Source organism: Levilinea saccharolytica, assembly GCF_001306035.1.
GTDB classification, from domain to species: domain Bacteria; phylum Chloroflexota; class Anaerolineae; order Anaerolineales; family Anaerolineaceae; genus Levilinea; species Levilinea saccharolytica.
Window position 1 is genome coordinate 56,010 of record NZ_LGCM01000029.1, and the last position, 54,738, is coordinate 110,747.

Annotated in this window: 65 protein-coding genes (2 of these 65 running past the window's edge); 9 read left to right on the forward strand and 56 right to left on the reverse strand. The window is 59.2% G+C overall.

The window, feature by feature from the left end; genetic code table 11:
• Window positions 1-850 carry the 5' portion of an SHOCT-like domain-containing protein gene (locus ADN01_RS07805; protein ID WP_062418979.1) on the reverse strand. The gene continues 236 nt to the left of window position 1, outside the view, so the window shows 850 of its 1,086 coding nt (coding positions 1-850); its start codon is at window positions 848-850; the stop codon falls past the left edge of the window.
• Window positions 851-1,123: 273 nt separating this feature from the next.
• On the opposite strand from ADN01_RS07805, the gene ADN01_RS07810 reads away from it, so the two are divergent.
• The 3 genes from ADN01_RS07810 to ADN01_RS07820 are packed head-to-tail and all read left to right on the forward strand — an operon-like array spanning window position 1,124 to window position 3,837.
• On the forward strand, window positions 1,124-2,503 hold the full coding sequence (locus ADN01_RS07810; protein ID WP_062418980.1) for a tryptophanase: 1,380 nt from the start codon (window positions 1,124-1,126) through the stop codon (window positions 2,501-2,503).
• Window positions 2,500-2,940, forward strand: coding sequence for a DUF3887 domain-containing protein (locus ADN01_RS07815; RefSeq protein WP_147239089.1), 441 nt, complete (start codon window positions 2,500-2,502; stop codon window positions 2,938-2,940). The genes ADN01_RS07810 and ADN01_RS07815 overlap by 4 nt, the downstream gene beginning before the upstream one ends.
• Before the next feature lie 21 nt (window positions 2,941-2,961).
• Window positions 2,962-3,837, forward strand: coding sequence for an SPL family radical SAM protein (locus ADN01_RS07820; protein WP_201778655.1), 876 nt, complete (start codon window positions 2,962-2,964; stop codon window positions 3,835-3,837).
• Window positions 3,838-3,856: 19 nt separating this feature from the next.
• Here ADN01_RS07820 and yabN read toward each other — a convergent pair whose 3' ends face one another.
• From yabN to ADN01_RS08050, 47 genes are all read right to left on the reverse strand, one after another.
• Complete coding sequence (gene yabN / locus ADN01_RS07825) at window positions 3,857-5,329, reverse strand: bifunctional methyltransferase/pyrophosphohydrolase YabN (protein WP_062418982.1); 1,473 nt, start codon at window positions 5,327-5,329, stop codon at window positions 3,857-3,859.
• Window positions 5,330-5,454: 125 nt separating this feature from the next.
• Complete coding sequence (rpsI, locus tag ADN01_RS07830; protein ID WP_062418983.1) at window positions 5,455-5,850, reverse strand: 30S ribosomal protein S9; 396 nt, start codon at window positions 5,848-5,850, stop codon at window positions 5,455-5,457.
• Window positions 5,851-5,863: 13 nt separating this feature from the next.
• Window positions 5,864-6,295, reverse strand: coding sequence for a 50S ribosomal protein L13 (gene rplM, locus ADN01_RS07835; protein ID WP_062418984.1), 432 nt, complete (start codon window positions 6,293-6,295; stop codon window positions 5,864-5,866).
• 23 nt (window positions 6,296-6,318) lie between these two features.
• Window positions 6,319-7,077, reverse strand: a complete 759-nt coding sequence (gene truA / locus ADN01_RS07840; RefSeq protein WP_062418985.1) for a tRNA pseudouridine(38-40) synthase TruA — start codon at window positions 7,075-7,077, stop codon at window positions 6,319-6,321.
• Window positions 7,078-7,105: 28 nt separating this feature from the next.
• A complete protein-coding gene (gene rplQ / locus ADN01_RS07845; RefSeq protein ID WP_062418986.1) occupies window positions 7,106-7,483 on the reverse strand; it encodes a 50S ribosomal protein L17 in 378 nt (125 codons plus the stop codon).
• A gap of 6 nt (window positions 7,484-7,489) precedes the next feature.
• Window positions 7,490-8,440 (reverse strand): DNA-directed RNA polymerase subunit alpha, encoded by a 951-nt coding sequence (locus ADN01_RS07850; protein ID WP_062418987.1) that lies wholly within the window; start codon window positions 8,438-8,440, stop codon window positions 7,490-7,492.
• A gap of 72 nt (window positions 8,441-8,512) precedes the next feature.
• Window positions 8,513-9,151 carry a 30S ribosomal protein S4 gene (gene rpsD, locus ADN01_RS07855; RefSeq protein ID WP_062418988.1) on the reverse strand — a complete coding sequence of 213 codons (639 nt, stop codon included), beginning with the start codon at window positions 9,149-9,151 and terminating at the stop codon, window positions 8,513-8,515.
• An 18-nt stretch (window positions 9,152-9,169) separates the two neighbouring features.
• Window positions 9,170-9,574 carry a 30S ribosomal protein S11 gene (rpsK, locus tag ADN01_RS07860; protein ID WP_062418989.1) on the reverse strand — a complete coding sequence of 135 codons (405 nt, stop codon included), beginning with the start codon at window positions 9,572-9,574 and terminating at the stop codon, window positions 9,170-9,172.
• A gap of 127 nt (window positions 9,575-9,701) precedes the next feature.
• Window positions 9,702-10,088 carry a 30S ribosomal protein S13 gene (gene rpsM / locus ADN01_RS07865; RefSeq protein WP_062418990.1) on the reverse strand — a complete coding sequence of 129 codons (387 nt, stop codon included), beginning with the start codon at window positions 10,086-10,088 and terminating at the stop codon, window positions 9,702-9,704.
• Window positions 10,089-10,097: 9 nt separating this feature from the next.
• Window positions 10,098-10,211 (reverse strand): 50S ribosomal protein L36, encoded by a 114-nt coding sequence (gene rpmJ / locus ADN01_RS07870; protein ID WP_075071052.1) that lies wholly within the window; start codon window positions 10,209-10,211, stop codon window positions 10,098-10,100.
• 48 nt (window positions 10,212-10,259) lie between these two features.
• Complete coding sequence (map, locus tag ADN01_RS07875; protein ID WP_062418991.1) at window positions 10,260-11,087, reverse strand: type I methionyl aminopeptidase; 828 nt, start codon at window positions 11,085-11,087, stop codon at window positions 10,260-10,262.
• A gap of 9 nt (window positions 11,088-11,096) precedes the next feature.
• Window positions 11,097-11,753 (reverse strand): adenylate kinase, encoded by a 657-nt coding sequence (locus ADN01_RS07880; protein ID WP_062418992.1) that lies wholly within the window; start codon window positions 11,751-11,753, stop codon window positions 11,097-11,099.
• 4 nt (window positions 11,754-11,757) lie between these two features.
• Window positions 11,758-13,098 carry a preprotein translocase subunit SecY gene (secY, locus tag ADN01_RS07885; protein WP_062418993.1) on the reverse strand — a complete coding sequence of 447 codons (1,341 nt, stop codon included), beginning with the start codon at window positions 13,096-13,098 and terminating at the stop codon, window positions 11,758-11,760.
• A gap of 29 nt (window positions 13,099-13,127) precedes the next feature.
• A complete protein-coding gene (gene rplO / locus ADN01_RS07890; RefSeq protein WP_062418994.1) occupies window positions 13,128-13,580 on the reverse strand; it encodes a 50S ribosomal protein L15 in 453 nt (150 codons plus the stop codon).
• Complete coding sequence (rpmD, locus tag ADN01_RS07895) at window positions 13,577-13,783, reverse strand: 50S ribosomal protein L30 (RefSeq protein ID WP_062418995.1); 207 nt, start codon at window positions 13,781-13,783, stop codon at window positions 13,577-13,579. Before rpmD ends, rplO begins: the two co-directional genes overlap by 4 nt.
• Window positions 13,776-14,300 (reverse strand): 30S ribosomal protein S5, encoded by a 525-nt coding sequence (gene rpsE, locus ADN01_RS07900; RefSeq protein ID WP_062419016.1) that lies wholly within the window; start codon window positions 14,298-14,300, stop codon window positions 13,776-13,778. Before rpsE ends, rpmD begins: the two co-directional genes overlap by 8 nt.
• A gap of 38 nt (window positions 14,301-14,338) precedes the next feature.
• On the reverse strand, window positions 14,339-14,704 hold the full coding sequence (rplR, locus tag ADN01_RS07905; RefSeq protein ID WP_062418996.1) for a 50S ribosomal protein L18: 366 nt from the start codon (window positions 14,702-14,704) through the stop codon (window positions 14,339-14,341).
• A 13-nt stretch (window positions 14,705-14,717) separates the two neighbouring features.
• Window positions 14,718-15,269 (reverse strand): 50S ribosomal protein L6, encoded by a 552-nt coding sequence (rplF, locus tag ADN01_RS07910; protein ID WP_062418997.1) that lies wholly within the window; start codon window positions 15,267-15,269, stop codon window positions 14,718-14,720.
• A gap of 25 nt (window positions 15,270-15,294) precedes the next feature.
• Window positions 15,295-15,711 (reverse strand): 30S ribosomal protein S8, encoded by a 417-nt coding sequence (gene rpsH / locus ADN01_RS07915; protein ID WP_062418998.1) that lies wholly within the window; start codon window positions 15,709-15,711, stop codon window positions 15,295-15,297.
• 19 nt (window positions 15,712-15,730) lie between these two features.
• Window positions 15,731-15,913 (reverse strand): type Z 30S ribosomal protein S14, encoded by a 183-nt coding sequence (locus ADN01_RS07920; RefSeq protein ID WP_075071053.1) that lies wholly within the window; start codon window positions 15,911-15,913, stop codon window positions 15,731-15,733.
• A gap of 1 nt (window position 15,914) precedes the next feature.
• A complete protein-coding gene (gene rplE, locus ADN01_RS07925; RefSeq protein ID WP_062418999.1) occupies window positions 15,915-16,457 on the reverse strand; it encodes a 50S ribosomal protein L5 in 543 nt (180 codons plus the stop codon).
• A gap of 21 nt (window positions 16,458-16,478) precedes the next feature.
• Window positions 16,479-16,811: a 50S ribosomal protein L24 gene (gene rplX / locus ADN01_RS07930; protein ID WP_062419000.1), complete on the reverse strand. Its 333-nt coding sequence runs from the start codon at window positions 16,809-16,811 to the stop codon at window positions 16,479-16,481.
• 25 nt (window positions 16,812-16,836) lie between these two features.
• Window positions 16,837-17,208, reverse strand: a complete 372-nt coding sequence (gene rplN, locus ADN01_RS07935) for a 50S ribosomal protein L14 (RefSeq protein WP_062419001.1) — start codon at window positions 17,206-17,208, stop codon at window positions 16,837-16,839.
• 3 nt (window positions 17,209-17,211) lie between these two features.
• Entirely contained in the window at window positions 17,212-17,481 is a 270-nt protein-coding gene (rpsQ, locus tag ADN01_RS07940) for a 30S ribosomal protein S17 (RefSeq protein ID WP_062419002.1), read from the reverse strand.
• Entirely contained in the window at window positions 17,478-17,690 is a 213-nt protein-coding gene (rpmC, locus tag ADN01_RS07945; RefSeq protein ID WP_062419003.1) for a 50S ribosomal protein L29, read from the reverse strand. Before rpmC ends, rpsQ begins: the two co-directional genes overlap by 4 nt.
• Window positions 17,677-18,114: a 50S ribosomal protein L16 gene (gene rplP / locus ADN01_RS07950; protein WP_062419004.1), complete on the reverse strand. Its 438-nt coding sequence runs from the start codon at window positions 18,112-18,114 to the stop codon at window positions 17,677-17,679. The genes rpmC and rplP overlap by 14 nt, the downstream gene beginning before the upstream one ends.
• Window positions 18,115-18,159: 45 nt before the next feature.
• Window positions 18,160-18,837 carry a 30S ribosomal protein S3 gene (rpsC, locus tag ADN01_RS07955; RefSeq protein ID WP_062419005.1) on the reverse strand — a complete coding sequence of 226 codons (678 nt, stop codon included), beginning with the start codon at window positions 18,835-18,837 and terminating at the stop codon, window positions 18,160-18,162.
• A gap of 62 nt (window positions 18,838-18,899) precedes the next feature.
• Window positions 18,900-19,241, reverse strand: a complete 342-nt coding sequence (gene rplV, locus ADN01_RS07960; protein ID WP_062419006.1) for a 50S ribosomal protein L22 — start codon at window positions 19,239-19,241, stop codon at window positions 18,900-18,902.
• Between the two features lie 3 nt (window positions 19,242-19,244).
• Window positions 19,245-19,520: a 30S ribosomal protein S19 gene (gene rpsS, locus ADN01_RS07965; protein ID WP_062419007.1), complete on the reverse strand. Its 276-nt coding sequence runs from the start codon at window positions 19,518-19,520 to the stop codon at window positions 19,245-19,247.
• Window positions 19,521-19,559: 39 nt separating this feature from the next.
• Entirely contained in the window at window positions 19,560-20,399 is an 840-nt protein-coding gene (gene rplB / locus ADN01_RS07970; RefSeq protein ID WP_062419008.1) for a 50S ribosomal protein L2, read from the reverse strand.
• Entirely contained in the window at window positions 20,399-20,701 is a 303-nt protein-coding gene (rplW, locus tag ADN01_RS07975) for a 50S ribosomal protein L23 (protein ID WP_062419009.1), read from the reverse strand. Before rplW ends, rplB begins: the two co-directional genes overlap by 1 nt.
• 13 nt (window positions 20,702-20,714) lie before the next feature.
• Window positions 20,715-21,320: a 50S ribosomal protein L4 gene (gene rplD / locus ADN01_RS07980; RefSeq protein ID WP_236690993.1), complete on the reverse strand. Its 606-nt coding sequence runs from the start codon at window positions 21,318-21,320 to the stop codon at window positions 20,715-20,717.
• Window positions 21,321-21,388: 68 nt separating this feature from the next.
• Window positions 21,389-22,018 carry a 50S ribosomal protein L3 gene (gene rplC / locus ADN01_RS07985; RefSeq protein ID WP_062419011.1) on the reverse strand — a complete coding sequence of 210 codons (630 nt, stop codon included), beginning with the start codon at window positions 22,016-22,018 and terminating at the stop codon, window positions 21,389-21,391.
• Window positions 22,019-22,286: 268 nt separating this feature from the next.
• Window positions 22,287-22,595: a 30S ribosomal protein S10 gene (gene rpsJ / locus ADN01_RS07990; protein WP_062419012.1), complete on the reverse strand. Its 309-nt coding sequence runs from the start codon at window positions 22,593-22,595 to the stop codon at window positions 22,287-22,289.
• 10 nt (window positions 22,596-22,605) lie between these two features.
• The gene (gene tuf, locus ADN01_RS07995) at window positions 22,606-23,808 is read right to left on the reverse strand and encodes an elongation factor Tu (protein ID WP_075071054.1); all 1,203 of its coding nucleotides are present in this window, start codon (window positions 23,806-23,808) and stop codon (window positions 22,606-22,608) included.
• Window positions 23,809-23,857: 49 nt separating this feature from the next.
• Window positions 23,858-25,930 carry an elongation factor G gene (gene fusA, locus ADN01_RS08000; RefSeq protein ID WP_062419017.1) on the reverse strand — a complete coding sequence of 691 codons (2,073 nt, stop codon included), beginning with the start codon at window positions 25,928-25,930 and terminating at the stop codon, window positions 23,858-23,860.
• Window positions 25,931-25,952: 22 nt separating this feature from the next.
• Window positions 25,953-26,420 (reverse strand): 30S ribosomal protein S7, encoded by a 468-nt coding sequence (gene rpsG / locus ADN01_RS08005; protein WP_062419018.1) that lies wholly within the window; start codon window positions 26,418-26,420, stop codon window positions 25,953-25,955.
• 48 nt (window positions 26,421-26,468) lie between these two features.
• A complete protein-coding gene (rpsL, locus tag ADN01_RS08010; protein ID WP_062419019.1) occupies window positions 26,469-26,888 on the reverse strand; it encodes a 30S ribosomal protein S12 in 420 nt (139 codons plus the stop codon).
• A gap of 191 nt (window positions 26,889-27,079) precedes the next feature.
• Complete coding sequence (locus tag ADN01_RS08015) at window positions 27,080-31,003, reverse strand: DNA-directed RNA polymerase subunit beta (RefSeq protein WP_062419020.1); 3,924 nt, start codon at window positions 31,001-31,003, stop codon at window positions 27,080-27,082.
• Window positions 31,004-31,164: 161 nt separating this feature from the next.
• On the reverse strand, window positions 31,165-31,788 hold the full coding sequence (locus ADN01_RS08020) for a metallophosphoesterase family protein (RefSeq protein WP_062419021.1): 624 nt from the start codon (window positions 31,786-31,788) through the stop codon (window positions 31,165-31,167).
• Window positions 31,781-32,410, reverse strand: coding sequence for an HAD family hydrolase (locus ADN01_RS08025; RefSeq protein ID WP_062419022.1), 630 nt, complete (start codon window positions 32,408-32,410; stop codon window positions 31,781-31,783). Before ADN01_RS08025 ends, ADN01_RS08020 begins: the two co-directional genes overlap by 8 nt.
• Before the next feature lie 113 nt (window positions 32,411-32,523).
• Complete coding sequence (locus ADN01_RS08030; RefSeq protein ID WP_062419023.1) at window positions 32,524-33,558, reverse strand: GNAT family N-acetyltransferase; 1,035 nt, start codon at window positions 33,556-33,558, stop codon at window positions 32,524-32,526.
• A 15-nt stretch (window positions 33,559-33,573) separates the two neighbouring features.
• On the reverse strand, window positions 33,574-34,137 hold the full coding sequence (locus ADN01_RS08035; RefSeq protein ID WP_062419024.1) for a GNAT family N-acetyltransferase: 564 nt from the start codon (window positions 34,135-34,137) through the stop codon (window positions 33,574-33,576).
• Window positions 34,134-34,712: a GNAT family N-acetyltransferase gene (locus tag ADN01_RS08040; RefSeq protein ID WP_062419025.1), complete on the reverse strand. Its 579-nt coding sequence runs from the start codon at window positions 34,710-34,712 to the stop codon at window positions 34,134-34,136. The genes ADN01_RS08035 and ADN01_RS08040 overlap by 4 nt, the downstream gene beginning before the upstream one ends.
• A gap of 87 nt (window positions 34,713-34,799) precedes the next feature.
• Complete coding sequence (locus ADN01_RS20205; RefSeq protein WP_269082016.1) at window positions 34,800-34,922, reverse strand: hypothetical protein; 123 nt, start codon at window positions 34,920-34,922, stop codon at window positions 34,800-34,802.
• Window positions 34,912-35,406, reverse strand: a complete 495-nt coding sequence (locus tag ADN01_RS08045) for a hypothetical protein (protein ID WP_062419026.1) — start codon at window positions 35,404-35,406, stop codon at window positions 34,912-34,914. Before ADN01_RS08045 ends, ADN01_RS20205 begins: the two co-directional genes overlap by 11 nt.
• 490 nt (window positions 35,407-35,896) lie before the next feature.
• The gene (locus ADN01_RS08050; RefSeq protein WP_062419027.1) at window positions 35,897-36,211 is read right to left on the reverse strand and encodes an HIT domain-containing protein; all 315 of its coding nucleotides are present in this window, start codon (window positions 36,209-36,211) and stop codon (window positions 35,897-35,899) included.
• Between the two features lie 213 nt (window positions 36,212-36,424).
• Between ADN01_RS08050 and ADN01_RS08055 the strand changes: the two genes are divergently transcribed.
• On the forward strand, window positions 36,425-37,972 hold the full coding sequence (locus ADN01_RS08055) for a hypothetical protein (protein ID WP_062419028.1): 1,548 nt from the start codon (window positions 36,425-36,427) through the stop codon (window positions 37,970-37,972).
• 18 nt (window positions 37,973-37,990) lie between these two features.
• Window positions 37,991-38,704, forward strand: coding sequence for a 16S rRNA (guanine(527)-N(7))-methyltransferase RsmG (rsmG, locus tag ADN01_RS08060; protein ID WP_062419029.1), 714 nt, complete (start codon window positions 37,991-37,993; stop codon window positions 38,702-38,704).
• Between the two features lies 1 nt (window position 38,705).
• On the opposite strand, the gene recF is transcribed toward rsmG, so the two are convergent.
• The 5 genes from recF to ADN01_RS08085 all read right to left on the reverse strand — a co-directional run bounded on the left by recF (window position 38,706) and on the right by ADN01_RS08085 (window position 45,215).
• Window positions 38,706-39,908 carry a DNA replication/repair protein RecF gene (gene recF / locus ADN01_RS08065; protein ID WP_062419030.1) on the reverse strand — a complete coding sequence of 401 codons (1,203 nt, stop codon included), beginning with the start codon at window positions 39,906-39,908 and terminating at the stop codon, window positions 38,706-38,708.
• A gap of 1 nt (window position 39,909) precedes the next feature.
• The gene (gene def / locus ADN01_RS08070; protein WP_062419031.1) at window positions 39,910-40,422 is read right to left on the reverse strand and encodes a peptide deformylase; all 513 of its coding nucleotides are present in this window, start codon (window positions 40,420-40,422) and stop codon (window positions 39,910-39,912) included.
• Between the two features lie 52 nt (window positions 40,423-40,474).
• Window positions 40,475-42,127 carry a cyclic nucleotide-binding domain-containing protein gene (locus ADN01_RS08075; protein WP_062419032.1) on the reverse strand — a complete coding sequence of 551 codons (1,653 nt, stop codon included), beginning with the start codon at window positions 42,125-42,127 and terminating at the stop codon, window positions 40,475-40,477.
• An 18-nt stretch (window positions 42,128-42,145) separates the two neighbouring features.
• Complete coding sequence (locus ADN01_RS08080) at window positions 42,146-42,640, reverse strand: hypothetical protein (RefSeq protein WP_062419033.1); 495 nt, start codon at window positions 42,638-42,640, stop codon at window positions 42,146-42,148.
• Window positions 42,641-42,758: 118 nt separating this feature from the next.
• A complete protein-coding gene (locus tag ADN01_RS08085; RefSeq protein WP_062419039.1) occupies window positions 42,759-45,215 on the reverse strand; it encodes an ATP-dependent Clp protease ATP-binding subunit in 2,457 nt (818 codons plus the stop codon).
• 252 nt (window positions 45,216-45,467) lie between these two features.
• Between ADN01_RS08085 and ADN01_RS08090 the strand changes: the two genes are divergently transcribed.
• Both ADN01_RS08090 and ADN01_RS08095 read left to right on the forward strand, forming a co-directional pair.
• Complete coding sequence (locus ADN01_RS08090; protein ID WP_062419034.1) at window positions 45,468-46,478, forward strand: GNAT family N-acetyltransferase; 1,011 nt, start codon at window positions 45,468-45,470, stop codon at window positions 46,476-46,478.
• A gap of 25 nt (window positions 46,479-46,503) precedes the next feature.
• Complete coding sequence (locus tag ADN01_RS08095; protein ID WP_062419035.1) at window positions 46,504-46,896, forward strand: phage holin family protein; 393 nt, start codon at window positions 46,504-46,506, stop codon at window positions 46,894-46,896.
• 96 nt (window positions 46,897-46,992) lie between these two features.
• On the opposite strand, the gene ADN01_RS08100 is transcribed toward ADN01_RS08095, so the two are convergent.
• Together ADN01_RS08100 and ADN01_RS08105 are read right to left on the reverse strand one after the other, a co-directional pair.
• Complete coding sequence (locus tag ADN01_RS08100; RefSeq protein WP_062419036.1) at window positions 46,993-50,490, reverse strand: flippase activity-associated protein Agl23; 3,498 nt, start codon at window positions 50,488-50,490, stop codon at window positions 46,993-46,995.
• A gap of 172 nt (window positions 50,491-50,662) precedes the next feature.
• Complete coding sequence (locus ADN01_RS08105) at window positions 50,663-51,349, reverse strand: NBR1-Ig-like domain-containing protein (RefSeq protein WP_062419037.1); 687 nt, start codon at window positions 51,347-51,349, stop codon at window positions 50,663-50,665.
• Window positions 51,350-51,517: 168 nt separating this feature from the next.
• On the opposite strand from ADN01_RS08105, the gene ADN01_RS08110 reads away from it, so the two are divergent.
• Complete coding sequence (locus ADN01_RS08110; protein ID WP_062419038.1) at window positions 51,518-52,582, forward strand: HAD-IA family hydrolase; 1,065 nt, start codon at window positions 51,518-51,520, stop codon at window positions 52,580-52,582.
• A 70-nt stretch (window positions 52,583-52,652) separates the two neighbouring features.
• On the opposite strand, the gene ADN01_RS08115 is transcribed toward ADN01_RS08110, so the two are convergent.
• Window positions 52,653-54,131: a serine hydrolase gene (locus ADN01_RS08115; protein WP_152974010.1), complete on the reverse strand. Its 1,479-nt coding sequence runs from the start codon at window positions 54,129-54,131 to the stop codon at window positions 52,653-52,655.
• A gap of 242 nt (window positions 54,132-54,373) precedes the next feature.
• On the opposite strand from ADN01_RS08115, the gene gmd reads away from it, so the two are divergent.
• Window positions 54,374-54,738 carry the beginning of a GDP-mannose 4,6-dehydratase gene (gene gmd / locus ADN01_RS08120; protein ID WP_062419041.1) on the forward strand. The gene runs 706 nt beyond the window's last position, so only the first 365 of its 1,071 coding nucleotides appear in the window; it begins with the start codon at window positions 54,374-54,376; the stop codon falls past the right edge of the window.

Genomic DNA, 54,738 nt, shown 5'->3' on the forward strand with positions numbered 1-54,738 from the left:
GCTCCATCTTACTGCGCATCTTGCGGTCAAGCCCCTCAATCTTCACCCCCATGCGCCAGGGCTGGCCTGCAGCCGCCTGTTCCAAATGCACATGAATGGAATCATCCTCCCATTCCTGATCGGTCAGCATCAGCTCGCCTCCCGCCAAAACGGTCAGTCGCGCGCCGCCCGTGCCAAGGGTCAAGACGTGCTGTTTCGTGTTCAGTTCCGAATGTTGATTGCCAAAGCTCAAGTAAATTACATGGTCGTCGCTGTCCAACAGAACCTCAGCGTTGAACTCCGGCAGCAGATGCACTCTCACATCCCCGCCCGCACGCAGGGTCACGGCGGAAGCGGCGCACTGCGTGGGTGAAATCACCAGATCACCGCCGCAGCGCAAATCGCCCCCCAAACCCACCCGGCGCAAATGCGCTTCCCCACCTACTTTTGGAGCGGTCAAGGCACCGATTTCGTCGCAGATCAAATCACCGCCCACCTTGCCCAACATCAGGCTTCCGCGCACCTTACGCGCCTTCACCTCTCCGCTGACCTGTTCTACCCACAGATTGTCCGCCCCGTCCACAGTCAAATCACCGGATAGGCGCTCCATCTTCAGGTCGCAGCCCGCCCCGTGCACGTTCACGTCACCCGAGGCGCGCTCCACTGTCACCTGCCCTTTGGCCGAAAGCTCAGCCCGCAGGTCGCCGCTGCACACCACCACCACCTGCCCTTCCATCTGCTCCACACGGAAATCACCGCGCCCGCCGTGCAACGTCAGGCCATCCGAACTGCCCCCCTCCAAAATCAAATCACCCGACACACGCAAATACACTTTTTGCGATTCATTGACAGGAACGGATTGGACCACCATAGGGGTATCTCCTTTAGGAATTCTTACAGCTGCGTCTACAAAGTTAAAGCGCCGCTTTTGATTTACAAACAAATCATAGCACGAATTTTATAAATGTCAATATATTATTTTCATTATTTTATTATTCAATTGATGAATTTTAGATTTCTTGACCATTTCACCCTTTTTACAAGGCGGAACATTCTCTATCCAATCGGTGATATTCCGCAGTTGGCTGATCCCCCAAAATCTGCTAGACTGTAACTGCTTTCATCCCCCCTGGAGGATCCCCCTATGCCCTATTACCCCCCTGAACCGTTCCGTATCAAAATGGTGGAACCCATTCGTCTGATTTCCCCCGAAGCGCGTCAGGCCGCCATGCAGGCGGCTGGGCACAACCTGTTTGCCCTGCGGGCTGAGGATGTGTTCATTGACCTGCTCACCGATTCCGGCACGGGCGCCATGAGCCAGGCGCAGTGGGCCGCCATCATGCAGGGCGATGAATCCTACGCCGGCGCTCGTTCCTATTACCGCTTAGCTGAGGTCATGCAGGATATTTTTGGTTTTGAATTCTTCGTCCCCACCCATCAGGGCCGCGCCGCCGAAAACATTCTCACCGCCCTGCTGGTCAAGCCCGGCCTGCACATCCCTTCGAACATGCACTTCGACACCACCGAGGGCAACATCCGCGCCCGCGGAGGCCGCCCTGTCAATCTGGTGATTGATGAAGCCTTCGACCCCACCTCCACCCACCCCTTCAAAGGCAATATGGATCTGGCCAAGCTGCGCGCTTTCATCGAAAGCGTCGGCCCCAGCCAAATCCCCTTTGGCACCATGACCATCACCAACAACGCCGGCGGCGGGCAGCCGGTTTCTCTCGAAAATCTGCGCGCGGTCGCGGCCATCTACCGCGAATATCACATCCCCTTCTTCATTGACTGCTGCCGCTATGCTGAAAATGCTTATTTCATCAAGCTGCGCGAGCCGGGGTATGCCCAAAAATCCACCCTGGAAATCGCCCGCGAGACCTTTGCCCTGGCCGACGGCGCTTTCATGAGCGCCAAAAAAGACGGTCTGGTCAACATCGGCGGCTTCCTGGCTGTGCGCGACCCCAAGCTCCACCAGGAAATCTGCAACCAGCTCATCCTGCGCGAAGGCTTCCCCACCTACGGCGGCCTGGCCGGGCGCGATCTGGACGCCCTGGCCGTGGGGCTGCGTGAGGGTCTGGAAGAATCCTACCTGGCCTACCGCCTGACCCAAACCGCTTATCTGGCGGCCTGCCTGCGCGACCGGGGCATCCCCTTTGTGGAACCCCCCGGCGGCCACGCCATCTATCTGGACGCCGGAAGGCTGCTGCCCCACATCCCCCACGCCGAATTCCCCGGGCAGGCCCTGGGCGCGGCCCTCTATCTGGAAGGCGGCATCCGCGGCGTGGAAATCGGTTCGGTCATGTTCGCCTACCCCCACCCCGACAGCGGCGAATGGGTCTACCCCAAGCTGGAGCTGGTGCGTCTGGCTCTGCCGCGGCGAGTCTACACCCAATCACACCTCGATTACGTGGCCAATGTGTGCTGCAAGCTGGCCGAAAAAAGCAGTCAGCTGCGCGGCTACCGCCTCACCTACCAGGCCCCCCTCATGCGCCATTTCACCGCCCGCTTCGAGCCGCTGGCATGAAAGCTCGTTTGCTCACCAGCACCGTCATCCTTTTGGTGGTGGCGGTGCTGGTCATTGTGCTCCAGTCCCTGGGTCAGGGGCAAAACCGCGTATTTGAAGGCGAGGATCGCGCGGCGATCCTCGCCTATGCCCAGCCCGCCAGCCAGGCGTTAATTGAAGCTTTAGATCAGGGAGATTTTGAGGCGTTTTCCGCCAATTTTGGCCGCAAGATGGAACGCCAGTTCACCCAGGCCGATTTCGACGCGCTGCGGGCTTCTCTGGCCCCTCTGGGGGGCTATCAGGATTTCGCCGTGCAGCAGGTGGAGTTCTACAACGGCTACATCATCACCACCTGTCATGTTAACTATGCGCAAGGCGCTGCGGATTTTAAGATCATCCTCTCCCCCAAGAAAACGCACACCCTCGAAGGCGTTTCGGTGCGCCTGCCCACGCCCTGAGGCCGTGCGAGGACTGTCCCCGTGAAAATTGTCGAAGTTCAGGCGCGCACCGTCCTTAACCCCATCCGTCAACCCGATCCCCTTTTCGGCCTGCGCTATACCCTGAATCTGTACCGCGGCTGCCAGCATCACTGCATCTACTGCGATTCGCGCAGCGCCTGCTACAACATCGCCGATTTTGACGGCGAAATTCAGGTTAAAACCAACGCCCCGCAGCTTCTCGACCAGGAACTGGCCCGCAAGCGCACCCGCGGAACCATCGGCACCGGCTCCATGAACGACCCCTACATGCCCCTGGAAACGCATTACCGCCTCACCCGCGCCGCCCTGCAGGTCATCGCCCGGCGCGGCTTCCCCGTCCACGTGCTCACCAAAAGCGACCTGGTGCTGCAAGACCTGCCCCTCTTGCAGGAGATTCACAAGGTGTATGCCGCCGTCACCTTCACCATCACCACCCCCGCCGATGATCTGGCCGCGCGCATCGAGCCTGCTGCGCCGCCCCCCACGCGCCGCTTTCAGGCTGTGGAAACCCTGGCCAGCGCCGGCCTGTATACCGGCATCGCCCTCATGCCGGCCCTGCCGTGGATTACCGACCGCTGGGAAGACCTCCGCGAGCTGATTCGCCGGGCGGCCGGGTGCGGCGCCCAATACATCCTGCCGCTCATGGCCCTCACCCTGCGCGACCGCCAGCGCGAGCATTACTACGCCCAGCTCGACCAGCATTTCCCAGGCCTGCGCAGCCGCTACGAACGCCAGTACGGCCAGCGCTACACCGCCTGGGCGCCGCACAGCCGCGAATTGTTTCACAAAATTGGGGATTTTTGCAGCCAGTTGGGCCTCGCGTGTCAAATCACCCCCTACCAACCCGCCGCGCCGGCCCAACCAGCTTTGTTCTAATCCGTCTGCCCGCCCGCCGTCATTCCAGGCGCTTGGCCTCATCCCACCAGGCGTCCATCTCCGCCAGGGTCATCTCAGCCAGAGAGCGCCCAGCTTCGCGTGCCCGCTTTTCAATGTGCGCAAAACGCTGCCGGAAACGGCGGTTGGTTTGCCGCAGGGCATTTTCGGGGTCCACCTTGTACCAGCGCGCCAGATTCACCACCGCAAAGAGCAGATCCCCCAACTCCCCTTCGCGCTCCTCTTCCGGCGCGTTCAGCACCTCTTCCAGCTCCTCGCGCACCTTGGCCACCACGGGGTCAATCGTTTCCCAATCAAAGCCCACCCGCGCCGCGCGATCTTGAATCTCGTGCGCCAAATTTAAGCCTGGCAAGGCCTGGGGCAGTCCGTCCAGCAGGCCCTTGGTTTCGGCGGTGCCGTTGGCGGCCCGCTCGGCCTCTTTGATCTTCTCCCAATTGCTCAGCACCTCGCCCACCCCCTCCACAGCGGTTTCACCGAACACATGCGGATGGCGGCGAATGATCTTTTCGGAAATGCTGCGAATCACCTCAGCCATGCTGAATTCGCCGTACTCGCTGCCAATTTGCGCATGCAGCACAATCTGCAGCAGCAGATCGCCGAATTCCTCACACATCTCTTGAGGGTCATCGTTGTCAATGGCTTCCAAAGTCTCATAGGTCTCTTGCAGCAGGTGCGACCGCAGAGTCTGGTGGGTCTGCTTTTGATCCCAGGGGCAGCCGTCTGGCGCGCGCAGGCGGGCGATGATATCCTGAAAGCCCTCAAAACTGGTATTCGCTTCCAGCGGCGGCACATACAGCGAGGTCAGCAGGCCCACATAGGCGCTGCGGTCAATCTCGTACAGGGGCAAATCTTCCACCTTTTGGCGCGGGCTGCCCGCCGCGTGCACCAGCCGCACCGGGTGCGTATCGGGGTACACCGCGCTCAGGGTCAGCTTCACCTCCGCCGCCACCTGGCGCGAATAAATCTGCGCCACCAGGGCCGGGGTGTCGGGCGGGAAACCGGGCATGTGCGCCGGGCCCAATTCCAAAGCGTCCACCAGGGCCAGCCGCGGGTAAGGATCCAGCTCCAAGGCCGTGAAGGTCGGTTCCAAAAAGCTCACCCCTTCCACCACGCGCACTTCCAGGCCCTGCTCACGGGCGCGCCGCGCGATCTCTGGGCTGGTGGCCTCGGCCACGTAAGGGTGCCCCGGCACAGCGTAAGTCACGCCGCCCGGCTGTTGGCCCAAGCGCAGCACCGCTTCCACAATGCCCGCGTACACCTGTTCAAAGGCCTCACCCTGGTCGTAGAGATCGTCAAAGGAAACCACCTCCAGCCCTTCCGGGAAGCCCGCCACGGTGGGATGGTGGCGCGTGCGCACATACACCCGCGGGATCTGGCACAGCCAATCCCACGCTTCGCGCGTCAGCAGGTTGGCCTCGCCTGGGCCTAACCCCACAATGACAATCCCGCCGTTTTGCATCCAGCTTTGATCCATGTCTCCTCCGCGCACATCCTGCCCCATCGGATCTTTTTGAGATGAGGGCTATAAACAAAACCATGCGTTTCGGCAGACGAGAATCTGCCGAAACGCACGTGAAATTCCGGAAACAAACCGGAGATCTAACGCTTGGTGTAGGTCGGGGCCTTGCGGGCGCGCTTGAGACCTGGCTTCTTGCGTTCCTTGATGCGCGGGTCGCGCGTCAGGAAACCGCCCTTGCGCATGGCAGAGGAAAGCTCAGGGTTCATCTTCAGCAGCGCACGGGCCAAACCCAGCTTCACCGAATCGGTCTGGCCAGTCACCCCACCGCCCATCACCTTCACGGTGATGTCGCAGGTGGCGCGGTCCATCCCAGCAGCAACCATGGGGCCTAAGATCGATTCAATGTCGCCCATGCGGGTGAAATATTCTTCCACGGTCTTATCGTTGACCGTGAACACACCCGACCCGCTCATCACACGCACACGCGCCGAGCTTTCTTTGCGGCGGCCAATGCCCTCAAAATACTGAACGGTCATCTCTACAACTCCTTTACGCAACCGGCTTAGGGTTCTGGGCCTGGTGAGGATGCTCACTTCCGCCGTACACTTTTAACCGCTTGATAATGTGGCGGCCAAACTTATTGTGCGGCAGCATCCCCCACACGGCGCGGCGAATCACCCGGTCGGGATACTTCGCCAGCATATCCCGCAGCGAAGTGGTGGTTAACCCGCCGGGATAGCCAGAGTGCCTGTGATAATTCTTGGTCGTCAAACGTTTCGGGGTCAGCCCCAGCGCGCTGGCGTTCACAACCACCACAAAGTCGCCCATATCCACGCCAGGCGTGAAGGTCGGCTTGTGTTTTCCCATCAGATACATCGCAATCGTCGTCGCTAAACGGCCCAGTCCCTGTCCGCTGGCATCCACCAGCAGCCATTCCTGTTCCGCCGCGCCCTTAATGACGTAGGTCTTTTCCACAGTCATCCTCTCCAAACATACAAGGATCTTCACGCAATCCAGTCATCTTGCTTCGTGTCATACTCTACCCGGGTCAGCACCAGCCCTTGCGCTGGGGCCAATCCAGGGGTCTGCGGCTGAGCTTGAGTGACGGCCTGGCCCAGGTTCTCCAGCGAGAGTCGTCCCCCGCCGGCCTGCACCAGCAAAAACACCGTCCGGCGCACCATGTGATACAAAAAGGCGTTGGCCCTAATCTCAAACAGCAGACCCCCAGGCTGGCGCACCCAATCTGCCTGAAAGACCCTTCGCACGGTGCTGCCTCCGGTCCGGGGCGGGGTTCCGAACGCAGCGAAATCATGGGTCCCTATCAGCAGATCAGCAGCGGCCTGCAGCCGGTTCAGATCCACTTCCGGCCAAACTCTCCAGGCGTATCGTTCCCGCAAGGGATCGCGCAGCGCCTCACAAAAAATGTGATATTGGTAGGTGCGGGAGCGGGCATCATAACGCGGGTGAAAATCGTCCCGCGCCGTGCTCGCCGCCCTTGCCGCCACATCCTTCGGAAGCTTTGCGTTCAGCGCCCGGCATAATGCCTGAGGGTCGTGGCCCCAGTCCAGGTCAAAAGCGATCACCTGTCCCGAAGCGTGTACCCCGGTGTCCGTCCGTCCGGCTGCCAGCAGGGTATCCTGCTGCCATCCCAGCTCGCGAAGTGCTTTTTCCACTTCAAGCTGAACCGTACGGACTTCTCCCTGGCGCTGAAAGCCTAAAAAGCCTGTGCCGTCGTAAGCAAGAGTAACTTGGTAACGTGCCATTCCAACCCAATCTTACGATTTGGCCGGATTATTCCTCAACCAATTCAATCAGGACCATCTCAGCCGCATCACCCAGGCGAGGGACCAGACGATAAATGCGGGTGTACCCGCCGGGACGCTTCGCAAAGCGCGGTCCGATATCGTCAAACAATTTCTTAACCACTTCGGGATTCGCCAGGCGCGCAGCTGCCAGACGGCGGGCGTTCACCTTGCCCATCTCATCGGCTTTTTCTGCGTTCCGCGCCAGCGTGATCATCTTTTCCGCTTCCCCGCGAATGGCCATAGCCTTGGCCCGCGTGGTGCGAATGCGCTCGTGCGTGAACAACTGGCAAATCAGGTTCCGCCGCAAGCTGTTGCGCTGATCTTTATCTCGGCTTAATTTATAACCAGCAACGTGATGTCGCATGTCTGCTTACTCCGTCTTTTCTTCCGTGGGCAAAAAGCCCTTTTCTTGCATCTTCTGGCGCAGCTCGTCCAGGCTCTTCTCGCCAAAGTTGCGGATGGACATGACTGCCTCATCGCCCTTTTCGAGAAGTTCAAGCACATCGCCCACCGTGGTGATGCCCGTCCGCTTCAGCGAATTGAACACGCGCACGGAAAGGTCCAGGTTTTCAATGGGCGTCTCTGCCGCCTCGCTCGTCAACCGGCTGCCCGTGGTTTCCTTCTCCGGGCTAATCACCAGCGTTTCCTCGCTAATGCCAGAGATGAAGCGCAAATGATCAATCAATATTTTCGAGGCTTTGCCCAGGGCTTTTTCCGGAGCAATCGTGCCATCTGTCCAGATCTCCAGGGTCAAACGGTCGTAGTTCGTGCTCTGCCCCACGCGCGCATTGCTCATCACATTCCAGGAAACACGTTTCACCGGGCTGTAGATGGCATCCACCGGCAGTTCGCCAATCGGAAGGCGGTTGCTGCGCTCATTGGCGGGGGAATATCCCCGGCCGCGCTCCACCACAAAGTCAATTTCCAGGTTCGTGCTGGCGCTGTCCACAGTGAACAGGTACAGGTCTGGATTGACAATTTCCACTTCCGGCGGCGTCTGAATATCGGCAGCCGTCACCACGCCCTCGCCGCGCACTTCCAGGTGAAGGTGCGCCGAGTCCACATCGTGGAGCATCATGCGCAGCTGCTTGATTTGCAGCATCACCTGAATCACGTCCTCGCGCACACCCGGGATGTCGCTGAACTCATGCAGCACATCCGTGATGCGCACAGAGGTCACCGCCGCCCCCTCCAGAGAGGAGAGCAGCACTCGCCGCAGCGCGTTCCCAAGGGTTACGCCATACCCACGCTCAAGCGGGGTAATGACAAATTTGCCGTAATTCCTGGCCTCAGCCTCACGCTCCACTTTGGGAGTTACCATATTACTCAAAGCAATCACTTTACACCTCTTTCCGGATGCACCCTGTGTTACCGCGCCCCGGACTAATGGCGTTTAGCGCGAGTAGTACTCAACAATCAACTGCTCGTTGAGATTCCCGTCAATTTCGGAACGTTCAGGAATACGTAAAACCCGCCCGCTCAGCGACTTCAGGTCGCGATCCAGCCACAAGGCGCAATTGCGCTTGGCAGCCAGATCCGGCAGCTCTTTGAAATACACCAGGCCGCGGGAGCTTTCGCGCACCGTGATGATATCGCCCGCTTTCATCAGCATCGAGGGGATATCCGCGCGGATATTGTTCACCATGAAATGCCCGTGGTTGACCAGTTGGCGCGCCTGCGAGCGGCTTTCAGCGAAGCCCATGCGGTACACCACATTGTCCAACCGGGTTTCCAGGGTGTGCAGCAGGTTCAAACCCGTCAAACCCTTGGTACGAATAGCCACGCTGAAGTAGCGGCGGAACTGGCGTTCCAACACGCCGTACACCCGGCGGGCTTTCTGTTTCGCGCGCAGCTGGCGCGAATAGTCACTCACACGGTCGCCGCGCGCCATGCGCGCCTTGCCGTGTTCTCCAGGGGCATAGGCCCGCTTATCAAACCCACATTTGGGAGAAAAGCAGCGCTCGCCCTTGAGGAAAAGTTTTTCACCTTCTCGCCGGCATAGTTTGCACACCGGCCCAGTATACCTAGCCATAACAGCTCCTTCTAATGATTACACGCGGCGTTTCTTCGGCGGCCGGCAGCCGTTGTGCGGCACCGGTGTGATGTCGGAAATGGAGCGCACTTTCACGCCCATCGACTGCACAGCACGAATAGCAGATTCACGACCCGGGCCAGGCCCCTTGACAATCAAATCCACTTCCTGGATCCCCATCGACTGGGCGACCTTAATCGCCTGTTCCGCAGCCAAACGCGCCGCAAACGGCGTGCTCTTGCGCGAGCCTTTGAAACCGGCCGAGCCAGAGCTGCCCCAGCAAACCGTGTTCCCTTGCGGGTCGGTGATGGTGATGATCGTGTTATTGAACGAAGCGAAAACATGCACCTGCCCGTAAGACAGGGTTCGCTTCACCTTGCGCGCAGCTGTCGTGCGGCGCGTTGAACGTACATTTTGAGCCATAGTTCCTCGCTATTAACCTCTCAACTTCGAAGTTCAGCCCAATCCGACTGCTGGGTGGTTCACAGGCCGGGCAGCCGCGGGTTAGAAGGAAACCCTCCCGGCCAGGTCCACACCCGCAGGTTTTGGTCTACTTCTTCGCAGCTCCACGGCGGCGGCCGCGACCGGCCACGGTCTTCTTGGGACCCTTGCACGTGCGAGCATTGGTGCGGGAGCGCTGCCCACGGGTGGGCAGATTGCGGCGGTGACGCAGGCCGCGGTAGCAGCCAATTTCAATCAACCGCTTAATGTTCATCTGAACTTCGCGGCGAAGGTCACCTTCCACTTTATAATTTTTCGATACGAATTCGCGCAAAAGCGACGCATCGGTTTCCGAAATATCCTTCACACGGATGTCCGGGTTCACCTGCGTGGCAGCCAAAATGGACTTCGCGCGCGTCGGTCCAATGCCAAAAATATAGGTCAGCGCCGTTTCAATGCGCTTATTGCGGGGTAAATCAACGCCTTCAATTCTCATAGCTTAAACCTACCCTTGTCGCTGCTTATGCTTGGGGTTATCACAAATGATGTACAAAATGCCGCGTCGTTTGACGATCTTGCACTTGGCACAACGTTTGCGAATAGAAGGTGATACTCTCATTCGAAACTCCTTCAAAATAATTGCCAGGACTAATCCGCAAAGCCTAGATTATACCGAAGAATGCGGGATGTGTCCAGTTATTTGGCCCGGTGCACGCCCATCCGGAAGCAAAGTCAAGATCACCGGTCCCTGCTCCGTCACCGCCACACTGTGTTCAAAATGCGCTGTCAGCGAGCCGTCCGCCGAAACCACAGTCCATTCATCCGCCAGCGTCTTGGTCAGCGCGGTGCCCACCAGGAGCATCGGCTCCAATGCGATGGTCATCCCCGCGCGCAGCGGCATGCCGCGGCCAGGCGTGCCGTAATTCGGCACCTGCGGCCCCTCATGCATACGCCGCCCCACACCGTGCCCGGTGTATTCACGCGTCACAAAAAAACCGCGCGACTCAGCGTATTCCTGCACCGCCGCCGATACATCCCCAACCCGGTTCCCGATCACCATCTTGGCGATTCCAACATACAGCGCCATTTCGGTGACCTCCAGCAGCCGCTGGGTTTCAGGAGAGACTTCTCCCACCCCCGCAGTGAAGGCCGAATCGCCCACGTACCCTTCAAACACCGTTCCGCAGTCCACTGAGACAATATCGCCTTCTTTCAGCTTGCGTTTCTTGCTCGGTATCCCGTGCACCAGTTCTTCGTTCACGCTCACGGTGGTGCTGGCCGGGTAGGGGTAAGGCCCCGGGTAATTCTTGAACGGGGAATACACACCGTACTTCTTCATTACTTCTTCTGCTGCCGCGTTCAGATCCGCCGTCGTCACCCCAGGCCGCAGGATTGCATGCGCGGCAGCCAACGCTTCGGCGTTGATCCGACCGGCGGTGCGCATCTTTTCCAGCTCTTCCGGGGTTTTCAGGTTAATCTGACGATCCCAAACCATTTCGTTCGCCTACAGTTCCTTCCCGAAAGCCGCTAACAGCGTCTTCGAAACCTCGTCAATCGGCCGAGTCCCGTCCACATCCATCAGCAGCCCTTTCTCTCGGTAAAAGGCAATCAAGGGAGCGGTTTGCTCCATATACACGCGGATGCGCCGTTCCACCGTTTCGGATTTGTCGTCGTCACGCTGATACAGCTCCGAGCCGTCCACATCGCACACCCCCGCCTTTTGGGGCGGGTTGAACACCTGGTGATACACATGGCCTTCAGCCCGGCACGTCCAGCGCCCGCTCAAGCGTTGAATCAGCTCTTCGGCAGGCACGGCGATATACGGAACCGCATCCACTTTCCCACCCGTCTTGGCCAGCATGTCTGCCAGGGCCTGCGCCTGGGCAGGGGTGCGCGGAAAACCGTCTAACAAGGCTCCCTGCGCGCAGTCTGGGCGGCTCAAGCGTTCCTCGATCATGGCAATTGTCACATCATCCGGAACCAGCTCACCGCGGCTCATAAACGTCTGCGCCAGCTTGCCTAGCTCAGTTTGCGCCTTCAGATTCTCGCGGAAGATATCGCCCGAAGAAATGTGCGCCAATTCCAAAGCCTTCGACAGCACCGCAGCCTGCGTACCCTTACCGGCCCCAGGAGGCCCCAGCAGAACAATATACTTCGCCATTGTACTAGCCCTTAATCAAGCCTTCGTCATAACCGTGCAGTTTCAGCTCGGTTTCGATAATCGTGAAGGTATCGCGAACCACGCCCACCACGATCAGCAACCCCGCCGAAGAGAGCAGGAACAAGCCAGCCTGCGCCCCAACGGGCATCACATAGCTCAACAAATAGGGCATCACCGCCACCAAACCCAGGAACAAAGCGCCCGGCAGCGTAATGCGGCGCTGCACTTTGGTCAAATACTTCTGGGTCGGGCCGCCCCGCACCACACCAGGGATCTGAGCGCCCTGACGTTTCAGATTTTCACCGTAGTTCTGCTGCGCGAACAAAACATCCGTGTAGAAGAAGGTGAAAGCCACCACCATCACGAAATACAGCAGAGAATACCACGGGCTTTGCGCCCCAAAGGTGCGGTAAACACCCAGGGCAAAGTTGCGCACCCATTCCGTCTCGGCGCCGGTAAAGTAGCTGGCCACAATCGCCGGGAAGGTCATAATCGACTGCGCAAAGATCAGCGGGATCATACCCGCCATGTTCACCATCAAGGGCAGGCTGCTGCGCACCGGCATCGACATCCGCGCGCCCATGCGCCGCCCAGGGAAGAGCACCGGCACATTCCGGCGGCCCTGCTGCACAAACACAATCGCCAGGATGGTCAGCACCAGAATGGCCAGGATAATCAACAGCATCCACCAACCGCGCTGAGCATCGCTCAAAATACCGGCCAGGTTCGAAGGAATCTGCGAGACGATACCCGCAAAGATGATCAGCGACAGACCCTGGTTGGGAATACCGTATTCCGAAATCAATTGGCCCAACCAGATGGCGAACATGGTCCCGGCGATCATCACCAACAACACGGTCACGGTCGGGAGCAGGTTCGCCCCGGTGAAACCAAAGTTGGTGATCACAGCCTGCCCGCTGCTGAGCGAGTTGAAGATGTTGATCTGGCCCACCGCCGAGAGCAGCGCCATCGGCACTGTGGCGATCATGGTCCATTTCTCCATCCACTTCTGCCCTTCGCGGGGGTTTTCTTTCATCCGGCGCTCAAGGGCTGGGATGATCGGGATGAGCAGCTGCAGAATAATCTGAGCCGTGATGTAAGGATACACACCCATCGCCAGCACCGAGAAGCGAGCCACCGTACCGCCCGAAAGCAGGTTCAGCAGCGCAATCAGGTTGCCAGCGGCGTCGGTGCGCTGAGACAGGGCCGCGAGCACGGCCGTATCAATTCCGGGGACCGGAATGTGCGTGGCCACACGGTACAGGGCCAGCAGTCCCAACGTCACCAACAACTTCTTTCGGATGTCTTCCGATTTCCACAAGTAGCGCCAAGCGGAACGCTTCATATGTGGGTCTCCTTTAGTGGGTTGACCGCTTAGGCAACGATTTCCACACTGCCGCCGGCAGACTCAATTTTCTCGCGGGCGCCTTTGGTCACGCGCTGCACGCGCACCTTCAACGCCACATTCAATTCACCGTTTCCCAAAATGACCACCGGGTTCTTGGCCTTGCGCAGCATGTTCTCCGCCGCCAAAACTTCCCGCGTCACTTCCGTGCCTGCCTCAAAGCGAGCCAACTGCTCCAGGCTGACTTCGTTATATTCCACCTGATTCGGCGGGGTAAAGCCTTCACCGCGGATGAACGGCAGGCGGCGGTAGAAGGGCAAATTACCGCCCTGGCGGTACAGGTGGCCGCCCTCGCCCGAGCGAGAACCCTGACCCTTGGTACCGCGGCCAGCGGTCTTGCCCTGCCCAGCGCCCAAACCCCGACCCACACGCTTACGGTCTTTTTTCGCGCCTTCGTTTGGCTGCAAATCGTTCAGTTTCATCGTTCTACCTGCTCTTCAATTTCAATCAAATGGCTGATCTTCGCCAGCATCCCGCGCATCGTCGGCGTATCGTCATGCTCCACCGTCTGATGCAGCCGGCGCAGACCCAAAGCCTTCAACGTGGCCTTGTGGCGCACGGAATAACCGATCCCGCTTTTCACCAGCGTGATCCGAATCTTCTTGGGTTGGCTGTTCTCAGGCATTCTTCCTCCGCTCCCAGAACGGCAGCAGCTCATGCACGGGTTTCCCGCGGCGCGCCGCCTCTTCTTCGGGGGATTTCAACTGTTCCAGCGCCAGGAAGGTGGCCTTGACCACATTCAACACATTGGCACTGCCCAGCGATTTGGTCAGGATGTCGCGCACGCCCGCAGCTTCCAACACGGCGCGCACGCCGCCCGCCGCGATCACGCCCGTACCAGGCGAAGCCGGTTTCAACAGAACCCGTGCCCCTGCCAGACGGCCGACCACTTCGTGCGGGATGGTGGTACCCATCACAAACACCTTGCGCATGTCTTTGCGCGCGCGTTCCGTCGCCTTACGCATGGCGTCCGGCACAGCGTTCGCTTTCCCAACACCCATGCCCACCTTGCCATTATTGTCGCCAATAATGACGGTCACACGGAACTGGAAGCGACGCCCACCCTTCACCACTTTGGCCACGCGGGCAATTTCTACCACGCGCTCATCGTACTGCTCTTCTAAGGGTTGATATTCCGTCATATCCATAGTTTTAGGCCCTCATCTTCCTTTCGCTCGCCCTAGAATTCCAGGCCAGCTTCCCGGGCACCGTCAGCCAGGGCTTTGACACGGCCAATGTAGCGGAAACCACCCCGGTCAAACACCACCTTGGTGATCCCCTTGTCCTTGGCGCGCTGCGCCACCAACTGGCCAACCATCCGAGCCTGTTCCGATTTCTTCAGGCCAACGATTTTGTCGCGCAGGCCGGTGTCAATGCTGGAGGCAGCTGCCAATGTCAGCCCCGCCTGATCATCAATCACCTGAGCATAAATCTCAGCCGTACTGCGGAACACATTCAAACGAGGGCAGTCCGGCGTCCCGGAAATTTGCTTCCGAACGCGCTCATGCCGTCGGATACGAGATTCTTTGCGAGTCAGTTTCGCCATAAGCCATCACCTACTATTTCTTGCCTTTACCGGCTTTACCGGCCTTGCGACGAATCCGCTCGCCCTGATAGCGGATGCCTTTGCCCTTATAGGGTTCCGGCGGGCGAATCTTGCGGATGTTCGCAGCAACCTGGCCGACCTGTTCGCGGTCATAACCATTGACCTTGACCTGCCGCGTCTTGGCATCTGCTTCAAAAGAGATCCCAGCCGGCGGTTCGACCACAACGGGGTGTGAATAACCCACATATAAAACCAGGTTAGTCCCATCCATCTCGGTGCGGTAACCCACACCATCCACTTCCAGAACCTTGGTGAAACCGGTGCTCACACCCGTCACCATATTCTGGAGCAAAGCACGCGTCGTCCCGTGCAGCGCGCGAATGCGGGCTTCTTCGGAGCTACGCTGAACCACCACCTGGGTGCCTTCCAACGTAATGCCGATTTCGGGGGAGAAAGCGCGCGCCAGGCTGCCTTTCGGCCCCTTCACGCTCACTTCGCCACCTTCCGCAATGGTAATCTGCACGCCGGCGGGTACGTCGATGGGTAATCGACCAATTCGTGACACAGTTATCCTCCTTGCTCCGCCAGGCCTACCAGACCTTGCACAGAATTTCGCCGCCAACTCCCAGCTGACGCGCCCGCTGTCCGGTCATCACGCCCTTCGGAGTGGACAGGATAGCAATCCCCAAACCCGATAACACCCAGGGGATATCCTGTTTGTGCGTATAAACCCGCCGTCCAGGGCGGCTCACCCGCTCCAACCCGGTGATCACCGGGCGGCGCTGGCGGCGCTCTCCCACGTACTTCAACTTGACGCGCAGGGTGATATGAGACGGGCGGGTTTCATCCACTTTCGTCTCATAGCTCTCGATGAAGCCTTCTTCCTTCAAAATCCGGGCGATTTCCGCCTTAAGGCTCGAAGAAGGCATCGCAACTTCGCTTCTACCGATTAACAACGCGTTGCGCACACGTGTTAACATATCTCCAATCGGATCGTTCACGCTCATTCTCATTCCTCCGGGCTGACTACCAGGATGACTTCACTACGCCGGGTATTTGCCCCTTCAGAGCCAGCTCGCGAAAGCAAATGCGGCACAATCCAAAGCGACGCATGTAACCGCGCGGGCGACCGCACACACGGCAGCGGTTGCGCACCTGGACAGGGTATTCTCGCCGCATTTCACGGAACTTCATGCATTTCTTAGCCATATCAACCCTTCCTGAAAGGCATCCCAAGCAGTTGCAGCAACATCGCTGCCTGATCATCCGACGGCGCGTTGGTCACAATGGTAATTTCCATCCCGCGCAGCTTGTCAATCTTATCGTATTCAATTTCCGGGAAGATCAACTGCTCGCGCAGACCCAACGTGTAATTCCCACGACCGTCGAAAGCGTCCGCAGACACACCGCGGAAATCGCGCACGCGCGGCAGAGCAATATTCATCAAGCGGTCCAAGAAAGACCACATGCGCTCGCCTCGCAGCGTCACCTTCGCGCCAATCGCGCGACCTTCGCGCAGCTTGAAGTTCGCGATGCTCTTGCGCGCCTTTGTCACCACCGGCTTCTGACCGGTGATCGCGCTCAAGTCCGCCACAGCTGCATCCAACGCCTTCGGGTTATCCATCGCTTCACCCAGGCCAATATTCACCACCACTTTTTTGATCGCCGGAACCTGCATCACGTTCTCCAGGTTCAAAGCCTTCATCAAAGCAGGGGCTACTTCCGTTTTGTACTGTTCTTTCAGTCTGTTCATACCTTACGCTCCGAGGCAGGTCTACTCGTCGATCAGGCCGTTGCAGCGCTTGCAAATGCGCTGAACCTTCTCACCATCACGCGAAAGCCCAACCCGCGTGGCCTTATTGCACTTCGGGCAAACCAGCATCACATTCGAAATGTGGATCGGCGACTCAAAGCGCACCAGGCCGGGGTTCATGGTGCGGCCCTTGGCCTGCACCTGACGCTGGTGTTTCGTGCGCAGGTTCACACCCTGCACCACCACGCGCCCCGCATCCGGGTTCACTTTAATCACTTCCCCGCGCTTACCCTTATCCTCAGAGCGACCGCTGATCACTTCGATCTGATCACCCTTGCGAATCTTGACACTCATGGCATCGCTCCTGTTTTTCGCTCGCCTACAGCACTTCCGGCGCCAGCGAAACAATCTTCATAAAGCCTTTTTCACGCAGTTCGCGCGCCACCGGACCAAAAATACGGGTGCCTTTCGGATTCGCTCCGTCATTGTCCAGGATCACCGCCGCGTTATCATCGAACCGGATGGTAGAGCCATCCTCACGGCGCCATTCCTTCGCGCAGCGCACAATCACGGCCTTGACAATGTCACTCTTCTTCACAGAGCCTTGCGGGGCCGCCGATTTCACCGTCGCCACCACCACATCGCCAACGCGCCCATACCGCCGCACCGAGCCGCCCATAATATGGATTACCAGCAATTCGCGCGCTCCGGTGTTGTCGGCCACTGTCAGACGAGATTCTTGCTGAATCATGGCTTACGCTCCTTCACCGACGGTCTCGCCTTCACCGTGGCGCATGATGGATTCCACCACCCAGGTTTTCTCTTTCGAAAGCGGGCGGCTTTCCACAATTTGAACCTGATCTCCAACCTGGCAGTTGAGTTCATCGTGCGCCTTCACCCGCTTGGTCTCGTGCACCACCTTGCGGTACAGCGGATGGCGGAACGTGCGTTTGATCTCAACCACAACCGTCTTCATCATTTTGTTGCTTGTCACAACTCCAATCAAACGGCGGCGTTCGTTCATTTTTCACCTTCCTGCTTCTGCCCTTGCTCACGCTCGTGCAGAATGGTTTCATAGCGCGCAATCAAGCGCCGCGTCTGCTTCAGACGGCTGGTGTCGGTCAGCTGCCCGGTGACCACCTGAAACCGCAGGTTCATCAATTCCCGGCGCGTATCGTCCAGCTTCGTCTGCAACTCATTCGTCGATAAAAGCCGCATTTCACTCGTTTTCATTTTGTTCTCCTACCATGTCGCCCCGGGCAACCACTTTCGTCCGGATGGAGAACTTGTAGGCTGCCTGATGCAGAGCTTCCACGGCGATCGCCTGCGGCAGACCACCCAGCTCCAGCATAATCCGGCCCGGTTTCACAACCGCCACCCAATACTCCACGCCGCCCTTCCCTTTACCCATACGGGTTTCCGGGGGTTTCTGCGTATACGGATGGTCAGGGAAAATGCGGATCCACGCCTTACCGCGGCGACGCATCACCCGCACCAGCGCCCGGCGCGCAGCTTCGATCTGGCGGGCCGAAACCCAACCCGGCTCCAAAGCTTGCAAACCGAATTCGCCGAAGGTGACCTCCGCCCCGCGCAGCGCCTTACCGCGCATGCGGCCGCGCTGCTGTTTGCGGTATTTAACACGCTTTGGCATCAACATAATCGCTACCTCTTTCGTCTGTCTGGGTCAGAGCGCTGCCCAGGTTTATTCGCTGACGTACACACCCTCGGTGGCTTCCGCTTTCTCTTCCACCGTCGGCAGTACTTCACCCTTATAGATCCAGACCTTGATCCCGATCTGGCCGTACGTCGTCAATGCCTCCGCGCGCGAGAAATCCAAATCCGCACGCAGCGTCTGCAGCGGCACGCGCCCTTCGCGCAGCCAAACCGTCCGCGCCATTTCCGCACCGCTCAGGCGGCCCGAAACTGAAATCCGGATGCCCTCGGCGCCCTGGCGCATGGCCTGTTGAATGGCGCGCTTCATCGCCCGCCGGTAGCTCACACGCCGCTGAATCTGCCCGGCAATGTTCACCGCCACAAGGTAAGCGTCGGTATCGGGGTTCTTGATCTCTTTGATTTCCAGATCAATCTTCTTCCCGGTCAGCGCTTCCAAATCCTGGCGGATTTTCTTCACCGTGTCGCCCTTGCGGCCGATCAAAATGCCCGGTTTCGCGGTGTGAACGATCACCTTCACCTTGCCAGGGAAGCGTTCCACTTCCACCAGCGAAACGCCAGCCCGGTCGGTTTGGGAATGGATCAGCTTGCGGATCTGAATATCCTGGTGCAGTTGATCGGTGTATTCGTCGCCTTCGGCGTACCACCGCCCTTCCCAGGGCCGGTTAATGTTCAGACGAAAACCGATTGGATGTACTTTTCGACCCATAGTAACTCCTGGTGTGTCTCTTTCCGTCCCGGCCCTTTCCCCTGCCCAGACGGACCATTGTTCTACTCGCGTTCCCGCAAAATCACGGTGATGTGCGAATTCCGCCGTAAAATCGGCTTGAAGCGTCCGCGAGCGCCAAAGCGGCGCCATTTCCGCGTCGGGGCCTCATCCGCGGTGATTTTGTACACGTACAAATCATCCCGGTTCAGGCCAAAATTCTCCTCCGCGTTCGCCACTGCCGAAGCCAACAACTTGCCCACGTGGCGCGCAGCCACTTTGGGGGTGAACTTCAGCAGGTTCAACGCGTCCACAGCCGCTTTCCCGCGCACCATATCAATCACCAGGCGGGCTTTTTGGGCCGAAACGCCGCAATTGCTCAATTTCGCAATAACATCTGAGGCCATGGCTTATTTCCTCGAGGATTTCTCTGCTACGTGACCACGGAAATGGCGCGTAGGAGCAAATTCACCCAGGCGGTGTCCCACCATATTCTCAGTGACATAGATCGGCACATGCCGCCGACCATCGTGCACCGCAATGGTGTGCCCGACCATCTGTGGGAAGATCACACTCGCACGGCTCCAGGTGCGCAGCACCTTCTTCTCGCCCCGAGTGTTCATCGCTTCAATCTTCTTCAGAAGCTTTGGTTCAATAAACGGTACTTTCTTTAACGAACGTGACATCTTTTTCGTCCTCTCTTACCAGATCAGCGCCCTGGTATCCTACCGGCCACTGTTCGCATTGCGGCGGCGAACGATGTATTGGTTCGTCCGCTTGTTGCGGCGGGTCTTGTAACCCAGGGTGGGTTTACCCCACGGAGTCTTGGGACCAGGCATACCCACAGGTTGGCGGCCTTCACCACCCCCATGCGGATGATCGCGCGGGGACATCGCCGTACCGCGCACCGTGGGGCGAATGCCCATATGGCGCTTGCGGCCCGCTTTCCCCAGCTTGATATTGCTGTGGTCCAGGTTACCCACCTGGCCGATGGTGGCGTAGCAGGTCTGACGCACCAGGCGAACCTCACCCGAGGGCAAGCGCACCTGCGCGTAATCACCTTCCTTCGCCAGCAGCTGGGCTGCCGCGCCCGCCGCACGCACCATCTGCGCACCGCGGCCTTCGGCCAACTCAATGCTGTGGATCAGGGTACCCACCGGAATGCTGGAGATCGGCATGCTGTTGCCGGGGCGGATATCCGCCGTGCGGCTGGTGACCACCGTATCGCCAACTTTCAAACCCACCGGCGCCAGAATGTAGCGTTTTTCGCCGTCGGCATACACCAACAGCGCCAGGCGCGCCGTGCGGTTCGGATCGTATTCAATCGCCGAAACTTTCGCGGGGATCTCGCGCTTGTTGCGCTTGAAATCCACCAGGCGGATGAATTGGCGGCTGCCGCCGCCCTGATGCCGCACCGTCACACGGCCGTGCGCATTGCGGCCTGCATGCTTCTTGCGCACCACAATCAACGAACGCTCGGGGCGGGTTTTGGTAATCTCTTCGAACGAATAGCCCGTCATGTTGCGCAGGCTAGGCGTAATTGGTTTATAAATCTTGACGGCCATTACTCTACCCCTTCAAAGAACGGAATGCGATCCTCTGCTGCCAGAGTCACGATCGCCTTCTTGTAACCGGAGTGACGTACAGCCACACGCCGACTGCGCGCCCGCCGCGAGCGTTTCGCCGGGGCGTTAATGATGTTCACGCGCAGCACTTTCACATCAAACAGCTCTTCAACCGCCTCTTTCACCATCGTGCGGGTGGCATCACCCATCACTTCAAATGCATACTGGTGAAGTTTGCTCATCTGGTGGTTCGACTTCTCGGTCACCAGCGGACGGCGGAGAATATCGTAAATAGTAGCCATTTCTTACTCCTACCTATCCCAGGTTGTTCGAAATCGTATCCAGGCTGGCCAACGGCAGAATCAACTTTTCGTATTTCAGCAGATCCCGGATATTGAGGTAATTCGCCAGCAAAATCTTCGCATCCGGCAGGTTGTTCGTCGAGCGAACCACACCCTCAAAGCTTTCCTTCTGCGGAATGACGATCAAAGCCTTGGCATCCCCCACCAGCACGTTCAGGGCTTTCGCCATCAAGCGCGTCTTCGGTTCAGCCAGTTCCAGCTTATCTACCACCACAATATTCGCCTCAGCAGCCTTCACCGACAAGGCCGACCGCAGCGCCGCCCGCCGCATTTTCAACGGCATGGCCTGCGCGTAGCTGCGCGGGTGCGGGGTGTGAATCCGGCCGCCGCCTTTCCAGTGGGCCGCTCGGATTGAACCCTGGCGCGCGCGCCCGGTCCCTTTTTGACGCCACGGCTTCCGTCCACCGCCCGATACTTCACCGCGAACTTTGGTCTGGTGCGTTCCAAGTCGGGCGTTGGCCATTTGGCGGACAAATGCCTGATGCATCAAGTCTACAAAAATCTCGGCGTTAAAGATCGCCTCCGGCAGTTCTGCCGTGCCGACCTTCTTGCCTTCCATGTTGAAGACGTCTACTACCATAGTCTCTAGCTCCCTTTTCGGCTAGGAACAGTTGGCGCTTGCGCAGCCTACTGTTTCCGCGCCTCCTTTATCATCACCAGACCACCGCGCGGGCCAGGAATAGCCCCACGCACACCCAGCAGGTTGCGTTCTTCGTCCACGAAGACGACCTTCAGATTCTGGACTGTGACGCGGTCATCGCCCATATGACCGGGTCCACGCGAACCTTTATACACACGACCTGGGGTTGTACCCGAGCCGCGAGAGCCCGGTGCACGGTGCCGGTCCGACTGACCATGAGTCTTGGGACCACCAGCGAAATGATAGCGCTTTACACCACCCTGGAAGCCTCGGCCTTTGCTTGTGCCGATCACGTCCACCATATCGCCCATGGCGAATAGGCTGACTTTTACTTCATCACCTTCATTAACTTGGGGGTCTTTAGATCGGAATTCCCGCAGGAAGCGCAGCGGAGCCAGGTTATTCTTTTTCAGATGACCTTTCTCCCCACCCGTCAGTCGTTTGGGTTTGACTTCGTCAAAACCCAACTGCACGGCGGAGTACCCGTCTTTCTCGGGCGTGCGCACCTGGGTAACGTAACATGGCCCAGCTTCAACGAGAGTGACAGGAATAGCCAAGCCAGTCTCATCGAAAATCTGGGTCATGCCGATTTTCTTACCTAAAATGCCCTTGAACATCTCGGTTTTTCTCCTTTTAGATTGATTTGCACAGAGACTGTCAACCTGGGCATGGTTGCATCATCTCTCAACAATGTAGTCAGCGGTCCGCTGCGTCACTCCGCGTTTTGTCTCGTGCGCCCACAAGACCGCTCTTGCATTGCTGCTGTTCGGCGATCACGCCAAACCAGCCAATTATAGTACAACCCCGGCTTTTTGACCAGGGTAAGGGCAGCAAATGTTTGGCTTCATTTGCTGCCCATTTTCCCTATCCATGTACTGCCTAAAACTAAATCTTGATCTCGATGTCTACACCCGCGGGCAGATTGAGCCGCATCAGCATGTCAATCGTCTTCGAATCGGGATCCAGCACATCGATCAGACGGTTGTGCGTGCGAATTTCAAAATGCTCGTGCGAGTCCTTGTCGATAAACGTTGAGCGTCGAACGGTGAACCGCTCAATTTTGGTCGGCAGCGGGACAGGCCCGACTACATGAGCACCACTGCGCTCGGCCGTGTCGACAATCCGTTTAGCGGACTGATCTAATACACGGTGGTCGTATGCCTTAAGGCGAATGCGAATACGTTGTTTGGCCATACCCTCTTACCTAGTCCAGAATTTTGGTGATCACGCCAGCGCCGACGGTCAGGCCGCCTTCGCGAATGGCGAACTTGGAGCCTTGCTCCAGCGCCACCGGCACAATCAGTTCAACTTCCATGTTGACATTGTCGCCCGGCATGACCATCTCTACGCCCGCGGGCAGCCGAATGTCTCCCGTCACATCCATCGTCCGAATGTAGAACTGCGGCCGGTACCCAGGGAAGAACGGCTTGTGCCGCCCACCCTCTTCCCGCTTCAACACGTACACTTCCGCGTTGAACTTGCGGTGCGGGTGAATGCTCCCCGGCTTCGCCACTACCATTCCGCGCTCCACGTCCGTGCGCTCAATGCCCCGCAGCAGCAGGCCCAGGTTGTCACCCGCCATGCCCTGATCCAGCATCTTGTGGAACATTTCTACGCCCGTGCACACCGAGCTCATGCTCTTGTCGCGCAGACCCACGATCTCCACCGGATCGCCCACTTTGATGATGCCGCGGTCCACACGACCCGTCACCACCGTGCCGCGTCCCTTGATCGAGAACACGTCTTCCACCGGCATCGAGAACGGTTTGTCAATCGCCCGCTCCGGCTCTTTGATGTAGCTGTCCACTACATCCAACAGCTCTTTGATGCAGGCGTATTCCGGCGCGTTCACGTCCGTCGAGGTGCTTTCCAGCGCCTTCAGCGCGCTCCCGCGCACAATCGGAATCTCGTCCCCAGGGAATTCGTTCGCGGTCAGCATTTCCCGCAGTTCCAATTCCACCAGTTCCAACAATTCCGGATCGTCCATCTGATCCACTTTGTTCAGGAACACCACGATGCTCGGCACTTCCACCTGCCGCGCCAAGAGCACGTGCTCCCGCGTCTGCGGCATGGGGCCGTCCGGCGCCGCTACCACCAGGATCGCGCCGTCCACCTGCGCCGCACCCGTGATCATGTTCTTGATGTAGTCGCGGTGGCCCGGCATGTCCACGTGCGCATAGTGCCGGTTCGCCGTCGAGTATTCCACGTGCGCGATGTTGATGGTGATCCCGCGCGCTTTTTCTTCCGGCGCGTTGTCAATCTGGTCATACGCCCGATATTCTGCGTTGCCCAGCATCTGGCAGTACTTCGTGATCGCCGCCGTCAAGGTCGTCTTCCCGTGGTCGATGTGTCCCATCGTGCCGACATTCAGATGCGGCTTGCTTCGATCAAATTTTTGCTTGGCCATAAGATCTAACTCTCCTTAAGAATTAAGCCGAATAGTTTCCAGGGTTGAACTAGCCGTTCAAAATTTTCTGTGCAACCGAGTCGGAAACCGGCGCATAATGGTCGAACTCCATCGAGAACACTCCCCGGCCCTGGGTTGCAGAGCGCAGCTCTGTGGCATACCCAAACATCTCGGCCAGGGGAACCCGCGCGCGGACCGCCTGTGTGTTGCCGTGGCGCATATCCATCCCCAAAATTTCCCCGCGCCGCGCGCTGATCTGTCCCAGCACATCGCCCAGGTAGTCTTCCGGGATAATGACCTCAACACTCATAATCGGCTCAAGAAATACCGGTAAGCCTTTCTCAACACCTTCTTTGAAGGCAAAGATCGCGGCCATCTTGAAAGCCATTTCACTCGAGTCAACTTCGTGGAAAGAGCCGTCCACCAGGCTCACCCGAATGTCCGTCATCGGATATCCGGCCAGCGTTCCGCTGTCAGCAGCTTCAATCACGCCTTTTTCCACTGCGGGGATGTATTCCTTGGGAATTGCACCGCCCACAATATTGTTTTCAAAAACTACACCGTTTCCACGATCTAACGGCTCCAGGTCAAAGACCACATGGCCGTATTGGCCGTGCCCACCGGTCTGCTTCACATAGCGGTATGAAAGTTTGCGCACCGGCCGCGTGATCGTCTCGCGATACGCCACCCGCGGGCGGCCCACATTGGCCTGCACGCGGAATTCGCGCATCATGCGGTCCACCAACACATCCAGGTGCAGCTCGCCCATCCCTTCAATGATCGTCTGGCCGGTGGTCTCGTCCACATGCACACGGAAAGTCGGATCTTCTTCCGACAGCTTGTGCAAGGCCTCGCCCATCTTTTCCTGGTCCATGGTGGTCTTCGGCTCAATCGCCACCTGAATCACCGGCTCAGGGAAAGAGATGCTTTCCAACACGATCTGTTTTTGTGCATCGGTCAGGGTGTCGCCGGTGAACGTATCTTTCAGGCCCAAAATGGCCGCGATGTCGCCTGCGTACACTTCGGTGATGTCCTCACGCCGGTCGGCGTACATGCGGATCAGCCGCCCCACGCGTTCCTTGCGTCCCTTCACCGGGTTGTAAACCATCTCACCCTGGCGCAGCACGCCCGAATACACGCGCAAATACGCCAGCCGCCCCACATAGGGATCGGTGACGATCTTAAACACCAGCGCGCTCATCGGTTCTTCATCGCTGGGGGTGCGTTCTTCTTCGGCATCTGTGTTGGGGTTCACACCCTTCACCGCGGGCACATCCAGCGGCGAGGGCAGGTAATCTACCACCGCATCCAGCAGCGGCTGCACGCCCTTGTTGCGCAAGGAAGAGCCGCAGAACACCAGCGTGGCCTGATTGCGGATCACCGCACCGCGCAAGGCGGCTTTCAGTTCATCCACGCTGATCTCTTCGCCTTCCAGGAACTTGACCGTCAGGTCGTCGTCCATTTCGGCAGCGCGTTCCACCATCTGGTCGCGCATTTCTTGGGCCAGATCTTTCAAATCTTCCGGAATCGCGGCGATGCGCATCTCCCGGCCCAGATCATCATCCCAATAAATGGCCTGCATGCTCATCAAGTCCACCACACCGCGGAAGCTGGCTTCGCTGCCGATCGGCAGCTGCATGGCGATGGGGTTGGCGCCCAAAAGGGTGCGGATGGAGTCAATGGCGTCTTCATACGAAGCCCCAATGCGGTCCATCTTGTTGATAAAGCAAATACGCGGAACACTGTAACGGTCCGCCTGCCGCCAAACGGTTTCACTTTGCGGTTCCACACCCTGGGTGGCGTCAAACACCACCAACCCACCGTCTAAGACACGCAAAGAGCGCTGCACTTCAGCCGTGAAGTCAATGTGCCCTGGGGTGTCGATGACGTTGATCTGGTGACCCTTCCATTCCGCAGAGACTGCCGCAGAAACGATGGTGATACCCCGTTCGCGTTCCTGGGCCATCCAATCCGTCACGGTTGTCCCTTCGTCCACGGAACCGATCCGGTAGGTCTTGCCGGTATAGAATAAGATCCGCTCGGTCGTGGTCGTTTTTCCGGCGTCAATATGGGCGATGATGCCTATATTGCGGTAAGTTTCAATCGGATATTGCCGTGACATGATTGCGTCTCTGGTCCTTCAATTACATACGGTAGTGCGAGAAAGCACGGTTGGCTTCAGCCATCTTGTGGGTTTCTTCGCGTTTGCGGACAGCCGCGCCGGTGTTGTTGGACGCGTCAATCAATTCCGCCGAGAATTTCTCCGCGAAAGACTTGCCAGTGCGGTTGCGGGATGAATCAATCAACCAGCGCATGGCCAGGGTCAACCGGCGCGAAGCCGGAACTTCCATAGGAACCTGGTAGGTCGCCCCACCCACACGCCGCGGGCGGACTTCCATCATCGGCCCCACGTTGCGCAGCGCCTGTTCCAACACTTCCATCGGCTCACGCCCGGTGCGCTCTTTAATCAGGTCCATCGCGCCGTAAATCGACGCGGTCGCCGTGCTTTTCTTTCCAGAGTGCATCACGCGATTGATGATCTCTTGCACGATGGTGCTGTTAAAGCGCACATCGGGGGTTACTTCTCGCTTTTCGGGTTTCGTACGTCGCATTAAGATCTCTCCGTCTTCAATTGCCTGGCGTCAGGGTCTGATCAGCGATCAGGCCTTCGGGCGCTTAGAACCATACTTCGAGCGGGACTGGCCGCGTTTGGCCACGCCCGTCGTGTCCAGCGTACCGCGCACGATGTGATAGCGCACACCGGGCAGGTCCTTCACACGACCGCCGCGCACCAGCACCACCGAGTGTTCCTGCAGGGAGTGACCTTCACCCGGAATATAGGCGGTCACTTCGATGCCGTTGGTCAGACGCACGCGGGCAATCTTGCGCAGCGCCGAATTCGGCTTCTTGGGGGTCATGGTACGCACAACCGTGCACACACCGCGTTTCTGCGGTGCGCCTTCCATCTGGCGCACGCGGCGCTGCTTCATCGAATTCAGCGTGTACTGCAGCGCGGGTGCTTTGCTTTTGGCCTTCTTAATTTGGCGGCCTTTGCGGATCAATTGGTTAATTGTTGGCACGTTTTGCCTCCGAAACATTGCCTGCGGCGAAATCCTCGCCTTATAAAATGATTGTTTTGTTTTCCAATAAGGGAGGCCATCGTTTGCAATGATGGCCTCGCCGTTGTGCAACGGATATGGGCGGGTTATGCCCACCCCTTCGCTAAGGGCAACAGGCGCTGATTATATCACAGCCCATTTTGAGCGTCAAGCTAGATCAAATTCTCCAGATCTTCACCCAGGCCCAACAATCCAGTTTCAATCTTCGGCGGGCGCGTCCGCTCTTCGTCTTTGCCAAAGCGGATCACATCGCCCGAATCCATCACGGCTTCCACCGAGAGCCCCAGGCTTTGCAGTTCCTTCACCAACACGCGGAAGGATGCCGGCAGACCCGGTTCTTCAATGGCTTCGCCCTTGACGATGGCTTCATAGGTGTTCACGCGTCCCTGCACATCATCCGACTTGACCGTCAACATTTCCTGCAAGGTGTAGGCCGCGCCGTAGGCTTCCAGCGCCCACACTTCCATTTCACCAAAGCGCTGGCCGCCGAACTGCGCCTTACCACCCAGCGGCTGCTGGGTCACCAGGCTGTAGGGGCCAGTGGAACGCGCGTGTACCTTGTCTTCCACCAGGTGGTGCAGCTTCAGCATGGTCATCACACCCACCGTCACCGGCTGGTCATAGGGGATACCGCTTTTGCCGTCGCGCAGCACTTCCTTGCCCAAAATCGGCATGGGTGTACCCGTCTCGGCGGTGTAGGCCTCAGCGCGAGCGCGAATTTCTTCATCCTTCACCGCGCTCACATCCACGCCCAGGCGCTCCAGCCATAAACGCAGGCTGACGTTAATCGCGCGCAGGTCGCTGTCGCGGGTGAAGGGCGCGTTGGCGGGCACCGAGTCGTAATCCAAAATCTCATCGGCGTTGAAGCCCTTTTCGCGCAGCCAGGCCGCGCTGACGCTGCGGCGCGTGTAATCGCCATCGGTGGGCATGCGGGCCACGTCGTAGCCCTGCGCACCCAGCCAATCTTCCAGGTACATCAGGCGCACTTCGTCGTCGTCGCGGATCAAATCCGGGTCATATTCACCCTGAGCGTGCAGCCAATCCCACGCGCGCAGGCCAATCTCCTGCCAGGCCACGTCGGTCAGCCAGGCCCGCGCCAGTTCCGCTTCGATTTCGGTTTCGTTGGCGCCGTCAAACACCGGGGTCACCGAGCGGTAGCCCAGTTTCTTGGCCGCCCAACCCAGATGCACTTCCAACACCTGACCGATGTTCATACGGCCAGGCACGCCCAGCGGGTTCAGGATGATGTCCACCGGAGTACCATCTTCCAGGAAGGGCATATCTTCCACCGCCACTACGCGCGAGACCACGCCTTTGTTGCCGTGACGGCCGGCCATCTTGTCGCCAGCGGTGATCTTGCGGCGCTGCGCCACCGAAACGCGCACCATCATGTCCACGCCCGCCGAAAGGTCCACATTATCTTCGCGGGTGAACACCTTCACATCCACCACCTTGCCGCGCTCGCCGTGGGGCATGCGCAGGGAGGTGTCTTTCACATCGCGCGACTTTTCGCCAAAGATGGCCCGCAGCAGGCGCTCTTCGGGGGTCAGTTCCTTCTCACCCTTGGGGGTAATCTTACCCACCAGGATGTCGTTGGGGCCCACTTCCGCGCCGATGCGGATGATGCCGTGGTCGTCCAGGTCTTTAATCGCGTCTTCACCCACGTTGGGGATGTCGCGCGTGATCTCTTCGGGGCCCAGGCGGGTATCGCGGGCTTCCACTTCGTACTTCTCGATGTGCACCGAGGTGAAGCGGTCGTCCTGCACCAGCCGTTCGCTGATCAGGATGGCGTCTTCAAAGTTGCCGCCTTCCCACGAAACGAAGGCCACTACCACGTTTTGCCCCAGGGCCAGATGGCCCGAGGACGTGGAGGAAGAATCCGCCAAAACATCGCCCTTATGCACCCGCTGGCCCTTGGCCACAGCCGGGCGCTGGTCAATGCAGGTGCTCTGATTCGAGCGCTGATATTTGCGCAGCGAATAGGTCTTCAGCGTGCCGTCCAGGCTGCGAACGATCACCTGCCGCCCGGTGACCGACACCACATCACCGTCTTCTTCGGCCACCACCACCTGGCCCGAGTCAATCGCCGCGAAGGCTTCCATGCCCGTCGAAATCAGGGGGATGTCCGGCTTCACCAACGGCACGGCCTGCGCCTGCATGTTCGAGCCCATCAACGCGCGGTTGGCGTCGTCATGCTCCAGGAAGGGGATCAGCGCAGCGCTGACGCCCACCACCTGGTGCGGGGCAATATCCATATAATTGGCCGCATCCGGCGTGGAGGTGATGAAATCGGAATGGTGACGGCAGGAAATCTGCGCGTTGACAAATTCATTGTGCGTATCCAGCAGGGTATTGGCCTGGGCAATCACAAACTTGTCTTCCGCATCCGCCGAAAGGTATTCCACTTCTTCGGACACAAAGGGAGCCACGAACACCAGACGGCGCGGCAGTTTCTTGATCTCAGCCGCCAACGCCGCGGTCACGCGCTCGCCGCTCTGGGCGATCACCTCGCCAGTTTCGGGGTTGGCCACCGCCTCTTTCAGCAGGCGGTCCACCATGCGGGCGTCATCGTTGTAAAGCTGCTTGATCACGCGCCGGTAAGGCGTTTCGATAAAGCCGTATTCGTTCACCCGCGCAAAGTTCGCCAAACGGCCGATCAAACCGATGTTCGGCCCTTCCGGGGTTTCGATGGGGCAAATGCGGCCGTAGTGCGAGTGGTGCACGTCGCGAACGTCAAAGCCGGCGCGCTCACGTCGCAGACCGCCCGGGCCCAAGGCCGACAGCGTACGCTTGTGGCGCAGCTCGGCCAGCGGGTTGGTTTGATCCATGAACTGCGAAAGCTGGCTGGAGCCGAAGAATTCGCGCAGGGCAGCCACCACCGGGCGGATATTCACCAGACCTACCGGCGACACCTGTTCCTGATCGCGAATGGACATGCGCTCTTTGATCACCCGTTCCATGCGGCGCAAGCCAATGCGCAGCTTGTTCTGAATCAGCTCGCCCACGGTCTTCACACGGCGGTTGCCCAGGTGGTCAATATCGTCTTTGTCTTCGACTTCGTTGTTGATCAGGATCATGCGCCGGATCAAATACACGATGTCCCAGCGGGTGATCGTGCGGTGCGAGATCGGCACGCGGTCCACCAGATCCAACTTTTGATTCAGCTTATAGCGCCCCACCCGCTCCAGGTCGTAATGGCGCTGATCAAACAGCTGCTCTTCCAGGAACTGGCGCGCGTTATCCAGCGTGGCCGGGTCGCCCGGGCGCATGCGCTTGAAGAATTCAATCAGCGCTGCTTCGGCCACCGTCAGGCCGCCGCTCAAATCCCAGGCGGGTTCCTGACGCAGGGTGGAGGTGATGAACAGCCGGTCGGGGTTGTTATCCACATCCTGGAACAGGGCGATCAATTCTTCGTCGCTGCCTTCTTTGATCGGGGAATCGATCAGGCCGTCCGAAATGGCCGCCAGCGCCCGCAGGAAGATGGTGATCGGCACCGTGCGTTTGCGGTTGAACTTCAAAATCAAATAATCGTTCTTGCGGGTTTCAAATTCCATCCACGCGCCGCGATCGGGGATCAGCTTGGCCATCGCCAGGCGGTGGCCAGAGGCGCGGTCCACCGGCGCTTCAAAATACACACCCGGGGAACGGATTAACTGTGAAACGACCACGCGCTCAGAGCCGTTGATAATGAACGTGCCCTTTTCGGTCATTTCGGGAAAATCACCCAAGAAGATGTCTTGTTTGATGGGTTCGGGCACTTCTGGCCCAGCCAGCAGCACGCTCACATACAGCGGGCTGGCATAGGTCAAATCGCGCTCAACACATTCGTTCATGGAGTGCTTGGGGTCCCCAAACCAATAGCGCAAGCCCCACTGCTGGCTCTCTGGCGAATGGCTGGGGAAAAACAGCTTCATGCCTTTGTTATAGGATTCAATCGGGGAAACTTCGTTGAACAGGTCGGCCAGTCCTTCCGATTTCAAGCGCCGAAAGGAATCTAGCTGGACTTCGATCAGGTCAGGAAGGTCAAAAATGACGGGGATACGCGCGAAAGACTTGGTTGGCAGAACAGACGCCATAGAGCACTCCTAAGTTGTCTAAACCTGGCCGAATATTGGTTTCTTCCAGATCCGCTTAATACACAAAAATACCTACGCATGGGTATACCATGCGCAAATAGTGATTATATCAATCGCATATGGAAAGGTCAAGATTATTTAAGAAAATCCATGCAAGCAAATTACAAATCAACCCATTTCCGACCCTCGCGCCGCAATCCCGTCAGGGCCGTCACCTCCGCCTGCATCTGCCCGTCGTGCGCCACGCTCAGCACGCCAAACGAAGGCAGCGGGTGCACCGGCGAACCCATCGAAGCCGAGCCGGCATTAAACAGCAGCTTGCCCCCTTTCCACACATTTTCCACAAAATGCGTGTGTCCAAAGATCACCCCGTCCGCCTGCGGCAGGGTTTCCATTAGCAGGTCGTGATACCGTTCCAGCCGGTAACCGTGCCGGATATACTCCACCTTATCCAGCAAATAGCGCAGCCAGCCGCCGTGCCCGTGCATCAGCACCAGCTTACGCGGCCCAATCTGAAAAGCGCGCACCAGGGGCAGCTTGCCCAAGAAGGCAAAATCGCGGTTGCCGCGCACCGCCCGCACCGGCGCCACCTCCGCTAATGCCTCCAACACCGCCGGGGTCGAAATATCCCCACTGTGCAAAATCAGGTCCACCTGCGCCGCTGCCAGGCTGGGAATCAGCCCCGGGTGCAGCTCCAGCGCCCGGTCGGGGACGTGCGTATCCGACACCACACCCAAACGCAGCGGCCGCCCGTTGGGGAACGTCAGCGTTTCCAGCTCAATCAAGGCCGTCTCCCAGCAGCGCACGCAGCTCCAGCCAGGTCTGCGCCGGGCTGGTAAAATGCACCGCCTGAAGCCCTGCCCGCTGCGCTCCGCGCACATTGGCCGAAAAATCATCCACAAACACGGCTTCCTCTGGCCGCACGCCCATGCGCTCTACCATTAAATGATAAATCTGTGCGTCCGGCTTGGCCATCTTCACCTCAGCCGAAAACACCACCTCATCAAACGCATCCAAAAAATCGGGGTACAGCCGCCCCAATGTGCTGCGGATGTTGGGCCAGGCGTTGCTCAAAAGCCCCGTCCGCCAGCGCTTGCGCAGCCCGCGAATCATCTGCACCAGGTCCAGATCCAGCTCATCTCCTGCCCAAAACTGATCTTGAAAAGCCGGCAGCTGCTCCGCCGCCACCCCCAGGCGCTCCCCCACCGCCTGCCACATGCGTTCTTCGGGCAGCGCCCCGACTGTGGCCGCCCGCGCCTCGTCGCATTCAAACACAGCCCGTTCCAGCTCGGCACGGCTGATCCCCAAAGACCGTCCCAGGACTTCACGGGGGCCTCCGTCTTCAGTGCGCAGTAAAACCCCCCCCATATCAAAAATCACGGCGCGAATTTTCGGCTTGGATGTCACGGTTCTGAGCCTCCTTGGCGGCAATTCCCTGGATTATATCATCTGCCGCGCAAAGAAACAGCCCAGGCACGGCGGCCTGGGCTGAGCTTCTCTGATCCATTCGCTGAGAGCAGCTACAGGCTCATCACCCCCATCTCTTTGCCTGCGCGCAGCTCATATTCAAAGCGCACCGAACGCGTCTGCACGCGCATACCCGCCTTTTCATATAATCGCGTGGCCCCCGTCAGGCTGTCCGAATCCACCCACAGCCCTGCCGAGCGCAGCCCGCGCGCATACATCTCATTAAAGGAATGCAGCAGCAGCGCCAACCCCAGGCCCTTGCGCCGCCAGGTCCGCCGCACCCCCAGCTGCCCCACCCAGCCCAGGTTGGGGTCTTCGCCCGTGCGCGGATTGCACAGCGAGAACCCGGCGATCTCGCCCCCCTCCTCAGCCACAAAGCGCAGGGAGTAATCTGTATAGGGGTCGCTTTCTAAAAAGTGCATCATGCGCTCATAGTAGTCTTCGAAGGGCTGCGGCACAAAGCCGTAGTGATCCATGAACGCATCATACACCGCCAGGTACACCTGCCGATTGTCCTCCGGGCTGGCAGCGCGCAGGCTGATCCCTTCGGGAAGCACCGGCGCCTGCGGCGGCTGGTCAAAATCAATGCGCATGCGGCTGAAGACGCGCTCCAAGCGGAAACCCAGGTTTTGAAACAGACGCTGCCCGGCCTGATCGGCTTCGTTCACCCCGCCCAGCAGGGACACGCGCGTGCCCGGCTCGGCCAATTCCAAATTATCCAGGCTGCGCTGCAGCACCCAACTGAGCAGAAACCGCCCCACCCCCCGTCCGGTATAGTCCGGGTCCACCCGCCCAAAGCTGTAAAACCGGGCGTGCGGCTGGCCCATATCGTAAAACTCAATAAAGCCCACCACCTTACCGTCCGCGTTCACCATCACCCGCCCGTCCCGCTCCGGCACATACACCGGGTCGTTCCAATCCGCCAGGGCCTCTTCTAGCGAAGTGTCGTCCTGACCGGTCATTTTTTGCGAAACGCGGTTAAAAACCTCTACCACCCCTGGCGCATCCGCCAGGGTAAAGGGGCGGTCGTGCATCCCCTCCGGCATCACCAGAGGGAATTTTTCTACGATTGGATGAATAGCCACCATTTTTGCCTCTCTATTTTAAAAACTGCTTCCGCTCTCCGCGCAGACCTGTTCCCACTCGCTGCGCGTGATTCCCATAAAGATCAAATCCCAGCGCTTGCCTTCGCGCAGCAGCCACTTGGGATAACGCCCTTCCACCTTGAAGCCCAGCTTCTCATACACATGCACCCCGCGTGTGTTGTACTCAAACACATTTAAGGTGACCCGATCCAGATGCAGCTCCTCAAAGCCGTAGTGCAGCAGCAAACGCATGGCCTCGCTGCCGTAGCCCTGGCCCCAGCAGCTGCGGTCGCCGATGCCGATACCCAGCCAGGCGTTGCGCACCGCCCAATTGTCCACCTCCAAATCCAGGGTGCCGATCAGGCGGTCATCTTCTCGGCGGTAAATGCCGAAGAGATAAGCCTCGTCCATGTACTCCTTCAGCCAGTTCTTCTCCGCCGCCGGCCACCACATGCGCGCGGGTTCGCTGCCGCTCAGGCGCATATATTCGCTGTCGCGGCTCCAGGCCACCATGATCTCGGTGTCGCGCTCAAAGTCGGGAACCGCCAGGCGCACCAGTTGACCTTCAAAAATACTGCTCATTCTTCCACCTCCAGCCCCTGTTTTTGCATCCAACTGCGCCGCCGCAAACCGTAATGCAGCAGATCCCAGGTACGTCCGCGGCGGTACACCATGCCGCGCTGGCGCACATCCAGGCTGAAACCCGCCGCTTTCAGGCGTTCTTCCATTCCAAAGCGGGTTTCCGAAAGCCGCATGGTCACATAATCCAGATTCATTTCCAAAAAGAGGTAGCGCAGCGCCAGGCGCAAAGCCTCTTCCTCAGCCTCGGCCTGCCCCTCAGGTTCGGCGATCACCAGGTCAAACCAGGCTGTGCGGTGCGAAATCTGAATGCCGCGCACGCGAAAGAAGCCGATCAACTGGTCGTCGGCTTTGCGGCGCAGCAGAAAATAGAGCACCTGCATGCTCTCAATGTCTTTTTTGCGCCCCTCGTAAAATTTCTGAATTTCAAAAGCCGCCAGCGGTCGCGGGGCATTCGGGCGGTAGTAGCTGGCCACATCCAGGTCAACCGTCCACCGCGCTTCCTCGGCAGTCGTCTTTTCCGGGTCAATCTCGCAAATTCTCACCCGCTTGCCTTCAAATAAAGGGGTTTCGATCATGTCTGCGTCTCCTCCTTTTCCATAAAGCCTTCAAAAAACAAGAAAAACGGCCCTTGGGCTGAAAACCGCGCGGGCGCGTTTTCAACCTCAAGAGCCGTTATCAAGCAGACTGCCGAAGTGAGTCGGGGTGGGCTTTAACCCCACGCCGCCCAGACGGCAGGTGCAGTGGGCCTGAACCGGATGCAGTTCCTGCAAGGGTTTAGTGTTCAATGCAAGGTGCTTCATAGATCTCCGCCGCATTGCGCATCACCCATCGGTAACAGGCGTATGCAAAAGTCTCACGCTGGCATATTCCATCCTCCAGGCTGATAATCTCAAAACCGCCTGAGTCGCGGAACAATCCGGTCATATCTTCGATGCTCTCTGGGCCGTCAATCAAATCGCCCAGCGAGATTACAAACACGCGGTGAATCAATCCCTCGCGCACATCCCGTTTCAGCTGCTGGTACGCGCCGCGGAATAAATTCTCCAGGTTGTTAATGTCCACATAAATCGCCACCAGGTGGTCCGGGTTCATTTGGTTTTGAATGGCGCTCAACCCGGCCAAAAGCTGTCTGCGCGCACTGGTGCTGTACACCGCATCTTCGGGGAGACTGCCGCACACATAGAAGCCAAACGCTTCGGGGTGGCCGGCAATCTCCGGCTTTAGGTAATCGATACGGTATCCTCCATGTCGGGTCAATGTCTCAAACATATCGTGCTCCTTCATTGCGTTCCCTTGCGTCCCTTTGTCCAAACCAATTGGCCTTGCGAACGGCCCGTAGTTCGCAGCCACCGCAGATCCAAAATCAACAAAAAGCCTTACCCAATCCTGTTTTGAATGTCATTTCTGTCCTCCGCGCCGCAATAAAAAAGGCCACGGGATTCCCGCGGCCTGAGTTTTCACCCAACAAAAAAGCCACGGGACTTGGAGCACGCCCGTGGCTTTGAAGAGACAACTGGTTCTTCTAACCGAGAGTAGGCGCACTCCGAGAAGGTACAACAGCACCACCGCCAGAAACGACGGCCGCAGAGCAAATCATGAACGTAGGAAGAATGTTGTAAACCATCTCTTGCGCCTCTCCTTTCTTAGAATTTACATCAAGTCCAGTTTAGCACGCCGCCCCAACCCGTGTCAAGAACTTAGCGCTTGTCTCACAAAAGACTGGTCAAATGGGTAGGTCGCCCCCTCACCATCTGGCCGTCTATGGGCGCCCCTGGCCCGCAGACGGATGGTCGCTCACCAGATGAAAGTGCAGCTGCCCCACCTCCTGAAACGCCCCGCCGTTGGCAATCAGGCGGTATCCGTCCGCCTCCAGACCCAATTCGCGCACCAGGCGCTGCACGGTTTCCATCAGCGCGCCCCAAAAGGCCCCCTCCCCCGCCGGAACCGCCGTCAGGCTGGGGTAGGCCCGTTTGGGCACGATCAAAATATGGGTGGCATAAGACGGCTGCGGGTGCCAAAAAGCCACCAGTTCCTCCGTATCCACCAGACGCTCCACAGGCAGTAAGAAGCTCATCTTCGCGAATACCCATCCAATCACCCGCCCCACAGCGGGCCTGCGGGCCAATTGAAATAGCCTTGCCTTCCAATTCAATTGCATGGCAGATCACTCCCTTGCTGCCCCCAGTATAGCCCCCGCGCCGCCGCACGGCAATGCCTGTTGGCCGCGTTTTCCCCCTGCCGCTCAAATTTCGGTTAAAATGACCCCATTCTGTCCAATGGAGTGTGCATGTTGACCTCTCGCAAGCGTGTGTTTTGGGCTTTGCTTCCCCTCATCCTGGCTTACTTTATCCTTTTCATCTTCCCCAACGCACAGGGTGCCGCGGATGAGCACATGCTCTTCCTCACCTCACCGGACGAAAATATTCAGTACCCCAATCTGCTGCGCATGCTCACCCCCGGCAGCACGCTGATCGAATCCCTCAAGCATTTTTTCAACCATCAGCACTACATTTACGGCTACCCCTTCTATTTCTTCAACGCCCTGGCTGCCCTGCCCCTCAAAATCTTCTACGGCGCCGATCTGGCCGCCCACACCCAAACCCTGATCCTCTTTCTCCGTCAGGGCATCTCCGTTTTGCCCATGCTGGCCGCCCTGCTGATCTTCACCGCCCTGCAAACCGGCCTGCGCTCTTTCTGGCGCACGGCTGTGCTTTTTCTCTTCCTGGCTTTTGTCCCCGGCGTATTTCGTCAGAATATCCAATGGTGGCATCCCGACGCGCTGACTGTACTGGCCGTGGCGTTGACCTTTTACTTTCTGGACCGCGACCAGCTGCGCTTTGGGCGCAATTTCTATTTTGCCGCGGCAGCCTGCGGTCTGGCCGCCGGAATCAAGCTAATCGGTTTTTTCTTCTTCCTGGCCGTCGCCTGGTACCTGCTCACCGGCCTGCGCCGCCGCTGCCTCACCTGGCCCCAGGCGCTGAAAGCCGGTGCGCTCTTCATCCTGATCCTCTTTGCGGTCTTCATCCTTTCCAACCCCCTGCTGCTCATCCCCCAAACCCGCGCTGCCATCCTTCAGGTTCACCAGGATCATAACTTCTCCTTCACCCACGGCTGGGAAAATCAGGACGCCTACGCCAAAGGGCCGCTCTCCTGGCTGCCCGTGCTGGAACGCTGGTACGGCAGCGCTTACTTCCTGGCCTTTGCCCTGCTCTCTCTGCTGATGGCCGCCCTGGCTGGGCCGCGCCGCCTGCACAACCAGCTCATCCTGGCCTGGGCGCTGCCCTACACCGCCTACCTCGGTTGGGTCATCGCCGTGCGCCCCGATCATTACTGGCTGCCGGTGTTGATCCCGGTGTTTTCCGCGCTGCTGGCCCTCACCGAGCTGCCCTCACCCGCCCGCCCCAGCGGTGAGGACGCCCCTGCCCCCAGCGTGGCCTTCCCGCGTGCGGCTCCCATCCTGCTGGTGGGCTTCCTGCTCGCGGCCCAATTCATCGCCAACCTGCAAACCGATGCGCACCTGTACCGCCGCAGTCTGGATCTGGAACCCCTGCTGCGCGCCTGCGACACCACCCCGATCGCCCTTAACGCTGGCGAAACATTCGAACCGGAGGAAGGCCGCTGGTATGTGGTGCAGCAGATCCAGGCAGAGCCCGCGGCCCAGCGTTTCTCGGTACTCTCGCCCGGCCAGCCTCTGCCCGCCGACAGCCAGCAGGCCTGGGGCTGCTCTTCTGCCGAAAAAGCCCACCTGCGGGCCGCCTACGCCGCCGAAGACCAAAAACATTCTTTCCCCAATCAGCAAGTTTTCGGCCCAGATGGGATTGAGATTCTTCGCTAAAGGTTATAATCAAGCTGTATGGAAAAACTGCGCCAGGACGTCAAAAATCTGCTGGGGATCACCCTCACCGCCCGTCAAATCGCCGCGTTTGAGACCTACGAACGTGAACTGCTGGCGTGGAACAGCCGTTTCAACCTGACCGCCATCCGCGAATCGGAAGGCGTGCGCAGCAAGCACTTTTTAGACTCACTCTCCTGCCTGCTGGTGCTGCGCGACGCCCCGCCCAACCGCCTGATTGACATCGGCACCGGCGCCGGTTTCCCCGGCCTGCCCCTCAAGATTCTGCTGCCCAACCTCAGCCTGACCCTGGTGGAATCAGTAGGCAAAAAGACCGAATTTTGCCGCCACATGGTGACCACCCTGGGGCTGGATAAGGTCGAAGTGCTGCAATCCCGCGCCGAAGAGCTGGGCCAATCGCCCCAGCACCGCGAGCAGTACGATTGGGCCGTGGCCCGCGCCGTGGCGCACATGCCCACCCTGGTGGAATATCTCATCCCCCTGGTGCGCATCGGCGGGGCTGTGCTCATGCAGAAAGGCGAAAACGGCCCGGCCGAAGCCCACGCCGCCGAACGCCCAGCCCACATCCTGGGCGGGCGCCTGCGCCAGCTGCATCATCTGACTCTGCCGGGCATCACCGAAGATCGCTATCTGATTGTGGTGGATAAAGTCGCCGCCACCCCACCCCAGTACCCCCGCCGGGTGGGCATCCCTTCCAAAACCCCCCTCAAATAACCTACCCCTCGCTGCTCACCACCCCCTGCCGCACCCGCCACACAGATGCGTTTTGAATAAAAGCCGGATCGAACAAGTTTAAATCCGTGGTGGTCATTAAAGACTGCTCGCCCTCGCCCAGCGCCTCCAGCAAGTCGGCTCTGCGCTGCATATCCAATTCAGCCAAAATTTCGTCCAGCAGCAGCACCGGCCACTCGCCGGTCTTCTCCTTCAGCCAGGCCACCTCGGCCAGCTTAAGGGACAGCAGCAGGGTGCGCACCTGCCCGCGCGAGCCAAAGCTGCCCAAATCAACCCCGTTGCTCACAAAGCGCACCTCATCGCGGTGCGGGCCAACGGTGGTCACCCCGCGGGCGATCTCTTCACCGCGCACGGCGGCCAATTTTTCCTGAAAGCCGCGGCGCAAGTCCTCACGGCTAAAGCGGCTGCGGTCGGCGCTGGTCATCAGCGGCAGGCTGTACTGCCCCGCGGGCGGCTCCAACGGGTCGTAGGCGGGCTGGTAAAAAATGCGCAGCACCTCCTGCTGGCGGGTCAGGCGTCCGTGAAACTGCGCCGCCAGGCGCTCGATCTCAGAAATGGCCGTGTTGCGGGCGTAAATCAAGGTCGCCCCGCGCTCCACCAGCAGCCCATCCCAATAGTCCAATTGGCTGTTGTCGCCTCCGCGCTCGCCCAACTGCTTCAGCAGCGCGTTGCGCTGGGTCAGCACCTGTTGGTATTCGCTCAACGCCTGGGCATAGCCGGGGTGAGCCTGCGAAAGCAGCAGATTCAGATAACGCCGCCGATCTTCGGGGCTGCCGTCTGCCACGCGCGTCATCTGCGGCAGGAAGATGACCGCGTTGAAGAAGCCCACCGCCTCCTGTGCGGTGCGTTTGATCCCGTCCACCAGAATCTCCCGCCGCAGACGCGCGCTTCCGTTGCTGTTTTCCAGAATCAGCCGCACTTCCAAACGGTGGCCGCGCCCCCCACGCTGAAATTCTGCCGTGATGCGCCCCACCGCCAGGGCCTCCTGCGCCGCCAAAAAATGGATCAACTGCCGGTCGCTTTGCGCGTGCAGCGAGGTGAAGGTGGCCAGATAGTACACCGCCTCCAGCAGGCTGGTTTTGCCCTGGGCATTATCCCCCACTAACAAAAGAATCCGCCGGGGCACTTCCATGTCCAGGCGGGCAAAAGCTCGAAAATCGGTCAACGATAAGCGCGTCAGATACATTTCAATCTACGTACTTCGCTTCCTCTTCTTTGCTCGGCTCCCAAACGCGCGTCGCCAGGTCGGTGAAGAGCACCCCTTCCAGGTGGTCAATTTCATGTTGGAAAATACGCGCCAGCCAGCCGTCGGCTTTGATCTTCACCGGTTTACCCAGGCGGTTCATGCCCTTGATCACGATCTTATGATAGCGTTCCACCTCGCCCACCAGGCGCGGCACCGAAAGGCAGCCCTCAATCCCCAAGACCTTGTCGTCTTCCGACACCTGCACGATCTCCGGGTTAGCCATCACATACAGCTTCTTGGGGGCGTCGTCGTCCTCGTCGTCCCCATATTCCACCACCACCAGGCGCATGGGCACGCCCACCTGCGGCGCAGCCAGCCCCACCCCCGGCGCAACGCGCATGGTTTCGACCATGTCCATCACCAGGGTTTGAAAGTCTTTGCCAAAATCGGTCACCTTGTGCGCTTTGCGGCGCAGCACGGCATCCGGAATCGTCACGATCGGTCGAATTGTCATCTCAGCACCTTGCCCATCCTATCCTCTAAAATTGTTCGCCCCTGATTTTACCTCAATTTTGCCGCGGCGGTTGGCGCAGGTTGCGGTCTTCTTCCGCCACGCGGTGGTAAATCTGAAAGAGGTCCAGCGTGCGCTGCAATTCTTTCTCTTCCGCACTGCGCTTGTCTTTGTAGTCTCGCTCGGCAATGCGCCGGAACAGCTCCTGCTGCACGTCCGCCGGGTTGAATACATAATCAAAGGTCAAATTGGCGTCGCCTACACGAATATAAACCGTGCCGTAATTCAACAGCAGACCCAACAGACCAATGCGCTTAAACTCAATGCTCTGGATGTTGCGCAGCGGGGCTGCCTGGCGCTCCTCGCGCCCCAGCGGCTTCTTATACACATCCAGCACCTGATCATCGCTGATCACGTAATAATCGTTGCGCCAGTCGGTGTACTGGTACAGCCACCACAGGCCCACCACCAGCGAACCCAGCAGGGTCAGCGCAAACATGGCCCCCACGGAAAGGATGGCAAACACCCCCGCCGCGCGCAGGAAAAAGACCACCCACACGGCCAGAAAGATCAGGGTGGGGAAGAAGATGTGGCGCAGCAAGAAAAACCAATGCGTGCGGTAAGTGATGGTGCTGCCGCTTTCAAAGCGCATGCGGAACAGGTTGGCGAACAGCCTTTGCAGCTCTCCGGGCTCCACCTGGGCCGTCACCGGCTGGTTCACCGCTGCCGCCGCCCCCGCGCGGTTCATCCCCAACCGCTCACGCAGCATTTTGGCAATGGCCGCCTTCTCCATCGCCGTGCGGTTCACCCGCGCCCGCGCCCATTCCCCTTCGATCAGCGCCACCACCTGCTGGGGGTTAGCCAGCTTGGGCAGCACAATCACGCCTGCATAGGTGCGCACGATCACGTCCCCATATTTCAGCCAGCGTCCCCATTGATCCGTGCTGGTCGTGACAGAAAGCACCGCGTTCAGGGGGGCTTCCTGCCGGCTGTCATACAGCAGCACCACCCGTTCCTGGTTGATCACCCGCTGACTGGTCACCACCGAATAGTCGTTGGCCCAGTCCACATAATTCCACAGCCCCCAACCCGCAATCGCCAGCACATCCGCCAGCAGCACCACCCAGGCGGTGGCCATCCCGTTGGTCAGCACCAAAAACGTCAGCGCCAGCGGCAAGGTGAACACGGCCAGCAGCGCCACGGGGGCCATGCGCAGCGCCAAAAATAGGATCTGCTTGCGCGCCATGAAATAGATGGCCTCATCCGGCTTGCGCCAGTCAAACGGAACCTCCAGCGACAGATGGTAGCTGTCGTAGAGCATCTCCAGCCCGTCCACCAGCTCCGGCATGTCCTCCAAAATGGCCTGCATATCGTCGCGGAACAGGCGCATCACCAGCACCTGCCCATCTGCCACTGCCGAAGACTGCCAGCTGGCTTCGTTGCCCAGCATCTCGTAGCCGAACAAATCCCCAGGGACAAAGCGAGAAATTACCGTTTCGGCCTCGCCCTCGCCCACCGAGCAGGTCACCGCCCCGCTGTACACAAAATAAAGATGGCGAGCGTCATTTCCGGCCTGGAAAATCAGCTCACCATCCTCAAAAGTCTGTTCCTCCATGCGCTCAGCAATCGCCAGCAGCCTGGCATCATCCAATTTCCGAAATGGATAATGGGTTTTCAGAAGCCCGGCGATCTCTTCAAGCGGTGGCATACCTTAAGTATATCCGATTTAGGGCCAATCGAACTCGCCAATGGGCTTCCCGTTGACGGACACGCTGTACTTGCCGCCCGGCTGATCCTGCATATCCACAGCTTCGTTCAGCACAAAAGGCGACAGCACCTGGGTGCAGATCATCTCCGGATTCACCAGGGTATAAACCTCCACCTGAATCCGTCCGCGGCTGTCGGGCGGGTTGATCACCATCTTGGGAAAGTGACACGGGGTAGGGGCATTGCCTTTGACCAGCACGTGAATCTGCGGCGGGTCCGATTCCAGAATCAGCACCTCAGCTGAATCCACAAAGGCGGTTTCTTTGTCCATACCTTCCTCTGAAATCGGCGGCTGCGGGCGGGGAACGCTGGTTTCATTCGTCACCGGCGTATCTGGCCCGCTTTCCGTCCCTCGCGGCAAGGGGCTTGGCTTCGGCGGCATTTGTGCCGCGCCGTCCACACAGCCGGCCAGCAGACCGGCGAAAAGGATCAGGGCAAGCATCATCTTTTTCATGGTTTCACCTCTCCGTATAGAGACGCTCCAGCTCCCTCACAGGTTCCCAGGGGCGAAAAAACCTGGCTGCCCCTCAACAGAAACAGCCAGGTTTAATGACCTTTGCCGCGCTCAGCCCTCAGGACTTCTTGCTTTTCTTCGGCTCCTGCTTGGTGAAGACAATCTCACCGGCCTCGTTGGCATCTACCACCACCGTATCGTCGCGCGAGAATTCGCCCGAAAGCAAGCTCACCGACAGCGGGCTTTCCACAAACTTTTGCAGCGCACGCCGCAGAGGCCGCGCACCAAAAGCCGGGTCAAAACCCACCTCGGCCAACCGCTGTCGCGCCGTATCGCTCAAGATCACCTTCAGACCGTGCTCTTCCAGGCGCTGCTGCACTTCGCGCAGCTGCAAATCCACAATCTCTAGCATCTGATCCATCGTCAGCGGCGAGAACATGATGATCTCGTCCACGCGGTTCAGGAATTCGGGGCGGAAGGTAGTTTTGAGCGCCTTTTCAATCTTCTCATGCGCCAGCTTATCGTCTTCTGTGCTGCCTGACGCCTGAATGAACCCCAGCGTGCCGCCCCGCCGCACAAATTCCGTGCCCAGGTTGCTGGTCATAATCAGCACCGTGTTGCGGAAGTCCACCGTGCGGCCCTGGCCGTCGGTCAGGCGGCCGTCGTCCAAAATTTGCAGCAGGGCATTCCACACTTCCGGATGCGCCTTCTCAATTTCATCGAACAAAATCACCCGGTACGGGCGGCGGCGCACGGCCTCCGTCAGCTGTCCGCCCTCTTCATAACCCACATAGCCCGGAGGCGCCCCAAACAGGCGCGAGGCAGTGTGCTGCTCGCGGTATTCGCTCATGTCCAGCCGCACCAGGGCGTCATCGTCATCGAACAGGAATTCCGCCAGGGCTTTGGCCAGCTCGGTCTTGCCCACACCCGACGGGCCGATGAAGATAAAGGAACCAATCGGCCGCCGCGGGTCTTTCAGCCCGCTGCGCGCCCGCCGGATGGCATCGGAAATGGCCTTGATGGCCTCCTCCTGCCCGATCACGCGTTCATGCAGACGGTCTTCCATTTGCAGCAGGCGCTCCGCCTCGGTTTCCATCATCTGGCTCACGGGAATGCCCGTCCACTGCGCGATCACCTGGGCGATGTCGTTGACATCCACAACCTCATCCAGCTTGTGTTCCGCTTCCCATTGATCCCGCAGCTGTGCAAATTCAGCTTCCAGGCGGTGGCGTTCGGTCTTCATCATGGCCGCGCGCTCGTAGTTGCGCTCCACGCCCGCCTGTTCTTCCTCCGCCGCATAGCGCTCAATCTCGCTCTTCATGGTCTTCAGTTCCTGCGGCAGAGAATACAGCGCCACGCGCAGTTTAGCCGCGGCTTCGTCCATGAGATCAATGGCCTTATCCGGCAGGCGCCGGTCAGTCACATAGCGCGTAGAAAGCTTCACCGCCGAAACCAGGGCCTCATCCGAGAAGCGCACCTTGTGATGAGCCTCGTAGCGGTCGCGCAGACCAAACAGCATCTGAATGGTATCTTCCACGGTCGGCTCTTCCACATACACGGGGGCAAAGCGGCGTTCCAAAGCCGCGTCTTTCTCAATGAACTTGTGGTACTCATCCAGGGTGGTGGCGCCCACGCACTGCAGCTCGCCGCGCGCCAAGGCCGGCTTTAACATGTTGCTGGCATCCATCGCCCCCTGTGCCGCCCCCGCCCCCACCACGGTGTGCAGTTCATCAATGAACAGGATGATCTCGCCCGCAGCGCGCTGCACCTCTTCAATAGCCGCCTTCAGGCGTTCCTCAAATTCACCGCGGAAACGCGAACCGGCGATCATGGCGCCCAGATCCAGCGAGATGACCCGTTTGCCCATCAAAATTTCCGGCACGTCGTTGGCCGCGATCTTCTGCGCCAGGCCTTCCACAATGGCCGTCTTGCCCACCCCGGCCTCGCCAATCAGCACCGGGTTATTTTTGGTGCGGCGCGAAAGGATCTGCATCACCCGCAAAATCTCGGCGTCGCGTCCAATCACCGGATCCAGCTTGCCTTCCCGCGCCTGTTGGGTCAAATCGCGCGAGTATTTTTCCAGGGTGCGGTAGCGCGTTTCCGCCTGCGGGTCGGTCACCCGCTGCCCGCCGCGCATCTGCTGCACGGCGTCGTACACCCGTTCACGGGTCAGCCCAGCCCCTTCCAAAAGGCGCGCCGCCGGGGTGTTGCGTTCGCTGAGGATCGCCAGGAAGATATGCTCGGTGGAAATATATTCATCATGCAGGCGGCTGGCCTCTTCGTTGGCCAGGTCAATAATCCGCTTCACCCGCGGGGTGATGAAAATTTGCCCCGCCCCGCCGCCAAAAATGCTGGCTTTCGGGCTGGTGCGCAGGATGTAATCCAGCCGCTCGGAAATGGCGTTGGGGTCCACCTTCAAATGGGCCAGAATCTGCGAAACCACGCCCTGCGGTTGTTCAATCAAAGCCAACAGGATGTGCTCGGTGTCAATCTGATTGTGCCCATACCGCTGAATAATCTCCGCTGCCCGTTGGGCTGCTTCTTGGGCACGCTCGGTAAATCGGTCAAAACGCATCATCGTTCACGTCCTTTTCATTGGCTTACAGGAGCCAATTGCAGGCATTATAGCATCTGGCGGGTTAATACTCCATGATTACTGTATCAGAACCTTATAAGAATCGCGTAGAAATGCCCGCGGTGAATCCTCCAACCCTGTCTAGATAGTAGCCAACCGACCGGCCGCTGTCAAACCGGCCCCTTTCTGAAAACTCTAATCTTGTCCGTGCAGTTTTCGCGCCAGCAAGCTTGAATCAAGTAAAATTAGCCTATGAGCGTCCTGACTTCCGTGCATTCCGGCACGCTGCGCCCTCTGGATCCGCGCCGCGATTTGCTGCCGGTTTCCGATCTGATTGAAACCTGCTTCTTCTCCACCATGGACGAAGAGGGCCGCGAATACCTCACCCACATCCGCCGCGCCGGGCACGATTCGCATTACGTCCAATGGCTCTCCGGCTCCGGTGAACGCGTCGCCTACCCCCTGCACGGCTACGTGTGGGTGCAGGATAACCGTGTGGTCGGCAACGTGACCCTCATCCCCCACCAACGCGACGGACAGTGGATCTATCTCATCGCCAATGTGGCCGTCCATCCCGATTACCGCCGCCTGGGCATCGGCCGCGCCCTCACCCAGCGCGGCATCCAGCACGCCCGCGATCACCGCGTCAGCGCGCTGTGGCTGCAAGTGCGCGATGACAACCCATCTGCCGAGGAGCTTTACCGTTCGCTGGGTTTCGAAACCCAGGCCGTCCGTTCCAACTGGCGGCTGCCCTCCTATTCAACCCCGCCGACCGCCCCTGCCTCCCCCGTGCTCATCACCCCCAGCCGCAACAGCGATTGGCCAGAGCAGCTGCGCTTCTTCAATCACACCTACCCTGCCGACATCCGCTGGAATTTACCCCTGGTGCCCGAACGCTTCCGCCCGGGCATGTTGGCCTCACTTTCGCGCTGGATGAACGGCGAGGTCATTCACCAGTGGGCGGCCCGGCTGGAGAACCGCTATCTGGGCGCAGCCACTTTGGACGGCTCTGGACACAAGCTGGATTTCCTGTGGCTGGCCTTGGACCCCGAAAGCGAAGAACAGGCCGCCCCCTCGCTGCTGGCGGCGGTGCTGCACCGGCGCGGCGGTCACCGCGGCATTTTGCTGAACTATCCCGCCCAGCGCCTCGACGCCGCCTTTCAGCAGGCGGGTTTTGCCCTTCAAAACACGCTCACCTGGATGAAGCTGCCGCAAAACGTCTTGTATCCTACTTCCGCAACTTTTTCCCTCAATCGTACGTAGATAGATACAGATGAGAGGAGATCACATGAAAAAATTCTTGCTTCGTTTACTGATCAATGCTGTGGCCTTATACGCCGCAGTGGCTTTGCTGAACGGCCGCGGGATCACCCCCCAAAGCGATAACTGGCTTTCGTTCATCTGGTTAGCCCTGATCTTTGGGGTGGTCAACGCCGTTCTCAAGCCCATTTTGCACATCGTCGGCTGCCCGCTGGTCATCCTGACCCTGGGGCTGGGCGCACTGCTCATCAACACCCTGCTGTTCTACCTCTCCGGCCTGTTAGGCGCCAACTTCGGCGTGGGGTTCACGGTGAATGGGTTCTGGCCGGCCTTCTGGGGCGCGCTCATCGTCAGCGTGGTCAGCTTCTTCCTGAACGCACTCCTGCGTGACTCGCGGGATCACCGCCGCCGCGCCAGCTAAGCCCCGCTCCCCAATACCCTTCCCTGAGCAGTAAAACACCAGGGCGTTTCTTGACCGAAACGCCCTGGTTATTTTTTCCTCAATCCTCCGGCCCGCTTAGGGCAGGGGCAGCGCCTCTAACGGCATACGCAGCACCCGCCCGCCGTTGGCGTCGCTGATCCACAGCACACCGCGCTCCGCATCCACTGCCACCCCCGAATACAGCGTCCCTGCGCCGGTATCCGCGGCGTAATCCCCCCAGGCCGCCAGGAATTTACCGTTCAGGTCAAATTTCAGCACGCGCGGTCCTTCGGGGTCGGTCACATACACATTGTTGGCAGAGTCCACGGCAATATAGGGCTTGTTGTCCAGCGATTGCCCAAACCAGCCGTACACCTCCCAGGTGGTCAGCGGTGAGAAGTTGGCCGTCCCCGGTTCAGCCGCAAACACCTGCACGCGCTGGTTCCAGGTGTCGGTGATAAACGCCAGGCCGTCGGCCCCCAGGGCGATGCCCACCTGTTCATCAAACTGCCCAGGATTCATCCCGGCCTCGCCAAATTGGGTGATAAACTCGCCGTTGGCGTCAAACACGGCGATGCGCTTGTTGCCCGTGTCGGTCACGTACACCCGCCCTTGCGCGTCCACAGCCACATCTCGCGGGCCCCAGAAGGCATCTGGGTTCTCGGCCTGGCCGAAATAACCCCACTGCGTCAGGAACTGGCCCTCTGCCGTGAATTTTTGCACGCGGTGATTCCAGGTATCAGCCACATACACCGAGCCGTCCGGCCCCACAGCCACCCCCCACGGCTCGTTGAAGGTTCCGCCGGGGGCCTCCGCGTTGGCTGCCGTTGCATCCGCAAAGGAGCCCCACACGTGCAACAGTTCGCCCTCAGGGCTGAAATGCTGAATACGGTGGTTGCGCGAATCCGCCACATAAATTGAGCCGTCCGCCGCCGCTGCGATACCGCGCGGAGCCTGAAGCTGTCCCGGCTCCATCCCCGGCGCGCCGATCTGCAAATCCGGCGTCAGCGGCGCCACCTTGCCCTCATAGGGGTCGGTTTCAATCTCGCCGGTGGTCACGGGAACCGCCCCGTAATTCCAGATCTGCCCCACCACATCCTTACGGATGAAGACATCCATGCGGCTGCTCGGCTGCCAGTTTTCCAGAGTCAGCGTCTGGCTGCCCGTCACCGCGGCATACTGGGTGTAATCGCGGTTCAGCCAGATCTGCCACAAGGCCTCCCGCATCTTCGCATCGGTCAGCGCCGGGGCAATCCGCTCCCAGGTCAGGTTGAAATAATCCTGCATCGGCCACCACAGGCGCATATAGCCGAATTTGACGTAATCACCCTTGACGATCGGATCCAGCTTGCCCATGGTCGATTCGCCCGAAATGATCACAGGCGCATCCCGCAAATCGCGTGAAGGCTTGTCCGTGAACCAACGCTTATTGGGATAATCGCGGAAATACCACCAGTAGGGATACAGCGCATCGTTATCATACGCCACCACGATATTTTTGCCGCCCGTGGTGCGCCGCGAGATCTCTTCCACCTGGCGCAGCACTTCTTTCGGCCCCGATGCCGCGTGGGCATACACCAGGAATTCCTTGGCGTTATCGTAATTGATGTAAGAAGCCGTGGCCGACGTGCGCGCCGTCAGCACGCCCAAAATCACGAAAAAGGTCACCGTCACCAACCGCAGCAGGTCGCCCCAGCGCCAGTCTTTTAAGAAGCGCAGGATCGCCCAACCCGTTAGACCCGCCATCAAGGTCCCCAGCAGGAAGGTGTTGGTGGCTTCCAACTGCACCAGTTCCTTGCCCTGGAAAGGCGGCGTGGCCCCCAGGATGCTGCCAAACACAGACGCCAAGCTGGTGATAAACACCGGTGTCAGCGCCAACGCTAGCAGGCCGCTGCGCTCCAACACCCGCTTCCAGGGGGTCGTATCCACCAAAAAGCCCAGGCCCCAGCCCGCGGTTAACAGCAGCGGCAGGGCGATGTGCACGGTCAGCCAGGGCATCTTCTCCCCGGCGAAAGAATAGGCCGCCAGACTGGTGACACTCCAAAACAGCAGCAGCGCCAACACCGGCAGCCGCTCCACACCTTCGTCCGATTCCACAGCCGCCGGATCCAGGATTTGAACGGCTTTGACTTCGATTTTTGCCGGGGCTTCTTCTCCAGGTGCGAGTTCCGGCTCCACCGTCGGAAGCTCCGGCAGCGGAATATCCGCCGGGGCGCGGCCGGCCTCTTGCCAGAAACGCCCATAGCGCACGCCAAAATAGAGCGCCAGCAGCGTGCCCAGCGCCGCCAGATACTCATACACCGGCACCTGGATCAAAGCATAGTAATACAGCGGCTGGCTGCCCCGCTCAACCCCTTGCTGTGACAGCCAATACCCCAGTGAACCCACCAAACCGGTCACAAACCCGCGCCCGTTGGTGAAGAACGTCGTGTACAAAACTGCAAAAACCACCCAGAACAAAGCCGCGTTGCCCAGCCATACTTTGGGCTTCCAGTACAGACCGATGACGATGGAAATGCCAAAGAACACCGCTGCCACCACCGCCGTCACCAGCACTGCCGGCCATTCGTAATTCAGCGGGTCGCTGCCCACAATGCTGACCATAAAGGGGGTCAGCTGCGGCAGGGTCACCGTGCCCATCATGATCAGAATGTCAAACGAACGCTCCGAACGGATAGCCTCCCATCCCAAATTGCGGATGAGCACCACCGCGCCCGCCAGAGCCAGCGCCGCCGCCAGCGCCAGGGCCACCACCTCACCCGCGAATTGGGGCGTTAATTGCAGGGTCTGCACGGCAACCTCAGAGGCCTCGGTCACCGTGGCCGCCCCATCTTCCGGCGGGTTTTGCAGAGCCGCGTTCCAAATGGCCAGACCCAGAGCTGCCACCAACGCTCCCAAAGCCAAAATCATCAGCAGAATAAAGCGTTTGCGCGTCTGCTCCGAAGGCCAGCTTTGCTGGATCACCCGCCACAAGAACACCAAAAAGGTGAACAGCAGCAGTTGGGCCATGTAAATAAAGGCCGTCTCTTTGGTGGTAAAGTGCAGCCCCATGGCCGCCGTCAGCAGCGTCAGCGAGCCGTATTTGCCCGTCTCCAGATAATGCAGGGTGGCATATAAGGCCACCACGCCCAGCAGTTCAATGAAAGCCTCGTTGCGCGTGTAACGCCCGTAGAAGAGCATGTAGGGCGAGATCAAGAACAGCACCGCCGCAATCATGGCCCCTTTACGCCCCAGGTAACGGCGAAAACCGAACAGCACAAAGATCACCGCCGCCGCGCTGAACAGCGCCGCGGGAACGCGGGAGCTAAAATCGCTGTCGCCCAGCAGGAAATAGGAGAGCGCCAACAGATGGAACTGCATCGGCCCGTGCGTCACGGGGTCATGCCGGTAGCCGTTCCCCTGGAAAAGCTCATAAGCCGGTACCACATGATTGACCTCATCATGGCTCATCACCCGCGCCCCCACCATATAGAAGCGGCTGGCAATTGCCAGGAGCAGGATGATCACCACCAGAATTTTTTCGACATTCCAGGTTGACAGCCAGGTGATCGGCCGGTCAAACCAGGATGGGGCTGTTTGCGTGTTTTGTTCCATAGAAAGGTCTTTCCGTCTTAAGGGTGAGTTCAGGTATTTGATCCAACAGGCTTGATTATCCTTGAAAGTGGCTGATCTGACAAGCCCCACCTCTTGACCCTGCGGTTAAACCAAAAACCCTGGCGGCCTCCTTGCGGAAGCCGGCCAGGGCTTGAATTCACATCTGTAGGGTCTATTCGACGATGAACTGGAAATAGAATTCGTTCATATACACCCCCTGCGGGTTCACCAACTTCCAGCGGGTGATGTATTTGCCAGGCTTTTCCGGAGCATACATGCGCATGTTAAACTCGTACTTTTCGCCGGGCTTAACATCCTTCTCCATCTTGATGCTGGTATAGGTCGTGGTCAGCGTGCCGCCCAGATAGACCATGCCGTAGCTGGAGTTCCAGGTGGTTGTGCCGCTGTTCTTCCAGCCCACCGCGAACAGGAATTCCTCTTTGGGAGCCAATTTTTTCCCGTCTGCGGGCACGTTGTAGAGGAAGGTGGCGTTGTCACCCGGCTTCGGCCCGCTTTCCTGCGTGGGGGCGGCTGCCTGGGTGGGCGGAACCAAGACCGCCGCCGTGGGCGAACCGCTGAGCGGGGTCAAAGCCAACGCGGTGGGATCCAGGGTGGGCGTGGCCGTGGGCAGTTCGGGGGTGGCCGTCGGTTCCGGCGTGGCCGTAGGTTCGGGGGTCGCCGTGGCGGTCGGCTGGGCCGCCGCCGTCAGGGTGAGCTGCGCCTCAACGGTTTGGGCCGCCTGGGTGTAAATCATATTCGCGTCCACCGTCGGCTCCACCGGCGCGGCGTTGCATGCCGCCAATGCCAGCACCAGGCCGCCTAAGAACAAACGCGTTAGAATTTTCTTCGTCATCATCATGCCTTTCTCCTCAAGTCCGTCCATACAATCCAGGGGCCGCAGGCCCCATCTGAAGGCTACAGTATAACCCATACCCGTCGAAGTCGGCAACGTTCCAGCCGATGAAAAGGCGGGAGGCAAAGCTAAAGCAGATGGTACAATTCCCCCACCAAACCCAAGGAGCCTGACATGTCCTCCCTTTCTCCGCGCGCCCTGGTTTTTGACTGGGGCGACACCCTCATGGTCAACTTCACCCAATATGACGGCCCGATGGCCGATTGGCCCCAGGTGCAGGCCGTGGACGGCATCGCCGCAGCCCTCAAAGCCCTGCACGGAAGCTGCGCCCTGTACGTGGGCACCAACGCCCAGGCCTCCAGCGCCGATCAAGTGCGTGCCGCCCTGGGGCGGGTGGGCCTGGCGCAGTACCTGGACGGCATTTTCACCTTCGCCGAATTGGGCGCGCGCAAACCCCAGCCCCAGTTTTTCCACAACCTTGCTGCTCAAATTCAAGTCCCCGCCGAGCAAATCGCAATGGTGGGCGACGAATGGAAAAACGACATCCTCGGCGCTCACCGCGCCGGCTGGCGCAGTGTGTGGTACAACCCCACCTCGCGCCCAGCCGCCAGCCTGATGCCCCTGCAAGATGTTGATCTCACCCACCTGTCGGATCTGCCGCAGGCCCTGGCCGCTGGCCTGCCGCCCAGCGTTGAAACCTGCCTGGGCTGGCTGTGGGAACAGCCTTTCTCCTTCAACCTGCTCAACCATGTGCAGCTGGTAGCCGCCGCGGCCTATCAGCTGGCCCTCTGGCTGCGCGCCCGCGGAGAAACGGTCAGCCCCGTGCTCACCCACCGCGGCGGCCTGCTGCACGATATCGCCAAACTGGCCGCCCGCGCCCAAAATCTTAACCACGGCGAGCTGGGCGGGCGTATTCTGGCCGAAAAAGGTCAGCCCGCCCTGGCCGAAATCGTTCGGCGGCACACCATGTTCACCCTGCTGGACCCCCAGTTCATCCCCACCACCTGGGAAGAAAAGCTGGTTTACTTTGCTGATAAGCTGGTGGAAGGTGGGCAAATCACCCCGCTGTCCGAGCGCATCGCCGCCCTCAAGCAGCGCTACCAGATTGACCCGCAGCACCTGGATCACCTGCAGGGGCCGTTACAGGCTCTGCAGGAAGAAATTTGCAGCGCAGCGGGTTTCCCCACCGATCAGCTCATCCCGCGCCTGCGCGAAGCCTTCAACGCGCCCTGCGCCTGACCTTCGGTTCGAAAAAAACAAACCCCGCCGTTCCTAGTACCGGCGGGGTTTGTTGTCGGGCAGATCCGCATCACTGCGGCATATTAAAGTAATTGTAGGTCGCGCGGGTCAAATCAGCGATCAGCCGGTTGCCCTCATCAAACACCAGCTGCTGGGTGTTGTGGATGTAAATGGACAGGATGTAGTTGCCGCCTGGGGTATAGATGATCCCTGCATCGCCCATGGTGTGCAGCAAGCCGTCGTTCTCGGTAATCCAGCCGTGTTTGTTGGCGATGCGCGTGCCGTCCGGCAGCCCCGCCTGCATCAGCACACCAATGCGGTTGCGGGTCAGGTAGGTCAGCATTGTCTGACACTCGGCCTGCGAGATCTTGCCCGGGAAGGCCGCCATCAGCGTCCCCCCACCTTTATCCGCGCACTGATAAATATCCCGCAGCACCATGCCCATTTCCAAAGGCGTGGTCTGGTTGTACGGGTCAGGGCCTGAAAAAACATCCGTCCGCGAATTGGCCGGGGTCTGAAAACGCACCAACAGCGGCGCCCCCGGGTAAAAATACCCGGCCAGGAAGGTATTCTCCAGCCCCATTTCCTTTAAATCATCCGTCACCCGCAGCGGCCCCAGGTTCTTATCCATCACCGTTTCCATCAGGCGGTCCGCCGGGTCATTTTCGGAGCGTTCAATCATCAATTCCAGCAAATCCGTTACCCCCGGCGGGGTCGGTTCGCCCACGCGGGAAAATACCGAAACCATGATGGGGATTTTCATCGTGCTGGCCGCGGTGAAGGCGATCCCGGGGGTCAGGTCTTGCCCGCCGCCGCGCGCAAAGTACACCTCGCGCTCGGTCTGCAAATCCAACATATACAGTTCCACTTCGCCGGGGAAACCCGAAAGGTCAATGGTTTGCTTCAGCAGCACTTCCAAATTGGCCAAAGAGGGCCGCAGCGACCCCACGCGGTTAAAGGACAGATTCACCACGCGCACCGAGGGTGAGCGCAGAGCATCGCCAATCAAAGTCACTGCACGGTCCACATCCAGGGTAGAACCCGGGTCGCCCAAAGCAAATTCAGTCGTCCCGGGCACGGGAACCGGCTCGGCGGGCGGGCGGTCGTAGCGCTCGGCGATCTCATCCTTCAAAAATTCCCGCAGCCGGTCTTCCGACAGGCTGGAACGCAGTGGAATCGCCTCCGGCGGGTTGGTGCGCCCCCATAGATAGCTCCAAAAAGCAGACCAGAACGGCTGCTCAATACGCTGCAAATCGGCCGCAGCCAACATACCCTGCAAATCCAGCTCAAAACCCACCGTATTGGGCTTAATTTGGATGGCAGCCTCACCGTAACGCAGCTCCACCGGCACGCCGTAAGCCTGGGTCAACCGATCCGCCGCCTGCTGCTGGTTCAGCCCCCCCACCGGCACTCCTGCCACCATCAGCCCCGCCGGAAACGCAGAGCGGATGCGGCTGAAGATCACCAGCTGCATCACCAATAGCAAAGCCGCCGCAAAAACCATCACCAGCGCCATCCAGCGCAGGATATTTCCAGTCCGTCGTCTCAACGTTAACCTCGCTGTCCCCGATTCTACCAGATTTTCAGCCCGCGCCGCGGGCATCAATCCTCCCCCCCACGTCTTTTTTCCCTCGTGGTATACTATGCCAGGCTGCGCGCCCCTGGTTGGCGCACAACTTGACTTTAAACTCACGCACATAGGATGTCCCGCCGCGGTTCGACCAGGGGGTTGGCGCTGGAAACCCCCCGTTTCCAGCTCGCCAACGCGGCAGGATCTGACAGGAGGAAATCTTGAAAAAAGCACTGATTACCGGCATCACCGGCCAGGACGGCTCGTATCTGGCGGAACTGCTGCTGGCCAAAGGCTATGAAGTTCACGGCATTATCCGCCGCGGCTCTACCTTTAACACCCGCCGCATTGACCACATTTATCACGATCCGCACAACAACGGCGAAACCGTTCACCTGCACCTGCATTACGGCGACATCTCCGTGGGCGAAACCATCACCGATGTGATCTACAACGTGCGCCCCGATGAAATCTACAACCTCGCCGCCCAATCGCACGTGCGCGTCAGCTTTGACATGCCCGAATACACCGGCGATACCACCGGTCTGGGCACCATCCGCCTGCTCGAATCCATCCGCAAGAGCAA

Excerpts from the sequence above, each read along its gene's own strand:
- ADN01_RS07880 (WP_062418992.1), bottom strand. The coding sequence starts at position 11,753 with ATGGCGAAGTATATTGTTCTGCTGGGGCCTCCTGGGGCCGGTAAGGGT.
- rpmJ (WP_075071052.1), bottom strand. The coding sequence starts at position 10,211 with ATGAGAGTATCACCTTCTATTCGCAAACGTTGTGCCAAGTGCAAGATC.
- ADN01_RS08040 (WP_062419025.1), bottom strand. The coding sequence starts at position 34,712 with ATGATCGAAACCCCTTTATTTGAAGGCAAGCGGGTGAGAATTTGCGAG.
- ADN01_RS08075 (WP_062419032.1), bottom strand. The coding sequence starts at position 42,127 with ATGCCACCGCTTGAAGAGATCGCCGGGCTTCTGAAAACCCATTATCCA.
- rplV (WP_062419006.1), bottom strand. The coding sequence starts at position 19,241 with ATGGCCTCAGATGTTATTGCGAAATTGAGCAATTGCGGCGTTTCGGCC.
- rpmD (WP_062418995.1), bottom strand. The coding sequence starts at position 13,783 with ATGCCTGAGAACAGCCAACCCAAGAAGATTCGGATCACGCTGGTGAAA.
- rplX (WP_062419000.1), bottom strand. The coding sequence starts at position 16,811 with ATGAGTGTCAAGATTCGCAAGGGTGATCAGATCGAAGTGATCAGCGGT.
- ADN01_RS08110 (WP_062419038.1), top strand. The coding sequence starts at position 51,518 with ATGTCCTCCCTTTCTCCGCGCGCCCTGGTTTTTGACTGGGGCGACACC.
- rpsQ (WP_062419002.1), bottom strand. The coding sequence starts at position 17,481 with ATGAACGAACGCCGCCGTTTGATTGGAGTTGTGACAAGCAACAAAATG.
- map (WP_062418991.1), bottom strand. The coding sequence starts at position 11,087 with ATGGTTTGGGATCGTCAGATTAACCTGAAAACCCCGGAAGAGCTGGAA.
- rpsG (WP_062419018.1), bottom strand. The coding sequence starts at position 26,420 with ATGCGACGTACGAAACCCGAAAAGCGAGAAGTAACCCCCGATGTGCGC.
- rplD (WP_236690993.1), bottom strand. The coding sequence starts at position 21,320 with ATGGAAGGCAAGAAGGTCGGCACGGCAGAACTGCCGGAGGCGATCTTT.
- ADN01_RS08105 (WP_062419037.1), bottom strand. The coding sequence starts at position 51,349 with ATGATGATGACGAAGAAAATTCTAACGCGTTTGTTCTTAGGCGGCCTG.
- ADN01_RS08095 (WP_062419035.1), top strand. The coding sequence starts at position 46,504 with ATGAAAAAATTCTTGCTTCGTTTACTGATCAATGCTGTGGCCTTATAC.
- ADN01_RS08030 (WP_062419023.1), bottom strand. The coding sequence starts at position 33,558 with ATGGTGGCTATTCATCCAATCGTAGAAAAATTCCCTCTGGTGATGCCG.
- def (WP_062419031.1), bottom strand. The coding sequence starts at position 40,422 with ATGACAATTCGACCGATCGTGACGATTCCGGATGCCGTGCTGCGCCGC.
- ADN01_RS07850 (WP_062418987.1), bottom strand. The coding sequence starts at position 8,440 with ATGGTAACTCCCAAAGTGGAGCGTGAGGCTGAGGCCAGGAATTACGGC.
- rplO (WP_062418994.1), bottom strand. The coding sequence starts at position 13,580 with ATGAAACTGAACGATTTGCAGCCAAACGAAGGCGCGAAAAAAGACCGT.
- rpmC (WP_062419003.1), bottom strand. The coding sequence starts at position 17,690 with ATGAAAACGAGTGAAATGCGGCTTTTATCGACGAATGAGTTGCAGACG.
- ADN01_RS08085 (WP_062419039.1), bottom strand. The coding sequence starts at position 45,215 with ATGCGTTTTGACCGATTTACCGAGCGTGCCCAAGAAGCAGCCCAACGG.
- ADN01_RS08090 (WP_062419034.1), top strand. The coding sequence starts at position 45,468 with ATGAGCGTCCTGACTTCCGTGCATTCCGGCACGCTGCGCCCTCTGGAT.
- rplE (WP_062418999.1), bottom strand. The coding sequence starts at position 16,457 with ATGAACAGACTGAAAGAACAGTACAAAACGGAAGTAGCCCCTGCTTTG.
- recF (WP_062419030.1), bottom strand. The coding sequence starts at position 39,908 with ATGTATCTGACGCGCTTATCGTTGACCGATTTTCGAGCTTTTGCCCGC.
- rplN (WP_062419001.1), bottom strand. The coding sequence starts at position 17,208 with ATGATTCAGCAAGAATCTCGTCTGACAGTGGCCGACAACACCGGAGCG.
- ADN01_RS07815 (WP_147239089.1), top strand. The coding sequence starts at position 2,500 with ATGAAAGCTCGTTTGCTCACCAGCACCGTCATCCTTTTGGTGGTGGCG.
- secY (WP_062418993.1), bottom strand. The coding sequence starts at position 13,098 with ATGAAGCGTTCCGCTTGGCGCTACTTGTGGAAATCGGAAGACATCCGA.
- rpsM (WP_062418990.1), bottom strand. The coding sequence starts at position 10,088 with ATGAGAATTGAAGGCGTTGATTTACCCCGCAATAAGCGCATTGAAACG.
- rpsK (WP_062418989.1), bottom strand. The coding sequence starts at position 9,574 with ATGGCTCAAAATGTACGTTCAACGCGCCGCACGACAGCTGCGCGCAAG.
- rpsD (WP_062418988.1), bottom strand. The coding sequence starts at position 9,151 with ATGGCTAGGTATACTGGGCCGGTGTGCAAACTATGCCGGCGAGAAGGT.
- rplB (WP_062419008.1), bottom strand. The coding sequence starts at position 20,399 with ATGGCCGTCAAGATTTATAAACCAATTACGCCTAGCCTGCGCAACATG.
- rpsE (WP_062419016.1), bottom strand. The coding sequence starts at position 14,300 with ATGACGGAATATCAACCCTTAGAAGAGCAGTACGATGAGCGCGTGGTA.
- fusA (WP_062419017.1), bottom strand. The coding sequence starts at position 25,930 with ATGTCACGGCAATATCCGATTGAAACTTACCGCAATATAGGCATCATC.
- rpsS (WP_062419007.1), bottom strand. The coding sequence starts at position 19,520 with ATGTCACGTTCGTTAAAGAAAGTACCGTTTATTGAACCAAAGCTTCTG.
- ADN01_RS07920 (WP_075071053.1), bottom strand. The coding sequence starts at position 15,913 with ATGGCTAAGAAATGCATGAAGTTCCGTGAAATGCGGCGAGAATACCCT.
- rplC (WP_062419011.1), bottom strand. The coding sequence starts at position 22,018 with ATGTTCAAGGGCATTTTAGGTAAGAAAATCGGCATGACCCAGATTTTC.
- truA (WP_062418985.1), bottom strand. The coding sequence starts at position 7,077 with ATGGCACGTTACCAAGTTACTCTTGCTTACGACGGCACAGGCTTTTTA.
- ADN01_RS08100 (WP_062419036.1), bottom strand. The coding sequence starts at position 50,490 with ATGGAACAAAACACGCAAACAGCCCCATCCTGGTTTGACCGGCCGATC.
- ADN01_RS08045 (WP_062419026.1), bottom strand. The coding sequence starts at position 35,406 with ATGTTTGAGACATTGACCCGACATGGAGGATACCGTATCGATTACCTA.
- ADN01_RS08015 (WP_062419020.1), bottom strand. The coding sequence starts at position 31,003 with ATGGCGTCTGTTCTGCCAACCAAGTCTTTCGCGCGTATCCCCGTCATT.
- rsmG (WP_062419029.1), top strand. The coding sequence starts at position 37,991 with ATGGAAAAACTGCGCCAGGACGTCAAAAATCTGCTGGGGATCACCCTC.
- ADN01_RS07810 (WP_062418980.1), top strand. The coding sequence starts at position 1,124 with ATGCCCTATTACCCCCCTGAACCGTTCCGTATCAAAATGGTGGAACCC.
- ADN01_RS08035 (WP_062419024.1), bottom strand. The coding sequence starts at position 34,137 with ATGAGCAGTATTTTTGAAGGTCAACTGGTGCGCCTGGCGGTTCCCGAC.
- rplQ (WP_062418986.1), bottom strand. The coding sequence starts at position 7,483 with ATGCGACATCACGTTGCTGGTTATAAATTAAGCCGAGATAAAGATCAG.
- rpsJ (WP_062419012.1), bottom strand. The coding sequence starts at position 22,595 with ATGGCCAAACAACGTATTCGCATTCGCCTTAAGGCATACGACCACCGT.
- ADN01_RS08080 (WP_062419033.1), bottom strand. The coding sequence starts at position 42,640 with ATGAAAAAGATGATGCTTGCCCTGATCCTTTTCGCCGGTCTGCTGGCC.
- tuf (WP_075071054.1), bottom strand. The coding sequence starts at position 23,808 with ATGGCCAAGCAAAAATTTGATCGAAGCAAGCCGCATCTGAATGTCGGC.
- rpsH (WP_062418998.1), bottom strand. The coding sequence starts at position 15,711 with ATGAGCGTGAACGATCCGATTGGAGATATGTTAACACGTGTGCGCAAC.
- rplP (WP_062419004.1), bottom strand. The coding sequence starts at position 18,114 with ATGTTGATGCCAAAGCGTGTTAAATACCGCAAACAGCAGCGCGGCCGC.
- rplW (WP_062419009.1), bottom strand. The coding sequence starts at position 20,701 with ATGGCTACTATTTACGATATTCTCCGCCGTCCGCTGGTGACCGAGAAG.
- rplM (WP_062418984.1), bottom strand. The coding sequence starts at position 6,295 with ATGACTGTGGAAAAGACCTACGTCATTAAGGGCGCGGCGGAACAGGAA.
- rpsC (WP_062419005.1), bottom strand. The coding sequence starts at position 18,837 with ATGGGTCGAAAAGTACATCCAATCGGTTTTCGTCTGAACATTAACCGG.
- yabN (WP_062418982.1), bottom strand. The coding sequence starts at position 5,329 with ATGGATCAAAGCTGGATGCAAAACGGCGGGATTGTCATTGTGGGGTTA.
- ADN01_RS08055 (WP_062419028.1), top strand. The coding sequence starts at position 36,425 with ATGTTGACCTCTCGCAAGCGTGTGTTTTGGGCTTTGCTTCCCCTCATC.
- rplR (WP_062418996.1), bottom strand. The coding sequence starts at position 14,704 with ATGGCGAAACTGACTCGCAAAGAATCTCGTATCCGACGGCATGAGCGC.
- rpsI (WP_062418983.1), bottom strand. The coding sequence starts at position 5,850 with ATGACCGTTCAGTATTTTGAGGGCATTGGCCGCCGCAAAGAAAGCTCG.
- ADN01_RS08050 (WP_062419027.1), bottom strand. The coding sequence starts at position 36,211 with ATGAGCTTCTTACTGCCTGTGGAGCGTCTGGTGGATACGGAGGAACTG.